The organism is Sphingobium sp. SA916, from assembly GCF_002894065.1.
Lineage (GTDB): Bacteria > Pseudomonadota > Alphaproteobacteria > Sphingomonadales > Sphingomonadaceae > Sphingobium > Sphingobium fuliginis.
Genome location: NZ_LXYF01000046.1, coordinates 1 through 56,742, shown reverse-complemented (window position 1 = coordinate 56,742; position 56,742 = coordinate 1). Strand labels below are relative to the sequence as shown.

General features: G+C 65.6%; 38 protein-coding genes and 2 pseudogenes. 24 read left to right on the top strand and 16 right to left on the bottom strand.

The genetic code is table 11. From position 1 onward, the window contains the following. From A8G00_RS14830 to A8G00_RS14810, 5 genes are all read left to right on the top strand, one after another. A partial coding sequence (locus A8G00_RS14830) for a beta strand repeat-containing protein (protein WP_367379456.1) occupies positions 1 to 3,395 on the top strand: 3,395 nt, incomplete at its 5' end. A gap of 111 nt (positions 3,396 to 3,506) precedes the next feature. Continuing rightward, complete coding sequence (locus A8G00_RS14825) at positions 3,507 to 4,898, top strand: multiheme c-type cytochrome (RefSeq protein WP_103001030.1); 1,392 nt, start codon at positions 3,507 to 3,509, stop codon at positions 4,896 to 4,898. Continuing rightward, a complete protein-coding gene (locus A8G00_RS14820) occupies positions 4,895 to 6,865 on the top strand; it encodes a heme-binding protein (protein ID WP_103001029.1) in 1,971 nt (656 codons plus the stop codon). Before A8G00_RS14825 ends, A8G00_RS14820 begins: the two co-directional genes overlap by 4 nt. 3 nt (positions 6,866 to 6,868) lie before the next feature. Then, complete coding sequence (locus A8G00_RS14815; protein WP_103001028.1) at positions 6,869 to 8,692, top strand: hypothetical protein; 1,824 nt, start codon at positions 6,869 to 6,871, stop codon at positions 8,690 to 8,692. Between the two features lie 104 nt (positions 8,693 to 8,796). Then, entirely contained in the window at positions 8,797 to 12,774 is a 3,978-nt protein-coding gene (locus A8G00_RS14810; protein ID WP_103001027.1) for an LVIVD repeat-containing protein, read from the top strand. Positions 12,775 to 12,782: 8 nt separating this feature from the next. Here the strand turns inward: A8G00_RS14810 and A8G00_RS14805 are convergent, their stop codons facing one another. Further along, on the bottom strand, positions 12,783 to 13,718 hold the full coding sequence (locus A8G00_RS14805) for a tetratricopeptide repeat protein (RefSeq protein ID WP_253258006.1): 936 nt from the start codon (positions 13,716 to 13,718) through the stop codon (positions 12,783 to 12,785). Between the two features lie 138 nt (positions 13,719 to 13,856). On the opposite strand from A8G00_RS14805, the gene A8G00_RS14800 reads away from it, so the two are divergent. From A8G00_RS14800 to A8G00_RS14780, 5 genes are all read left to right on the top strand, one after another. Next, positions 13,857 to 16,370 carry a cyclic nucleotide-binding domain-containing protein gene (locus A8G00_RS14800; RefSeq protein ID WP_103001026.1) on the top strand — a complete coding sequence of 838 codons (2,514 nt, stop codon included), beginning with the start codon at positions 13,857 to 13,859 and terminating at the stop codon, positions 16,368 to 16,370. After that, on the top strand, positions 16,370 to 17,248 hold the full coding sequence (locus A8G00_RS14795) for a hypothetical protein (RefSeq protein WP_103001025.1): 879 nt from the start codon (positions 16,370 to 16,372) through the stop codon (positions 17,246 to 17,248). Before A8G00_RS14800 ends, A8G00_RS14795 begins: the two co-directional genes overlap by 1 nt. A 7-nt stretch (positions 17,249 to 17,255) precedes the next feature. Beyond that, a complete protein-coding gene (locus A8G00_RS14790) occupies positions 17,256 to 19,100 on the top strand; it encodes a cytochrome c3 family protein (protein WP_103001024.1) in 1,845 nt (614 codons plus the stop codon). Positions 19,101 to 19,183: 83 nt separating this feature from the next. Beyond that, entirely contained in the window at positions 19,184 to 20,029 is an 846-nt protein-coding gene (locus A8G00_RS14785; protein ID WP_103001023.1) for a metallophosphoesterase, read from the top strand. A 127-nt stretch (positions 20,030 to 20,156) separates the two neighbouring features. Continuing rightward, entirely contained in the window at positions 20,157 to 20,924 is a 768-nt protein-coding gene (locus A8G00_RS14780; RefSeq protein ID WP_103001022.1) for an SDR family NAD(P)-dependent oxidoreductase, read from the top strand. A gap of 36 nt (positions 20,925 to 20,960) precedes the next feature. On the opposite strand, the gene A8G00_RS14775 is transcribed toward A8G00_RS14780, so the two are convergent. The 7 genes from A8G00_RS14775 to treF form a co-directional block, all read right to left on the bottom strand. Further along, positions 20,961 to 21,272, bottom strand: a complete 312-nt coding sequence (locus tag A8G00_RS14775) for a hypothetical protein (RefSeq protein ID WP_044660774.1) — start codon at positions 21,270 to 21,272, stop codon at positions 20,961 to 20,963. 90 nt (positions 21,273 to 21,362) lie between these two features. Then, entirely contained in the window at positions 21,363 to 23,780 is a 2,418-nt protein-coding gene (gene treY / locus A8G00_RS14770) for a malto-oligosyltrehalose synthase (protein WP_103001021.1), read from the bottom strand. Then, on the bottom strand, positions 23,777 to 25,492 hold the full coding sequence (gene malQ / locus A8G00_RS14765) for a 4-alpha-glucanotransferase (RefSeq protein WP_103001020.1): 1,716 nt from the start codon (positions 25,490 to 25,492) through the stop codon (positions 23,777 to 23,779). Before malQ ends, treY begins: the two co-directional genes overlap by 4 nt. Next, positions 25,489 to 27,198, bottom strand: a complete 1,710-nt coding sequence (gene treZ / locus A8G00_RS14760) for a malto-oligosyltrehalose trehalohydrolase (RefSeq protein WP_103001019.1) — start codon at positions 27,196 to 27,198, stop codon at positions 25,489 to 25,491. Before treZ ends, malQ begins: the two co-directional genes overlap by 4 nt. Then, positions 27,195 to 29,300, bottom strand: a complete 2,106-nt coding sequence (glgX, locus tag A8G00_RS14755; protein ID WP_103001018.1) for a glycogen debranching protein GlgX — start codon at positions 29,298 to 29,300, stop codon at positions 27,195 to 27,197. Before glgX ends, treZ begins: the two co-directional genes overlap by 4 nt. Before the next feature lie 30 nt (positions 29,301 to 29,330). Continuing rightward, the gene (locus A8G00_RS14750) at positions 29,331 to 29,543 is read right to left on the bottom strand and encodes a DUF2934 domain-containing protein (RefSeq protein ID WP_103001032.1); all 213 of its coding nucleotides are present in this window, start codon (positions 29,541 to 29,543) and stop codon (positions 29,331 to 29,333) included. Positions 29,544 to 29,670: 127 nt separating this feature from the next. After that, positions 29,671 to 31,251 (bottom strand): alpha,alpha-trehalase TreF, encoded by a 1,581-nt coding sequence (gene treF, locus A8G00_RS14745; RefSeq protein WP_238320133.1) that lies wholly within the window; start codon positions 31,249 to 31,251, stop codon positions 29,671 to 29,673. Between the two features lie 259 nt (positions 31,252 to 31,510). Here treF and A8G00_RS14740 point away from each other — a divergent pair, with 259 nt between their 5' ends. From A8G00_RS14740 to A8G00_RS14730, 3 genes are read left to right on the top strand one after another with little or no spacing between them, the layout of a single operon-like run. Further along, entirely contained in the window at positions 31,511 to 33,955 is a 2,445-nt protein-coding gene (locus tag A8G00_RS14740; protein ID WP_172451864.1) for a TonB-dependent receptor, read from the top strand. Positions 33,956 to 33,961: 6 nt separating this feature from the next. Continuing rightward, on the top strand, positions 33,962 to 35,380 hold the full coding sequence (locus tag A8G00_RS14735; protein ID WP_103001016.1) for a sulfatase: 1,419 nt from the start codon (positions 33,962 to 33,964) through the stop codon (positions 35,378 to 35,380). Beyond that, entirely contained in the window at positions 35,380 to 36,930 is a 1,551-nt protein-coding gene (locus tag A8G00_RS14730) for a sulfatase (protein WP_103001015.1), read from the top strand. The genes A8G00_RS14735 and A8G00_RS14730 overlap by 1 nt, the downstream gene beginning before the upstream one ends. 78 nt (positions 36,931 to 37,008) lie before the next feature. Here the strand turns inward: A8G00_RS14730 and A8G00_RS14725 are convergent, their stop codons facing one another. From A8G00_RS14725 to A8G00_RS14715, 3 genes are all read right to left on the bottom strand, one after another. Further along, the gene (locus A8G00_RS14725) at positions 37,009 to 37,515 is read right to left on the bottom strand and encodes a GFA family protein (RefSeq protein ID WP_216365617.1); all 507 of its coding nucleotides are present in this window, start codon (positions 37,513 to 37,515) and stop codon (positions 37,009 to 37,011) included. Next, complete coding sequence (gene xth / locus A8G00_RS14720; RefSeq protein WP_103001013.1) at positions 37,512 to 38,315, bottom strand: exodeoxyribonuclease III; 804 nt, start codon at positions 38,313 to 38,315, stop codon at positions 37,512 to 37,514. Before xth ends, A8G00_RS14725 begins: the two co-directional genes overlap by 4 nt. Positions 38,316 to 38,479: 164 nt before the next feature. Then, entirely contained in the window at positions 38,480 to 42,109 is a 3,630-nt protein-coding gene (locus tag A8G00_RS14715) for an autotransporter domain-containing protein (RefSeq protein WP_253258005.1), read from the bottom strand. Positions 42,110 to 42,333: 224 nt separating this feature from the next. Between A8G00_RS14715 and A8G00_RS14710 the strand changes: the two genes are divergently transcribed. Further along, a complete protein-coding gene (locus A8G00_RS14710; protein WP_253258004.1) occupies positions 42,334 to 43,023 on the top strand; it encodes a TIGR02281 family clan AA aspartic protease in 690 nt (229 codons plus the stop codon). 36 nt (positions 43,024 to 43,059) lie between these two features. On the opposite strand, the gene A8G00_RS14705 is transcribed toward A8G00_RS14710, so the two are convergent. Continuing rightward, complete coding sequence (locus A8G00_RS14705; protein WP_025550200.1) at positions 43,060 to 43,866, bottom strand: SDR family oxidoreductase; 807 nt, start codon at positions 43,864 to 43,866, stop codon at positions 43,060 to 43,062. Positions 43,867 to 44,106: 240 nt separating this feature from the next. Between A8G00_RS14705 and A8G00_RS14700 the strand changes: the two genes are divergently transcribed. Continuing rightward, positions 44,107 to 44,682 carry a TetR/AcrR family transcriptional regulator gene (locus A8G00_RS14700; protein ID WP_103001011.1) on the top strand — a complete coding sequence of 192 codons (576 nt, stop codon included), beginning with the start codon at positions 44,107 to 44,109 and terminating at the stop codon, positions 44,680 to 44,682. Here the strand turns inward: A8G00_RS14700 and A8G00_RS14695 are convergent. Then, positions 44,657 to 45,580, bottom strand: coding sequence for a LysR family transcriptional regulator (locus A8G00_RS14695; RefSeq protein WP_099186805.1), 924 nt, complete (start codon positions 45,578 to 45,580; stop codon positions 44,657 to 44,659). The genes A8G00_RS14700 and A8G00_RS14695 overlap by 26 nt on opposite strands. Positions 45,581 to 45,724: 144 nt before the next feature. On the opposite strand from A8G00_RS14695, the gene A8G00_RS14690 reads away from it, so the two are divergent. The 9 genes from A8G00_RS14690 to A8G00_RS25905 all read left to right on the top strand — a co-directional run bounded on the left by A8G00_RS14690 (position 45,725) and on the right by A8G00_RS25905 (position 54,413). After that, positions 45,725 to 46,837, top strand: coding sequence for an S-(hydroxymethyl)glutathione dehydrogenase/class III alcohol dehydrogenase (locus tag A8G00_RS14690; RefSeq protein WP_048576202.1), 1,113 nt, complete (start codon positions 45,725 to 45,727; stop codon positions 46,835 to 46,837). A 69-nt stretch (positions 46,838 to 46,906) separates the two neighbouring features. Continuing rightward, positions 46,907 to 47,764 carry an S-formylglutathione hydrolase gene (gene fghA / locus A8G00_RS14685; protein ID WP_099186806.1) on the top strand — a complete coding sequence of 286 codons (858 nt, stop codon included), beginning with the start codon at positions 46,907 to 46,909 and terminating at the stop codon, positions 47,762 to 47,764. A 3-nt stretch (positions 47,765 to 47,767) separates the two neighbouring features. Further along, the gene (locus A8G00_RS14680; RefSeq protein WP_099186807.1) at positions 47,768 to 47,986 is read left to right on the top strand and encodes a hypothetical protein; all 219 of its coding nucleotides are present in this window, start codon (positions 47,768 to 47,770) and stop codon (positions 47,984 to 47,986) included. Between the two features lie 5 nt (positions 47,987 to 47,991). Further along, complete coding sequence (locus A8G00_RS14675) at positions 47,992 to 48,393, top strand: ketosteroid isomerase-related protein (protein WP_099186808.1); 402 nt, start codon at positions 47,992 to 47,994, stop codon at positions 48,391 to 48,393. 61 nt (positions 48,394 to 48,454) lie between these two features. Continuing rightward, positions 48,455 to 48,721 carry a hypothetical protein gene (locus A8G00_RS25660; protein ID WP_253258003.1) on the top strand — a complete coding sequence of 89 codons (267 nt, stop codon included), beginning with the start codon at positions 48,455 to 48,457 and terminating at the stop codon, positions 48,719 to 48,721. Beyond that, on the top strand, positions 48,718 to 49,419 hold the full coding sequence (locus A8G00_RS14670) for a nitrilase-related carbon-nitrogen hydrolase (RefSeq protein ID WP_253258002.1): 702 nt from the start codon (positions 48,718 to 48,720) through the stop codon (positions 49,417 to 49,419). Before A8G00_RS25660 ends, A8G00_RS14670 begins: the two co-directional genes overlap by 4 nt. A 274-nt stretch (positions 49,420 to 49,693) precedes the next feature. Continuing rightward, complete coding sequence (locus A8G00_RS14665; RefSeq protein ID WP_099186809.1) at positions 49,694 to 51,529, top strand: methyl-accepting chemotaxis protein; 1,836 nt, start codon at positions 49,694 to 49,696, stop codon at positions 51,527 to 51,529. Between the two features lie 10 nt (positions 51,530 to 51,539). Continuing rightward, on the top strand, positions 51,540 to 53,831 hold the full coding sequence (locus A8G00_RS14660) for a TonB-dependent receptor (protein ID WP_103001010.1): 2,292 nt from the start codon (positions 51,540 to 51,542) through the stop codon (positions 53,829 to 53,831). A gap of 255 nt (positions 53,832 to 54,086) precedes the next feature. After that, complete coding sequence (locus tag A8G00_RS25905; protein ID WP_103001009.1) at positions 54,087 to 54,413, top strand: Arm DNA-binding domain-containing protein; 327 nt, start codon at positions 54,087 to 54,089, stop codon at positions 54,411 to 54,413. On the opposite strand, the pseudogene A8G00_RS14650 reads toward A8G00_RS25905, so the two are convergent. The 3 genes and pseudogenes from A8G00_RS14650 to istA form a co-directional block, all read right to left on the bottom strand. Beyond that, a pseudogene (locus tag A8G00_RS14650) lies at positions 54,379 to 54,612 on the bottom strand (transposase); the annotation flags it as partial. The gene A8G00_RS25905 and the pseudogene A8G00_RS14650 sit on opposite strands and share 35 nt — an antisense overlap. Positions 54,613 to 54,631: 19 nt before the next feature. Continuing rightward, positions 54,632 to 55,156 (bottom strand): annotated as a pseudogene (locus tag A8G00_RS14645) (ATP-binding protein); the annotation flags it as partial. Next, positions 55,146 to 56,669, bottom strand: a complete 1,524-nt coding sequence (gene istA, locus A8G00_RS14640) for an IS21 family transposase (protein WP_103001008.1) — start codon at positions 56,667 to 56,669, stop codon at positions 55,146 to 55,148. The pseudogene A8G00_RS14645 and the gene istA, both read right to left, overlap by 11 nt. Positions 56,670 to 56,742 lie beyond the last annotated feature (73 nt).

Sequence of the window (56,742 nt, the reverse complement as noted above, 5' to 3'; positions counted from 1 at the left end):
TGAGCGGCGCGCTGCGCGTCACCGCCGCCGGCCTGGGCGGTGCTGGCGGCACGGGCCATGACGGCAGCGGCGGGCGCGGCGGCGATGCCTTTGGCGGTAGCGCGACGTTCGGCCTGACCGGATCGTCCACCCTGCTGGATGCCGGCGACATCGGCGTGCTGGCCGAGGCGCTAGGCGGGGCGGGCGGCCAGAGCGGCGTGCGCAGCGGCGCAGGCCTTGCCGGGGCGGATGGCGGCGACGCGACCGGCGGCACAGCGCTGCTCGATCTCAATGCTGGAGCGGCGGCGATAACAGGGCTCGCGCTGCGTATCAGCGGCAATGCCACGGGTGGCGATGGAGCCATCGGTACGGCCGGGCCGGTTGGCGGCAATGGCGGTGCGGGCGGCAATGGGTTCGCCGGCTCCGCCACCTTGCATATTGCGGATGCGCGCATGACGACTGGCAGCGCTTTGCCCCAGATGCCGGCCTACAGCATCACGGCGGTCGGCCTGGGTGGCAACGGAGCCGATGGCAGCGCGGGCAGCAATGCGGGCCTCACCGGCGGCCTGGGTGGTAGCGGCGGGAACGGCACCGGCGGCCTTGCGGCGTTCGACGCGGGTAATGGCGATTATGTGCTGGGCGGCCTCACCCTGCGCGCGGATGGATTGGGCGGGCCTGGCGGAATCGGCGGCGCCGGGCCGGCTGGCGCGTCGGCCGGGGGCGCGGCAGGCCTGGGCAGCGGCGGCACCGCCAGTCTTGCCAATGGCGATGGCGGCCTGCTGTCACCGGGCGCGCAGCGGCTGATCGACGCATTGTTCATGGGCGCGAGCGGTGACATGAGCGGGCTGGTCCGCTTCACCGACAGCAGCACCGCCGCGAACGGTGGGCTGCGCGTCAACGGATCGCTCGCGCTTTCCAGCCTCGGTGTTCCGGTGGCCGGATTTTCCGGGATCTCCTTTGCGGCGAGCAATGCCGTGCAGGTGGGTGGGAATGCCGGCTTCACGAGCGATGGACCGCTTTCCTTCGCCTTCACAGGGTCGGGGGGGCTGGCCGCGACCGGCGCCCTCACCGGAACTTCGGGCACGCGCATCGACCTGAGCCATGCCGCGCGGCCACTGGGCAGCGACAGCCTGTTTGCGAACAGCATCCTGTTCACGACTCCCGGCGATGTCACCCTGTTGACGGCGGGCAGCCTGCGCGCGGTGGCAGGTTTGACGATCCTCGCCACGGGGGGCAATATCGGCCTCGGCAGCGGCAGCGCCCTGACGGCGGGCGGCGACCTGCGGCTGTTCGCGCAGGGCAGCGTCAACGGCACGGGCGCTGCCGCCAGGGCGGGCGGCACGGCAGCCATCGGCCTGGGCGGGGCGGGCGACATAGTGCTGGGTGATCTGGCGTCAGGCACATTGCTCGATCAGGTTGATTCCGCCGGCAATATGTTGGGGACGGGCGGCATTGCGATCGGGGGCGACTTCGCCGTCTCCGGCCGGCTGGACATTGGCGCGGGCACCGGCACCCTGTCCGCCGCCAATATCGACATCGGGACGCTGTCCGCCGATACCCAGCGATTGGCGGCGTCCGGCGCTCCGGTCCGCATCGGCAATGCGCTGATGAGCGGCGATCTGATCGTCAATTCCAGCCTGCTGCTGCGCAATGCCGATATTGCAGGACTCCTCCAGGTGCGCGCGCCGGGGCCGTCGGGCCTTGCGCAGCTTGGCGGCGCAGTGGCGGCGGGCGCGATCGACATCGCCGCGGGCGCCATCGTCAGCAGCGGCCTGACGGCGCGCAATGGCGACCTGTTGCTGCAATCCTCAACCGACCTGAATGTGACGGATGCCCGTGCATCAGGCGCGATCGTCATGGCCGCCGCCAATCGCCTGACCATCGGCAACGCAGCATCAGGCAGCAGTCTGGCCCTGTCCGGGCAGGGGATCGACGCCGCCAGCCTAAGCGCGGGCGGCCAGAGCCTGCTGAACGCGGGCGCCGGCAGCCTGATGGTGGGCGACATCGCATCGGCTGGAGCGATAACGGCCAGCGGAGACGTGGTGAGTCTCGGCGCGACCGGCAACATGGCCGTAGCGCAGGCCACGGCATCGGCAGGCGCGTTGCTGTTGAACGCTGGCGGCGCTCTTTCCATTGTCGATGCGAGTGCGGGGGGCAATATGACGCTCACCGGCGGATCGATCGATGCGACCGCGCTCGACGCCACGGGATCGCTGACGGCCACCGCCTCGGGCGTGGCGAGTTTCGGCAATGTGACGTCGCAAACGGGCGGCATCCTGTTGAATGCGGGAGGGTTGCTGAGCCTGACGGCTTCCGTCGGCGCACGGACGATCACGATGGCGTCCGGCGACATCGTCCTTGGCGGGGCAGCGCGGATCGGCAGCCTGAGCGGAACGAGCCGCATCGTCTTCAACGCGGTGAACCTGCAACAGCCCGCTTATGTCGGCGGCAGCGACGTCGCCGGAACCTACAGCCTGTCGGCGGCGGAACTGGCGCGGGTAGCGGCGGCGGACATCGCCATCGGCGCGCCCGGGCGGGGCGTTGCGGGATCGCCCGACATCGTCGTGCGGGATCTGACCCTTGGCACCGCCAATCTGCCGGGTGGCGGCCTGCTAACGATCGGCGCCGGCGGGCATCTGCGCGTCGAGGGGGCGGTACGGCTGACCGGACGCTCGGGGCAGGGCGGGCTGATCCTGTCGGCGGGGCAGATGTTGGACATCGTCGCCGGTCCCGGCTCCATCGACATCAGCGACGGCAATGGCGGATTGGGCGGCGTCTTAACACTGGACAGCCCGAACATCATCGCCGCGTCCCTGTCGGCCATGGCGGACGTCGCTTCGACAGGCTCGCTCATCGCCAGGGAATTGCGGCTGGCGCAGAATGATGGGCTGGTGAACGATACGGGCATCCTGCGCGCGGGGACGATCCTGGCGAATGCGAGCCAGACCTTCTTCATCCAGAATAGCGGCCTCTCCAGCACGATCCCGGACCGGCGCGGCTTCACGGCCAATGCGCTGCTGATCGGCTCGGGCGGCTCCGCGTTGCAGATCGCCATCAACGGGCGGCTTGCCCTGCCCATGGGCGGTTTCGCGCAGGGGCTGGAGACGGTTCCGCTGGTCGCCGTCAATGGTTCCTATGCCCTGGGGTCGAAGGTCAACGGCTGTCTCATCGGCAATCCCGCCGCCTGTACCGGCACCGGCTTCGACAGCCGGGATACCTGGAACGGCGTGCTCGATCCTTCGGTGTCGGTCAGCCGCATCTTCACCCTCTCCCTCATCGAATTGCGCGACATCGTGGCGCAGGGCTATCCGCCGCTGATCGACGAGCCGGTGACGGGCGCTGGCAATGAGGATCTGTGGGAACGCTCCTGCGGCGGACCGGATGAACCGAACTGCGCGGAAGGCGGCGCGCGATGATCGGCGGACAAAGGTAAAACGGGATTGAAACAACGGGTTGAACCCGTAGAGAGAAATGCACGGCGGACGCAGGGGAAAGCGTCCGAATCAGCCGGCACGGGGGCGTGACGAATGGGGGGCGGTAAGCGCAGGGTGATAGGCAGGTCCTTGGGCGGCATGGCGCTGTGCGTCATGCTGCTGGGATGGCTGCTGCTGTCCGGCCTGCCCGGTGGCGAATGGGGCGTGGCGGATGCCGCGCCGGCGGCGCGCGCCTATACCGGCGTAGCCTCCTGCGCGGGGTCCACCTGCCATGGCCGGATGGAGGGGGACGGCAAGGTCGTGCGTCAGGACGAACTGATGCGGTGGCAGGAGCCGTCGACGCCGGGCGGTGCCCATAGCCGCGCCCATGCCGTGCTGAACGGCACGCGCGGCCAGCAGATCGCGGCGACATTGGGGCTGGGCGACGCCGCCTCCGCGCCGGCCTGTCTTGGCTGCCATTCCACCCCGGCGGCGGCGCGCGGCGCGCGCTTCCTGACGCAGGATGGCGTCGGCTGCGAGGCCTGCCATGGCCCGGCGAGCGGCTGGATCGCCTCCCACTATGCCGTGGGCGCGAGCCATGCCGCCAATGTCGCGGCGGGCATGACGCCGCTCGACCGGCCGCAGGCACGGGCATCGGTCTGCCTCGATTGCCATTTCGGCAGCGCGCGGGACGGTCAGTTCGTCACGCACCGCATCATGGCGGCGGGTCATCCGCGCATCTCCTTCGAACTCGACCTCTTCTCCTCCATGCAGGCGCATCATGACGAGGATGGCGACTATGCGCAGCGCAAGGGGCGGACAGACAGCCTGAAGCTCTGGGCCGTGGGGCAGGCGATGGCGGTGGAACGGGCGCTGACCCTCTATGCCGGGGAAAAGGGGACGGAGGGGGCCTTCCCCGAATTCTATTTCTTCGATTGCCAGAGCTGCCACCGCCGCATCTACGACCAGGCGGAGCGCAGCAAGACCTGGGAAGCCAATCCGGGCCGGCCCATTCCAGCGGGCATGCCGCCCTTCAATGACGAGAACATGATCCTGCTGTCCGCGGCGGCGCGTGTGGCTGCGCCGGGACTGGCCGGGCGCTTCGATGCGGACAGCCGCGCCTTCCATGCTGCGATTGCGCGGGATCGGGCCGGGGCGGTCGCGGCGGCGGGCAGGCTGGCGGGCAGCGCGCGAGCGCTGGCGGATGCCTTTGCGGCTGGCGGGATGCAGGGCGACATGGCCTTCGCCATCGTGCGCGAGATTGCGGGCAGCGCCATTTCGCCGCGCTTCACCGATTATGAAGGGTCGGTGCAGGCGGTGATGGCGGTCGACACGCTGCTCAACGGTCTGGTGAAATCCGGGCGCGTCACCATCGGCGCGGCGGCGGGCATCCGGGCGGACGTCAACCGCGCCTATGCAGCCGTCAGGGAACCGAACGGCTATCGCCCCGGCGATTTCCGCGCCGCACTGGGCAGCGCGGCGCGCAGCATCGGGGCGCTGCAATGAGGGCGCAGCATCATCGGCTGAGCGCACTCGCCGCGAGCGCAGCGTTGATCCTCTCCTCCTGCGGCGGGGGAGGCGGCGACAGCAGCGGCACGCCGACGCCAGCGCCCACCCCGACGCCAACGCCGGCCAGCCTCTATGGGACGCCCGCGCAGGAATCGCTGACGGTCGCGGATGTCGAAACCGTGGTGGCGCATGCCGTGGCGGAGGCAAAGGCGCGCAACCTGCCCGCCGTGATCGCCGTGACCGACCGGGTGGGCAATGTGCTCACGGTCTTCCGCATGACCGGCGCGCGGGCAGGCGCCACCACCAGCGCCGCACCCAATGGCGACAATATCGACGCGCAGAACCTGACCGTTCCCGCAGAGGCCGGCGCCATCGCCAAGGCGATCACCGGCGCCTATCTGTCGAGCGGCGGCAACGCCTTTTCGACCCGCACGGCGAGCATGATCGTGCAGCAGCATTTTCCGCCCGCGCCGACCACGGCCGGGCTGGAAAGCGGGCCGCTGTTCGGCGTGCAGTTCAGCCAATTGCCCTGTTCCGACCTTTCGGCGCGCTTCGTCTCCTCGGGCGCGCAGGCGATGATCGGGCCGAAGCGGTCGCCCTTGGGGCTGGCGGCCGATCCGGGGGGCTTCCCGCTCTACAAGAATGGCGTGGTGGTCGGCGGCATCGGCGTCATGGCGGACGGCGTCTATGGTTCCGACGGCAATGTGCTGGACGACGACAATGATCCGGAAGAATATATCGCGCTGGCGGGGACCCTGGGGTTCGAGGCGCCCGAGACTGTCCGCGCTGATCGCATCACGGTGGACGGCACCTCGCTGCGCTATTCCGATGCGGCCTATTCCGGGCTGATCGCGACGGGTGCGTTGAGCTTCGCCGCGATCAACGGAAGCGAAGGCGCGCTGGTCGCGGTGCGCGGCTATTATGGCGATCCCGCACCGATGATCCTGGCGGGTGTCGCTTATGGTACAGAGGCGTCGGGCGTCCGCCGGGCCCGGTCCGCCGAATTTTCCAAGACCGACGCCTTCGTCCTGACCGACGGGTCGGGCAATGACCGCTTCCCCATCCGCGCCGGAACCGACGCGGGCGATGTGGCGCAGCCGCTCACGACGGCGGAAGTGACTGCGATCCTCGAAGAAGCCTTCACCGTCATGAGCCGGGCGCGGGCGCAGATCCGCCAGCCGCTGGACAGCCGGGCGCAGGTGACGATCAGCCTGGTCGATACGCGCGGGCAGTCGCTGGGCATCGTCCGGTCGCCCGACGCGCCGATATTCGGCACCGACGTCAGCCTGCAAAAGGCCCGGACGGCGGCCTTCTTCTCCGGTTCCCATGCGGCGTCGGACCTGCTGGGCAGCAGCAGCGCCGATGTGGCGGCCTTCGTGGGGAAGGCGCGGACCTTCCTTAACGATCCGTCCGCGTTGACCGGGCGATATGCCTTCACCGATCGCGCCAATGGCAATCTTTCCCGTCCTTATTTTCCCGATGGCGAGGTTGGGCGGCCCAACGGGCCCTTTTCGCGTCCCATAGCGCAGTTCAACCCCTTCTCCACCGGCTTGCAATCGGCGCTGGTGGTGGGCGATCTCGCCGCCCATCTCGCCTTCGTGACGGGGGCCAGCGCGACAGACGCGCCGCAGCGCTGTTCGGCCGTGCCGACCGTCTCCGACCGGAACCGGGTGCAGAACGGCATCCAGATCTTTCCCGGTTCCGTGCCCATCTATCGCGGCAATGTGCTGGTCGGCGCCATCGGCGTGTCGGGCGACGGCATCGATCAGGATGACATGATCAGCTTCCTTGGCCTGCACAATGCCGGCCTGCGCATGGGCGGCGTCGGCAATGCGCCCGCCGCGATCCGCGCCGACCGGATCGTGGTGGACCTGGGCAATGCGACGGTGCGGCTGCGCTATGTGGGCTGTCCCTTCGCGCCGTTCCTGGACAGCGCATCGCAAAATGTCTGCACGGGGCTGTAGGGGATGGGCCTTGTCTCGCTCATGCCCCTGTTCGCGCTGGCCCAGCCGGGCGAGCCTGTGCCGCCCCCTCCGCCGGAAAACTGGCAGGAGCTTTTGGATGCCGACCGTCAATCCATAGAGGGCCGCCGTCGCCCCGGCTATGAAGCGCCGCTGCCCCAAGCCGTGACGCAGGACAATAAGGGTGCGGTTCGAGCGCCGCCGCCGGAGGCCTTTCCGACCGATCAGGTGCCGATCCCGGATCGCTGGCGCCTGATCGAAAGCCTGGGGGTGGTGAAGGAACGCTGGTTCGATCCCTATAACCAGAATATGCTGAAGGGCGACCGGCCGATCGACCGGGAAAAGGCGAAGTGGCTGCCGATCAAGGGCGACGACTGGTTCTTCGTCGCCAATGCAGTGAGCGATACCGTGCTGGAACCACGGACCTTCCCGATTCCGGTGGGCGTGCAGACGACGGAGCGGCCGGGCAGCATCGATGTCTTCGGCAAGGATGCGAGCTATGTGTTCAGCCAGACCTTCATCGGCGGCGTGGCGCTCATCAAGGGCGCGACCGCCTTCAAGCCGCCGGAGATCGAATATCGCCTGACGCTGGCGCTCAACGTCAATCATGTGAACGTGCCCGAACGCCGCGTGCTGTTCGTGCAACCCTCCCGGCCGTCGCGCCGCACCGACCATTTTCTGGGCGTGCAGGAAGCCTTTGTCGACTATCACCTCGCCAACACGTCGGACCGCTATGACTTCCGCTCGCTGCGCGTCGGTATCCAGCCCTTCCAGTCGGATTTCCGCGGCTTTCTGTTCAATGATCAGCAATTGGGCATCCGGCTGTTCGGCAATCGCGACAATAACCGCTTCCAGTTCAATCTGGCGGCTTTCTGGCGGTTGGAAAAGGACACCAATAGCGGCCTCAATTCGGTCGTGCAGTCGCCGCGCAGGGACTGGATATTCCTTGCCAATCTCTACCGGCAGGATTTCCTGATCCCCGGCCTCACCAGCCAGATCACCGCCGTCTACAACATGAACCGCGAGAAGCGGGACATAGAGATCGACGACAACGGCTTTCCGGTGCGTCCGGCGCTGCTGGGCGACCTGCGCGGGCGGGAATATGATGTCGTCTATCTCGGCTATAATGCCGACGGGCGGATCGGCCGGCTGAATCTGACGGGGTCGCTTTACGGTGCGCTGGGGGAGGATCGGAACAGCATCTTCACTTCGCGGCCCGCGCAGATCAGGGCTTTTTTCGCCGCCGCCGAAGCGAGCGTCGACAAGGACTGGATGCGGTTCCGCATTTCCGGCCTCTATGCCAGCGGCGACGGCGATCCCCATGACAATCGCGAAAACGGGTTCGATGCGATTTTCGAGAATCCCGTCTTTGCCGGCGCGGACACCAGCTATTGGATCAGGCAGTCCATTCCCTTTGCCGGCGGTGGGCGCGTGATCGGGATCAACGGACGCAACGGCATATTGAACTCCCTGCGTTCCTCGAAGGAACAGGGGCAGTCGAACTTCAACAATCCCGGCACGATGCTGCTGGGCGCGGGGGCCGATTTCGACCTGATGCCGGAACTGCGGCTGTCGGCCAACGCCAATCACCTCTGGTTCCAGAACACGGCTACGCTTCGGGCGCTGCGCAACGAGGGCAGCATTCCCAGGGCCATCGGCTGGGATTTGTCGACGGCGGCGATCTGGCGACCCAGGGCGACGCAGAACATCGTCTTCCGCCTGTCGGGCGCGACCCTGTTGCCGGGCGCGGGATTTCGCGACCTCTTCACCAATAGCGAGCGCAACAGGAACTATTATTCCGTGCTCGCCAATTTGATCTTGAGTTACTGATGCGTTGGCCTTTTTCCCCTCTGTCATTCCCGCGAAGGCGGGAATCCATCTCCGGCGCTGCGTCCAGACGACGGGGTGGGAGGTGGATTCCCGCCTTCGCGGGAATGACGGTGGCGGTGGTGCTTGCGGCGTTGCTCCTTCCCGTGGCTATCCTCTACGCTTCCGACGCCGAAAAGCCGGTCGAGCGCCACTATGCCCCCGCGCCGCCAGCGCCTATGAGCCAGACCGCCGAGCAGGTCGCGGCGAAATCGGACGGCTGCTATAGCTGCCACAGCAAGACCGACGAGCCGTCCATGCACGCGACCCCTGCGGTGATGCTGGGCTGCACCGACTGCCATGGGGGCAATGCGGCGGTGCGGGGCGATCCCGCATTGGGCTTCGAAGACCCCGCCTATGTCGCAGCGCGGGAGAGGGCGCATGTGCTGCCGCGCTATCCCAAGAGCTGGCACTATCCCTCCTCCGCCAATCCGCAGCGAACTTACACGTTGCTGAACCGGGAGGCGCCGGAGTTCGTGCGCTTCGTCAATCCCAGCGACTATCGGGTGGCGCGGGACGCCTGCGGGTCATGCCATATGCAGGTCATCGAGGCGGCGGAGCGTTCGCTGATGGCGTCGGGCGCGATGCTGTGGGGTGGGGCGGCCTATAATAACGGCATCGTGCCGTTCAAGAACTACATCTTCGGCGAGGCCTATACCAAGGATGGGAAACCCGCGAAGATCGTCTCGCCCGGCAGCCCGCCCGGCACGCTGACCGCCGAACAGAAGGCGCGCGGCGCCCTGGCGGAACTCTATCCGCTGCCGACATGGCAGGTGATCCCGCCCGGCGACGTCTTCCGCGTGTTCGAGCGGGGCGGGCGCAATATCGGCACGCAATTTCCCGAAATCGGCCTGCCCAATCCCACCGGATCGATCCAGCGGCTGGAGGAGCCGGGGCGGCCCGACCTCAAACAATCCAATCGCGGCCCCGGAACGGGTTTGCGCGTGGCGATTCCGGCGCTCAACATCCACAAGACCCGCCTCAACGATCCCTATATGTGGTTCATGGGGACGAACGACCAGCCGGGCGATTATCGCCATTCGGGCTGTTCGGGGTGCCATGTCGTCTATGCCAACGACCGCGAACCGCGCCACAGCCTGATCTACGCCCAATATGGCCGGGACGGGCAGACCGCCACGGTCGATCCCACCATCGCGGCCAAGACGAGCCATGGCGGATTGAAAGGCCCGCATGGCGAGACCGTCAAGCCGGATCATCCGGCCAGCCCCGAACACCCTGTCGGCGCCGTCAAGGAAAGCGGCCATCCGATCCGCCACGCCTTCACCCGCGCCATCCCGACTGCCCAGTGCATGAACTGCCACATGCACCAGCCCAATATCTTCCTGAACAGCTATCTGGGCTATACGATGTGGGACTATGAGTCCGACGCGCCGCTGATGTGGCCGGAAAAGCAGAAATATCCGACCGCCGCGCAAGTGCATGAGACTCTGGAGCGCAATCCGGAAGGGGCTTCCCCACGCGGCAAATGGGCGGACCTGGAATTTCTGCGCAACGTCTACGACCTGAACGACAAGGCGAAGGATACGCAGTTCGCGGACTATCACGGCCATGGCTGGAATTTCCGGGGCGTGTTCAAGCGCGACCGGGAGGGCAATCTGCTCGACGCGGACGGCAATATCGTGTCGGCCGACGATCCGGAAAAATGGCGCAGGAAGGGGGAGGACAAGTTCGTCCCCGTCGGCACCAATCCCGGCAAGTCCGTACACCTGATGGACATTCATGCCGAAAAGGGCCTGCAATGCGCCGACTGCCATTTCGCGCAGGACAGCCATGGCAACGGCTTCATCTATGGCGAAGTGGCCAATGCCATAGAGATCGGATGCAAGGACTGCCATGGCACGGCGGATGCCTATCCGACGTTGCTGACCTCCGGTCCGGCCGCGCCGCCCAAGGGCACCAATCTCGCCCTGCTGCGCAATCCGGACGGCAAGCGGCGCTTCGAATGGTATTTCGACGCCAGCGGGCGGCAACGGCTGATCCAGCGGTCGATCGTCGATCCGAAACTGGAGTGGGAAGTGAGCCTGGTGAAGGATTCGGTCGACCCCGCCAATCCGCACTTCAACGCCAAGGCCGCCCGCGCCAAGCTGGTGAGCCGTTCGGGCGCGGAGGATGGCAGCTTCGCCTTCGGTCCCGGCGTGGCGAAGGCGGACCGGGCGCATGGCGACGACAACATGGCATGCTTCACCTGCCACCTGAGTTGGACGACCAGTTGCGGCGGTTGCCATTTGCCCATCGAGGCGAACTGGAAGACGTCGCTCCACCATTATGACGGGGAGGAGACGCGCAACTTCGCCACCTATAACCCGCAGGTGGCGCGGGACGAGATGTTCCAGCTTGGCAAGCATATGACCACCAAAGGCAATGAAACCGCCCCGGTTCGTTCGACTTCGGCGCTGGTCCTGTCGTCCACCAACATCAACCGTGAACGCATCTACATCCAGCAGCCGCCCATATCCGGCATCGGCTTCTCGTCCCAGGCCTTCGCGCCGCATTTCCCGCATACGGTGCGCAGGACCGAGACGAAGACTTGCTCCGACTGCCATTTGTCGGCCAAGGACGACAACAACGCCATCATGTCGCAATTGCTGCTGCTCGGCACCAATTTCGTGAACTTCGTGGGGTTGAATGCCTGGACCGGGCTGGAGGGTGGGTTCGAGGCGATCCGCGTTACCGAATGGGATGAGCCGCAGGCGGTGATCGGCAGCTATCTCCAGAAATATGCCTATCCCGACTATTGGAAGCTGCATGTCGAGCAGAACAAGCGGGAACTCAAGGATTGGGTGCGCGGCAAATATTTCGACAAGAAGGCGTCGGGCGAGACCCATGCCGTAGAAGAGTTCCGCAATGTCGTGAAGGGCACGGCGGGGCGCGTCGGATGCCTGCAACTGCGCGGCGAATATATGTATGTGGCCGAAGGGAAGGGCGGTTTCCGCGTCTATGACGTGGCGTCCATCGCGAACAAGGGCTTTTCCGAGCCGATCCTGAGCGCGCCTTTCTCGAAGCTGGGTCACAATAGCGGCGTGCCGTCGAAGAACGCGACATGCATGGCGCTGGCCACCAACCAGCCGGTCAACCCGCTGCGCAACACGCCGGAACTGCGCCGGATCAATCAGGAGCAGGCGTTCCTGCCGATCTACAGCTATGCGGCGGTGACGGACAGCGTCGAGGGGCTGATCATGGTCAATATCGAGACCATGGCCGATGGCGAATTCCGCAACAATTTCCTAAAGCGGGCCGTGACCTGGAACCCCGATGGCGTGCTGAACGGCGCGCGGCACATCCAGCTGGCGGGGCAGATCGCCTATATCACGGCGGATGTCGGGCTGGTGGTGGTGGACCTCAGCGATCCGCTCCACCCCCGTCTCGCCGCCGTCCGCCCGATGAAGGATGCGCGGGCAAGCGCGATCCAGTTCCGCTATCTGTGGGTCACGGATGCGGAAGGATTGAAGCTCTTCGACGTGACGAAGCTCACCGATCCGGTGGTGGTGCCGTCCGCCACCGTGCCGCTGGCCGATGCGCGCCGCATCTATCTCGCCCGGACCTATGCCTATGTCGCGGCCAAGTCCGAAGGGCTGGCGATCGTCAACATCACCAACCCGTTGCGGCCGGTCGTCTACGCGAAGGAGACGTTCGGCGGGCAGATGACCGATGTGGAGGATGTGATCGTCGGCACCACCAATGCGTCGCTGTTCGCCTATGTCGCGGACGGCCGGAACGGGCTCAAGGTCATCCAGCTCACCAGTCCGGCGAGCCAGCCGAATTTCTATGGCTTTTCACCCGCGCCCAAGCCGGAACTGATTGCCTGGGCAAGGACGCCTTCGGCGGCTTTGGCGCTGTCCAAGGGGCTGGACCGCGACCGGGCGGTCGATGAAACGGGCGGGCAGATCGCGGTGTTCGGACGCCTCGGCTCGCGGCCCTTCACCCGCCCGGAAATGGAGCGACTGTTCCTGAACTCCAGGGGGATTCCCTATAAGGTCAGCGACGAGGTGGATATGAAGGGCTGGCGGCCGCCTCTGCTGCGCTGAGCCGGGTTTCAGACGCCCGGCACGCCCAATATCCGCGCCTCATCCCTGATCCGTCCCGCCTGCGCCGGATTGGCCGACCGCGCCTGCGCATAGGCCGCCGTCGCCTTGCCCGTCTCGCCCAGCGTCATGCGGCTGCGCATCAGCATGATCCAGCCGTCGACATTGCCCGGATTGGCCTTCAGCCTGGCCTCCAGGCTGGCCACCATGCCCTCGACCATCGCATCCTGCTGCCCCTTGGGAAGCTGCGCCGCGGCCTGCATCTGCTCGCGGCTTGGACCCGGTATCGCCGCTGCCGCCACGGACATGCCGGCGCCCATGGGAGGATGCGGTGCGGTCGGCTTCACCGCCGCCAGCCGCTCCGCGACATTGATGCCGTTGATCTTTCCCACCTGCTCTATCGTCCGGCGCAGATCGGCTTCCCATGGCGCGCCCGGCGGCGTGTCGCCCAGCAGGGCCAGCCAGTCGCGGATCGCGCCGTCATGATCCTTCGCCAGATCCTTGCGCACCGCCAGGAAATAACGTGCCCTGGGGTCCTTGGGGTCGAGCGAGATCGCCTTGTCGAAGGCGTCGGCCGCCTCCTTCGGCATGGGATCGCGCTCGCTCGCCATCACTGCCGCTTCGCCAAGCGAGGACCAGAAGGTGGCGTTCCCCGGCGCCAGCTTCGTCGCATGGCGATAGGCGCGCACCGCATCGGCATGGCGGCCGCTCTCGAAATAGGCCCAGCCCAGCCTCTGCCAGCCCTCCGCATCGTTGGGATTTGCCCCGACCCGGTCCTGTAGCGCGCGGATCGCCGCTTCCGGGTCGCTCGGCCCTTCGTTCGTCAGCGGCGAGGGCAGGACGGGCGCTTTCGTCTCCTCCGGCGCGTGCGTCAGATTATAGCCGATCGATAGGGCGGCGATGCCGACCGCGCCCATCAGGACCACGCGCCTCCAGTTCCAACCCATTATTCTTCCACTCCCCGGCTGTTCCCCGCGATCTTCTCTAGCGTGACGCTGCGGAAATGATAGAGTGCCGCCCGGGACAGGCATCCGGTAACAGCCGGAACGCAGGGGCATATTGGGGGATAATCATTGACTGACCGCGTGCGTATCGCGATCGTCGGATCGGGGCCGGCGGGGCTGAGTGCGGCCGCGCGCGCCGCTGCACTGGGGCTTTCGCACCTGCTGATCGAGAAGACGGACCATCTGTCCGACACCATCTTCAAATATCAGAAGGGCAAGCATGTGATGGCGACGCCCAGCCAACTCGTGCTGCGGTCCGACTGCGATTTCGAGGCAGGCAAGCGCGAAGCGATTCTCGACCGCTGGAACGCGCAGGCGGCGGACCAAGGCGTCAATGTCGCCTATAATGCGGAGGTGAAGGCGATTGTCGGCATCGGCGATCCCATCCCCGGCAGCATCCAGAAGATCGTCGAGCGCAGGCGCGACGGCACGACCGAAACGAAGGAAATCCAGCGGCTCGCTCCGCCCTATCGACTGACCCTGAGCGACGGGCGGGATGTGATTGCCGATGCGGTCGTCATGGCCATCGGCACGCAGGGCAATCCCAATCTGATGCGTGTGCCCGGCGCCGACCTGCCCCATGTCCAATATCAGCTGGACGATCCGGGGGAATATAATGACGAGCATATCTTCGTCGTCGGCACGGGCGATGCGGGCATAGAAAACGCCCTGGGCCTGGCCGCCGACGTGGCGCAGGGCAATGCCGTCACGATCCTCAACCGCTCGACCGAGTTCGCCAGCGCCAAGGCCGCGAACGTCAAGGCGCTGATGGCCGCCGCCGAAGCGGGACGCCTTGCCATCATGACCGAAACCACCACGGCGAAGGTCGAACCCGGTTTCATCACGCTCGACAGCCGCGACGGCGAGGTGAAGCTGAAATGCGACCGCATCATCGCCCGCATGGGTTCCGCCCCGCCGCGCGCCTTTGTGGAGAGTTGCGGCATTGAGTTCACCAGCGGCGACCGCCTGGCCTTCCCCAAATTGTCGCCGGTATTCGAAAGCACCGCCCCCGGCATTTTCGTAATCGGCGCGCTGGCGGGCTATCCGCTGATCAAGCATTGCATGAACCAGGGTTATGACGTCGTCGAATATATCAACGGCAATCGCGACCTGAAGCCCGCCGACGAACCCATACTCGCCGCCAAATTCGCGGGTTTGCCGGAAAAGAAGAGCGTCGCGGACTGGCTGGAGCATCTGCGCGCCAACGTCGCCATCCTGGAGGGCCTTTCTCCCCTCCAGATGCGCGAATTCATGCTGGACAGCGAAGTGCGCGCCTATCGCAGGGACGATGTGATCTTCGAGAAGTTCGATCCCGGCTCCTCGCTCTTCGGCATCGCGCGGGGGCAGGCGCTGGTGGAGGTCGCGCCGGGCGTCGACATACCCATCGACCAGGGATCGATCTTCGGAGAAGTCGGCCTCATTTCCGGCCGCCGCCGCGGCGCGACCGTGCGGGCGGGCGCGGACTCGATCATGGTGGAGGTGTCGCGCACGGCGGCGCTCAAGCTCATGTCCTCCAACCCGCCGGCCAAGCGCGCCATCACCCGCATCTCGACCGAACGGCAACTGCTCCAGATGTTCGGCGCCGGCCTGACCCCGGCGGATCTTGCCGACATTCTCGACACGGCGGAAATCCGGACCGTGAAGGCGGGGGAAGCGATCCTCAGCGAAGGCGACCTTGGCAATGACATCTATGTGATCCGGGTCGGCTCCATGATCGTGGAGAAGAAGATCGGCGGGAAAAACGTCTTCCTCTCCTATCTTCCCGCCGGCAGCTATGTGGGCGAAATGGCGCTGATCGCGGGCGGGCCGCGCACGGCCACGGTCAAGGCGACGGTCAAGTCGGAGGTCATCAGGCTGAATGGCGACGCCTTCGCCCGGCTGATGGCCGCCAAGCCCGCCCTGCTGGAACGCGCCCGCCGCGACATGGCGGCGCGGCAGGACGTCAACGCCTTCATCGAAAGCCGCAAGGACAGCTTCTCCACCATTGTCGACATGTATTCGGAAACGGCGAAGTTCCTGGTCGACAACGGCATCGGCGAAGCGACGGACGTGCTGCTGATCGACGAACATCTCTGTGTCGGCTGCGACAATTGCGAAAAGGCCTGCGCGGACAGTCACGACGGCCTCTCCCGCCTCGATCGGGAGGCGGGCCGGACCTATGCCCATCTGCATGTGCCGACGAGCTGCCGCCATTGCGAGCATCCGCACTGCATGGCCGACTGCCCGCCCAACGCCATCCATCGCGGCCCCGATGGAGAGGTCTTCATCGACGAGACCTGCATCGGCTGCGGCAATTGCCAGCGCAACTGCCCCTATGGCGTGATCCGCATGGACAGCGTGCCGCCCAGGAAGCCGGGCCTGCTGAACTGGATGTTCTTCGGCGCAGGCCCCGGCCCCGGCGAACCATCGAAGAAATGGCGCACCAAAAATGCGGAGCCCGGCGTCGCAAAGCCGAAGAAGGCCATCAAATGCGACATGTGCTCCGGCATTGATGGCGGCCCGGCCTGCGTGCGCGCCTGCCCCACCGGCGCGGCCATCCGTGTCGCGCCGGAGGATTTCCTGACGGTCGCCCGGCTGGGCGGGGAGGCGCGCTGATGGCTGCCGGAGCCGCCAGCCCCATTCGCCGCGCCAAGGGTGAAGTGCTGCATGACGGCTTTCTTCGTCACGCCGGTTTCCGCTGGCTGAAGATCGCGACGCTGATCTGCGTCCTGTCGATCGCCAGCTACATGCTGGTCGACGTCACGCCGCGTCATAATGGCGGCAGCTGGTACGGCTATACCATGGGCACGATCGGCGTGCTGCTGATCCTTTGGCTGACCCTGCTCGGCCTGCGCAAGCGGGCGATGACTCGGGGACGCTGGTCGCTCAAGGCCTGGACCTCCGCCCATGTCTATCTCGGCCTCAGCCTGATCGTCATCGCCACGCTGCACACCGGCTTCCAGCTCGGATGGAATGTCCATACCCTCGCCTATGCGCTGATGATGCTGGTGATCCTGTCGGGCCTGTTCGGCATCACCGTCTATGCGACCCTGCCCGCCGCGCTCAGCAACAACCGCGCCGAAATGACGCAGGTGCAGATGCTCGACGCGGTGCGCGCCATCGACCGGCAACTGCATGATGCCGCGCAGCCATTGACCCATGAACAGGCCGCGCTGGTGCGCCAGTCGCTGGAGGATGATCCCTTCGGCGGCGGCCTGATCGCCCGCCTGTCGGGCCGCTATCCCCGCTGCGCCACGGCGAGGGCGCAGGCTGCGCTGCGCCGCTGGACGGGCGAGACGCCCGATACCGGCAACGACCCGCTGGAGAGGATCGACGCCCTGCTGGAGCGCAAGCAGGCCATGCTGGCCCGTCTGCGCCGCCACCTGAAGCTGAAGGCGCTGCTGGAAATCTGGCTCTACGTCCATGTGCCTGCCACCTTCGCCCTGCTGGCCGCGCTGACCGCGCATGTCGTCAGCGTCTTCTTCTACTGGTGAGCCTGAGATGAGCTTTCTAGTCCGCCAGATCAGCCTCACCGCCGATGGCCGTGAGATCGTTCGCGCCGCCACCATCGCCCAGGCGCAACTCTCCCTTGGACGAGCGGCGGAAAGCGACATCCACTTGCCCGACCTGGCGCTGGAGCCCGACCATGCCCGGATCGAGCAGGTCGACGAACGCACCATCCGCGTGCGCGCCACCGGCACCTTGGGCTTCGAGCTGGAGGGCCGCACGGTGCTGCGTGCGGAGATCGACCCAGCCAAGGGCGCGGAACTGCGCTTCGGCGGTCATCGCGTCACCCTGTCGCGGGGCGACGACGGCGCGACCATTCTCTCCATCCGCCGCGTCGACGCCGTGTCAGAAGCCTCGGAGGAAAAGGAGGAGACGAAGGTCTTCTCCCTGCGCGGCCTGCTGCCCGGCAAGCGGCTGACGGCCTGGGCGCTGGCGCTGGCGATCCTGATCGGCTTCCTCGCCATTCCGATCTGGAGCTATGCCGGTCGTCCCGCGGACGACACGCGCAACATCTACAAGATGGTAGGCGACAAGGCCTGGTCCTCCGGTCCGCTCAGCCAGGCCCACCACGCCCTCGAAGGCCGCTGCGAAACCTGCCATCAAAAGGCGTTCGTCTCGGTCCGCGACAGCGCCTGCCAGACATGCCACAGGGATGCGCACGACCATGCACCGGCCGCCCGCATCGCCATGGCACGGGCTGAAGGGGGGCTGGGCGTCAAGCTGCTGGCGGGAGTGGCCGCCGCTTTCGGCAAGCCGCCTGAGGGCGCCTGCATCGACTGCCACCGCGAACATGAGGGCGCAGGTCCGATGCAGCCGACGCCGCAGGCCTTCTGCACCGACTGCCACGGTACGCTGAAGGACCGCCTGAAGGACGCGAAACTGGGCAATGCCGCCGATTTCGGCACCAGCCATCCGCAATTTTCCGCGCTGGTGCAGGCGCGGCCGGGCCAGCATCCCCGTTTCTCCCGCGCATCGCTCGACAGCAGGCCGATGGACGATAGCGGCCTCAAATTCCCGCACGACATCCACCTGTCCGCGAGCGGCGGCGTCGCGAAAATGGCGCGGACGATGAAGGCGCAATATGGCTTTGGCGACGCGCTTGCCTGCAAGGATTGCCACAAGCCGACCGCCGACGGCGTGCGCTTCCTGCCAGTGGACATGGAGCGCGACTGCCAGATGTGCCACAGCCTCGCCTTCGAGACGATCGGCGGCACCGTCCGCACGCTGCGCCACGGCCAGCCGGATCAGGTTGTCGCGGACCTGCGGGCCTATTTCCGTTCGACCGGCCCGGCCCAGCCGGCGGCCTTGGGCGGAACGGCGCGGCGGCGGCCCGGCGATTATGCGCAGGGGCGGCTCTACCATGCCTATTTCGGGGCGGCGGCGGCACGTCCGTCGCGCGCGGACGACGCCGTCACGGCGGTCTTCTCCAGGGGCGGCGCCTGCTACGACTGCCATATCGTCACGCCGCCGGGCACGAACGGCAATGCGGGTTGGCAGGTGCTGCCGGTGCATCAGCCGATGCGCTATATGATGAACGGCTGGTTCGACCATGCCGCACACCGGACCGAGAAATGCGAAAGCTGCCATGCCGCGCCCAAATCGCACGATGCCAAGCAGCTACTGCTGCCCGGCATCGACAGTTGCCGCACCTGCCATGGCGGGGAAAAGGCCAAGGCGGACGTGCCATCGGGTTGCGCCATGTGTCACAGCTATCATGCCGGCGATGACGCGCCATGGGTTCCCGCCAGCCGTTCGATCGGGAAAGATGCGGCCGACAAGCGGAAGGCGCTGAGCACATCAGCCTATCGCGTGCTGCTGCGCGGGCGGGAGCCCGGTTGAAACGGCGGAACCGGGCATAGCCTTTGCAGGAGCGGATGGCGCCGAAGAGTGGCCGAGGACACGAATAAGGGGAGCAAGGACCAATGCTGATCGCGCAGGTCACGGACATCCATCTGGGGTTCGATCCGGACAATCCCGCCGAGTTCAACCGCAAGCGGCTGGACCAGGTCCTGCGTGCCCTGAATGATGGTCCCAACCGGCCCGATCTGTTGCTGGCGACCGGCGACCTGACCGACCGGGGCGATGCGGACAGCTACCGCCGCCTCGCCAACGCCTTCAGCCAGTGCGATTTCCCGGTGTGGCCCTGCATGGGCAATCATGACGACCGGGCGCATTTCGCAGCGCATTTCCCCCACATTCCCCAGGAGGATGGCTTCGTCCACTATGCGATCGCGCAGGATGGGCGGCGGATCATCATGCTCGACACGCTGGAGCCGGGGCGTCATGGCGGCGCCTTCTGCGAGCGGCGCGCGCAATGGCTCGCCGCGCGGCTGGACGAGGACAGCATCACTCCGACGCTGATCGTCATGCACCATCCCCCGGTGGAGGTCGGCATCGACTGGATGAACACCCATCCCGAAGAAGCCTGGGTCCGGCGCTTCGCTGCGACGATCGCCGGTCGCCCCAATCTGCAAGCGATCCTCTGCGGTCATATTCACCGATCCGCAGTGGCGCCGTGGAAAGGCACGACCATTGCGATCTGCTCGTCGACCGCGCCGCAGCTTGCCCTCGACATGCGGCCAATGGACCCGGACGCTCCGGACAACCGCCCGATGATCGTTGCCGATCCGCCGGCCTATGCACTCCACCGATGGACCGAAGAGGGGCTGATCACCCATTTCGAAACCGCGGACGATCATGTGATGCTCGCGAAATTCGACGGCAGCATGCAGCTTCTGGTCCGGACGCTGATGAACGAGCGGCCCTGAGGCAAGGGTTGTACATTGCCGGACCGGTTTGGTTCGTTCCGGGCTGCTGCCGGATGCCTCGGCATGCGTTATCCTTGTTCACAATTGGATATGGCCGGGGCAAAGCCGGCAAAAGGAAGGAGCCGATATGTCGCGCATTTTCATAACCGGCAGCACCGAAGGCCTGGGACGTGCCGCCGCCGAAGCGCTGATGGACGATGGGCATGAGGTGATCCTGCATGCGCGTTCGCCGGAGCGGGCCGCGGCACTGGACGGGCTGGGCAACCGGTCCGGCGGGCTTGTCGTGGGCGATCTCGGCAGCGCCGCCGAAACACGCGACGTGGCCGTTCAGGTCAATGCCCTGGGCAGGATGGACGCCATCATCCACAATGCCGGGATCTACAGCACGGCGGACCGGGGACCGGCTGCAGCGGGACATGCGACGATCTTCGCCGTGAACAGCCTGGCGCCCTATATGCTCACCGCCCTCATCGATCGGCCGTCACGCCTCGTCTATCTCAGCAGCAGCCTGCATCGGGGCGGCGAGGGCTCCCTTGACGATCTCGACTGGGAAAAGCGCGAATGGGACGCGGGCAAGGCCTATGCGGAGACCAAGCTTCATGTCGCTGCCCTTGCCGCCGCGCTGTCGCGCCGCTGGCCGGATGTCGTCTGCAGCGCCGTCGACCCCGGATGGGTGCGCACGCGCATGGGCGGGGCCAGCGCGCCCGTCGACATAGACACAGGCCGCAGGACTCAGGTTTGGCTTGCCGCCAGCAACGACCCGGCGGCGCTGGTCAGCGGTCGCTATTGGCACGATCTTCAGATGGAGGAGCCGGCCGGCGAAGTGACCGACACCGGCTTTCAGGACCGGCTGCTTCAGAGGCTGGAGGAGATAACGGGCATAGGCCTGCCCTGATTGCGGCAGCCTGCCGGACATGACCTGCCGCCGCGATCAGGCGGCGAGCGCACCCCGCGTCGAGGAGATCAGAAGGGCCTCAGCCAGCGCCAGACATTGTTCGAGCGACGGGCCGGCCAGATGCGTGTCGCTGCCGTCCCAATGCCGGATGCTCAATTCCCAGAGCGTTCCGCTGTCGATGCAGGCGGCGCGAGCGTCCTGACCGGCGAAATGCAGCACGTCGCCGAGCCGCTCGCGGTGGAGAAGATGACGCGCAACCGTCGTGTGGCTTTCATGATGCGCGTTGAAGTGCAACTGGATATTTTCGCTATTGGCTGCCAACCATGGAAGAATATTGCTGTCGATCATCGTGCCTGCTTTGCATGATGCGGCCGGTACACAGATCGCCGCTTCTGGCGTATACTCGCGGAACCTGCTTATGTTCCTCGACATTTCTCCTTATTCACTCAGGTTAATGAAATAGGGGGTGCTGGCGAACATTTCGGCTGCCAGCGGATCGACATCACCCTCCAACCGGCTGTCGCTCCACCATTGGGCCGGGGGCAGGGCGCCCTGTTCGGTCAAAATCCGTCCGCAGCGGATCATGACGGCGCAGCAAAGGCGCACGCCCGCATGACGGCGTTCGAACGCGAACATATGCGCCGCCAGGGGGCCAGCCGGGCAAAGCGGACGATAGCTGCCCAGCGCGAACAGGTCGGGATGATCCTTCCGGTAGCGGAGCAGGCGCTGGATGAGGGCCATCTTCTCCCCCTCTGCCACGTCGCCGTGGTCCAACAGGCGGAGCCGGCGTGCATAGTCGACGGGCCGCCGGTTGTCGGGATCGACGAGGCTCAGGTCTTCCAGTTCGCTACCCTGATAGATGTCGGGCATGCCGGGCAGGGTGAATTTGAGGGCGGTCTGGACCAGGCTGTCGGCGCGCGCCGCGGGGAGGAGCCGCGTCACGAAGGCCCCCATGTCCTGCGTGAATTCCGGTTTTGCCAGAAGGTGATGCAGCAGCTTACGGGCGTCCGCCTCATAGCCCGCTTCGGGTTGTTCCCAGCTCGATCGCAGCCGCGCTTCGCGGAGGGACTTTTCAAGCCAGCCGGAAATGCGGCCGGGAAAATCCTCCGGCAAAGCCCGATCGGCCGATGCCGGCCATGCGCCGAAAAGCGTCTGAAAGAGCTGGTAACGATCAGCGGGATGAATGTCGGCGCCGCATTCGTCCGCCATGCGCGACCATCGGCCGACCGCCTCCTCCCACAGTCGCGGGACGGCGCTCAGCACCGCAAGCCGCGCACGAACATCCTCGCCGCGCTTATGGTCGTGGGTCGCCGTCGCGAGCATGGCATGGGGAAAGACCTCTGCACGGGCCTGCACCCTTCGGTGAAATTCCTCCGGAGAAAGGGCGAACCGTTCCGGATCGGCGCCCACATCATTGGCAGATAGCAGCGGAGCGTAGCGGTAGAAGGCGGTGTCCTCCACGCCCTTGGCGGCGATGGGTGCGGAAAGCTGCTGGAAGCGCCGCACGGCCTCCGCAGCGCAGTCGGCATCGCCCGGACCAGTGCCTCCCAACCAGTCAAGGATATGCCTTGCCACCTCTGCCTCGCCGGGTGGGAGGTGCGGCTGAACGGCGTTCCAGGCCCGTTCACGGACCGTCGCGTCGCTCATCGGCGCAGCGCGGCCGTCGCCATAGGTGCGATAGACGGGAAAGACCCAGAGCAGCCGTTCGATCGCCCTGCGGATCATTGCGGGGGTGACGGCTTCCAGTGCGGCGTCGGCGGTCCGCGCCGAACCGGCAAGGGCAGCGAACGCAGCGACGCAGGCGGCAAGCTGGCCTTCGAACTGCCAGGACAGCATGTCGCGGCGCGCCTCCAGCAGCACCCTGGCCGGATCGCCATGATCGGGATCGAGGTTCTGCCACAATGCCCGGAGCGGCGCTTCACCGGACGGATCGTGGAGAAGCGCCGTCATGTCGCTCATGAAATCATAGCCGCTGGTGCCGTCGACTCCCCAATCGTGCGAAAGCGGCTCGTCCGCGGCCAGGATCTTCTCCACCACGATATAGGCGCGATCCGGTCCGGAACGGATCGCATCGAATGCGGCGCGCAGGGACCGGCAATAGGCGGCGGGGTCGGACAGGCCATCGACATGGTCGACCCGCACGCCGTCGATCAGCCCCTCCCCGAACAGGTCGAAATATAGCCGGTGCGTGGCATGGAATATGGCGGCGTCCTCGATCCGCAGGCCCGCCAGATCGTTGATCGAGAAAAAGCGCCGCCAGTTCAGCAGGTCATTGGCGGCGCGCCAGTGGACCAGCCGGTAATGCTGCATGTCCAGCAGGCGGCGCAGCTCGTCAGGTTCCTGTTCCAGCGATCCGGGCTTTAGCGGCAGCCGTTGGTCGCCATAGAGCAGCAGGTGCGGATCGTTTCCGGCTGAAAGCCTGATGTCGCCATCCTCGATCGCTTGGGTCAGGGGCGCCCCCAGCAGCGGCAGCACCAGCGGACCGCTCTGCCAGTCGATGTCGAACCAGCCCGCATAGGGGCTATCCGGGCCAAGGCGAAGAACGTCGTTCCAATAAGGGTTTTCGCCGCCCGCCACGCCCATGTGATTGGGCACGATGTCGATGACGATGCCCATGCCCCGCGCGCGAAGCGCGGCGACGAGGCTGCGGAAGCCGCTTTCGCCCCCCAGTTCGGGATTGATGCGGGTCGGATCGATCACGTCATAGCCATGGCTCGATCCGCTGCGCGCCATCGTGATCGGGGATGCATAGACATGGCTCACCCCCAGCGCCGCCAGATAGGGGACGATGTCCTCCGCCGCCGCGAAGGGGAAGTCGCGGGTCAGTTGCAGGCGGTAGGTAGCGCGCGGGATCAAGCGCCCCGCTCCCGGTTCAGCCGGTCGATGCGGCGGGATACATCCGGCCGGTCGAGCAGCTTTTCCATCCTGTCGGGCAGGCGCCGCCGCCAATTGGGATGCGTGTCGACGGTGCCCGGCAGATTGGGCTGTTCGATCATGCCGACCATATCCTCCATCGGAACAAGAAGCAGGGACGAAGGCGTCCCGGCCAGAAAGGCGAGCGCCCGGTCGATCACCATGTCCGGATCGTCTTTCGCGGGCATGGGCGTTGCTTCACCGATGGCGCGCCACAGCGCCTTGCGGTTCTGGTCCCGCTCCGCCCCGCTGTCCCCGCCGCGATCCAGCAGGTGGCTCCACTCAAGATCGCGTCCGGTCCACCAGCCCGCCAGCGTCGGCGTGTCATGCGTCCCGCTCATCGCCACCGATCGCGCCGGATAGGCGGCGGCGGGCAGGAATTCGCCAGCCTCATCGCGCGAGAAGGGCAGCACCGCCATGCCATGGATGCCCGCCGCCTCCAGCGCGGCGCTGAAGCCTGCAGGCCGGGTGCCCAGATCTTCCGCGATCACGATGGCGCGGGCGCGCCACGCCTCCAGCTTCACCAGCCGCAGCAGATCGTCGAACGGATAGCGGAGATAGGCGCCTTCGCTCGCCGCCCGTCCCTCCGGCACGACCCAGAGCCGTTGCAGGCCAAAGCCGTGATCGATGCGGATGCCGCCGCCCGCGGGCATATTGGCGCGCAACATGGCGATGAAGGGTTCGAAACCCCGTTCGACCAGCGCCAGCGGGCTAAAGCCCGTCAGCCCCCAATCCTGCCCCCGGGGGCCGAGCGGGTCGGGCGGCGCGCCGATCCGCAATCCCTGAAGAAAGGCGGCGGGATCGGATCGGGCGTCGCTGCCGCCGGGATCGACGCCGACGGCAAGATCGGCGATGAGGCCGATGGCCATGCCCGCCTCCCGCGCCGCTTGCTGGACGGCATCCAATCCACGCCGGGCATGGGATTGCAACAAGCCGGCGTCGTCACCGCCGACAGTCCGGCGGAGCGCCGCCAATTTGGCCGGGCCGGCCTTGCTCCAGTCGATCAGGTCCGATCCATCCGCTGCGGCTATGGGCTCGGCTTCCCCGAAAAGGATGTTGAGGGCAAGGCGGCTGGAAGGGGAATAGGGCGCGAAGCGGGCAGGGTCGTCCAGCGCATGGACCGGGCTGATCGCCACGGCATCGGCGCCCTTCGCGCCCAGCAGCCGCACCGCCTCGCAAAGCGTGCCGAAATCCCCGAAATCGCCGGAGCCGCGAAGGGATGGGATCTGGATGGCGACACCCCAGCAACGGCGGCCTATCGGCGGGCAGCGATCCGGCGCGATGGCGATGCGGATGCTGCCCTGTGCGGATTCCAGGCGGTAATAGCCCGGTTCCCCCACGCCGGATCGACGCAGGCTGTCCATGCCGATGTCGACGGCATGGCCTGCTTCGTCCAGCAATTGCGCGTCATGCAGCCGGTCGGGCAGGGGGATGGGCTTGTTCCGGTCCGCCGTGATCATGGCCGGCAGGCGATCCAGCCGGTGGCGGAGCGAGGCCCTGCTTCTGGCGATCTCCTCCGGCGTCCCGGCCGGCAGGTCCAGCGCCGTCAATATGGCGCGCAGGCTGCCGTCGCTGACCTCCTGCCGCGCGCCATCGGCATCGGTCCAGCATCGCATCAGCCCGGCTTCGGCGGCAAGGCGGTGAAGGTCGCTCATGGCTCCTCGATCCAAGCGGCGAAGCTGGCAGGGGCGCCGGGGGAATTGGTGGCGAACAGGGGTGGATCGGCCAGGATCGGATCGACGGGTGCGTCGCCCAGATTGAGCAGAATGGAAAGATGGCGGCCTGTTCCCAGCCGCCACCGGGCGCTGACGCAGTTCGGGGACAGCGCCCGGGCGCCCATTGCGCGGCATCCTTCCAGACCGGGCACGACATAGGCGTGGCGCAGGGCAAGCAGATTGCGGTAGAGGGCGCGCCATTCCTCCGCATCCTCGCCCGCGACGATGCGGGATTGCCCGAAAGCCTCAATGGCATTGGGGTCGGGAATGCGCGCGCGGGCTTCCGCGCTGGAAAAGCCGGCAAAACCGGCGAATTCACGCCGCCGCCCCTCGCGCACGGCATCGGCCAGTTCGTCATGGAAATCGGTGAAGAAGAGGAACGGGCTGCGCGCGCCCACCTCCTCCCCCATGAACAGCATCGGGATTTGCGGCATCAGCAGCAGCAGCGCCGTCGCCGCCCTGAGCCGCGCCGGATCGGTCAGGTCGATGATCCGCTCGCCCATCGCCCGGTTGCCGACCTGATCGTGATTCTGGAGGAAGGCGATGAAGGCCGTGGGCGGCAGATGCCCGCTGGGTGCGCCCCGCGTCCTGCCCTGCTGGTGCGGCGAGGCTTCGCCCTGATAGATGAAGCCCTGTTCGAGGCAGCGGGCGAGCTTTTCCGTAGGCTGCCGGGCGAAGTCGGCATAATAGGCGTCCCGCTCGCCGGTCAGCAGCACATGCAGGACATTGTGGAAATCGTCGTTCCATTGCGCGTCATAGCGGCGGCCGGGCATGAGCCGGTCGGGATCGTTGCGTTCATTTTCCAGCATCAGGTGGACATGGCGCTGGGGCCCGATGGCGCCGCGGATTTCGCCCGCCAGCCAGTCGAGGAACCGGTCGTCGCCTATGGCATGGACGGCATCGAAGCGCAGACCGTCGAAGCCATAGTCGTTGAGCCACATCAGCGCGTTTTCGCGGAAGAAGGCGGCGACCGGAGGACGGTCCACGGCGACCGCGCCACCCCAGGGCGTATGCCGCTCCGCATGGAAGAAGGGCGAGGCATAGGCGCCGAGATAATTTCCGTCCGGCCCGAAATGATTATAGACCACGTCCATGAAGATCATGAGGCCATGGCCATGGGCGGCATCGACCAGCGCGCGCAGGTCTTCCGGCGAGCCATAGGCTTCGGCCGGGGCGAAGGGCAGGACACCGTCATAACCCCAGTTCCGTGCCCCGCTGAAGGCATTGACCGGCATCAGTTCGATCGCTGTCACGCCCAGTTCCGCAAGTTCCGGCAACCGGGCCCGGACTCCAGCGAAGCCCTCTGCAAGACCGGCATGGATTTCATAGATGACCGTTTCGGTCCAGGGACGGCCGCGCCAGCTTTCGGCCGGCGGGTCGAGCGCCGTGATGACGCTCCACCCATGGACTCCGCCGGATTGCCGTCGGGAGGCGGGGTCGGGCACCGCCCGTTCCGGATCGAGGCGGAAGCGGTAGCGCGTTCCGGGCCCGGCGGGCGCTTCGGCAAGGAACCATCCGTCCGCCTGCGCGGCCATGGCGATCGGCGCGGCGTCTTCGATCTCCAGCGTCACCGCATCCCGGTCCGGTGCCCAGAGGCGGAAGCGCCAGCGGCCTTCTTCCAGTTCGACAGGGCCCCAGAGCGTCATGCGTCCGGCTTCTCGCCCACCCAGCGCACCAGCACGGCCGAATGGGCCTGCACGCCATAATCGCCGGCGATCTCGAACGATTCCCGCTCGGGCTGGGCGCTGTCGATCAGCACTTCATGCGAAGCGGAGGGCGCCGACAGGTGGAAGTCGATGGGCGCATCGCTGGCGTTCAACAGCAACGAAAGGGCCTCTACCCGTCCGTCCTCCAATCGGTGCGCGCGGCGCATCGCCAGCGCGCGCCCCTCCGGATTGTTCCAGTCCTCCTCGCTCAGCGGGTTCCCGCGCTCGTCCCACCATTCGATGTCGCCCACACCGGAGCCCGGGCCGTCCTGGCCGTAGAGAAAGGTCGATGCGCGCAGCACGGGATGGCTCCTGCGCAGGGCGATTAGCCGGGCGGTGAAGTCGAACAAGGCCTGGCCGGCCTCGCCCTCCATCATCGACCAGTCGAGCCAGCTTATCTCATTATCCTGGCAATAGGCATTGTTGTTGCCGCCCTGGGTCCGCCCGAACTCGTCCCCCGCCACCAGCATCGGCGTGCCGAGCGAGGCGAGCAGCGTCGTCAGCATGGCCCGCCGCACCCGGTTGCGCATGTCGTTGATGGCGGGATCGTCCGTCGGTCCCTCCGCGCCCCAGTTGCGCGAGAGATTATTGTCATGCCCGTCGCGATTATCCTCTCCATTGGCCTCATTATGCCGCTCCTCATAGGAAACGAGGTCGGCCAGCGTGTAGCCGTCATGGCTGGTGAGAAAATTGACGCTGGCCCAGGGCCGGCGGGCGCGGCGGTCGAACAGGTCGCCGGACCCGGAAAGCCGCGCGGCGAGATCGGCGCGCTGCCCCGGATCGCCGCGCCAGAAGCGGCGGGTGGTGTCGCGGAAGCGGTCGTTCCATTCGGCAAAACCCGGCGGGAAATTGCCGAGCTGGTATCCGCCCATGCCGACGTCCCATGGTTCCGCGATCAGCTTCAGCCGGCCCAATATCGGGTCCTGCCGCAGCACGTCGAACAGCCCGGCATTGGGATCGAACCCATGGTCGGTGCGCCCCAGCGTCAGCCCCAGGTCGAAGCGGAAACCGTCGACGCCGAAGCTGGTCGCCCAGTAACGCAGCGAATCCGCCACCATCTGGATCACGCGGGCATGGGTCAGTTTGAAGGTGTTGCCGGTGCCGGTGTCGTTCAGGCAATAGCGTGGCTCGCCCGGCACCAGCCTGTAATAGGTCGCATTGTCGATACCGCGCCAGGACAGGGTCGGCCCCAGTTCGCTCCCTTCGCAGCTATGATTATAGACGACGTCGAGAATGACCTCGATCCCCGCGGCATGCAGCCGGCGCACCGCGACGCGCAGTTCATCATGCGTATCCCCGGCGAAATAGCTGGGTTCCGGCGCGAAGAAGCTGAGCGTGTTATAGCCCCAATAGTTGCGCAGCCCCTTTTCCTGAAGGAAGCGGTCCTGCACGAAGGCGTGGATCGGCATCAGCTCCAGCGTCGTGACGCCCAGTCGCTTCATATGGTCGATGACCCTGGGGTGCGCGAGCGCGGCGAAGGTGCCCCGTTCCTGCGGCGGCGCGGCCTCCAGCAATTTGGTCAGTCCCTTCGCATGGGCTTCGTAGATGACGGTTTCCGACCAGGGCACGTTGGGCCGCACGTCGCGGGACCAGTCGAAACTGTCATGAGTCACCACCGCCTTGGGCATGGCCGCCGCGCTGTCCCGCCGGTCGAAGCCCAGATCGGTGCGCCGCCCCCGTACCGGATAGCCGTGCAGCACGTCGTTCCATCGCAGGCTGCCCGTCAGGCGCCGGGCATAGGGGTCGAGCAGCAGCTTGTTCGGGTTGAAGCGATGCCCCTGTTCCGGCGCATAGGGTCCGTGCACGCGATAGCCATAGAGCAGGCCGGGCCGCGCATCGGGAAGATAGCCGTGCCAGACCTCATCCGTGCATTCCGGCAGGGTCAGGCGGGCGATTTCCTTGCGGCCTTTCGGATCGAACAGGCAGAGGTCAACCCGGTCTGCATTGGCGGAGAAAAGGGCGAAATTGACGCCCAACCCGTCGAAGGTGGCGCCCAGGGGGTAGGGTGATCCGCCCTCAAGGCGGTCGGGATATTGGCTCAAGCGGGCTCCGGCTATGCTGGAATGGACGGATCAGGCCGATTTCGTTCGGGAGGCGGGCCTGGAGAGCAGCTCGGCGGCGGCACCGGTCGCCAGCGGATTGGGGAGGGTGCTGTCCTCCGGAAGTCCGCCGATCTCCGCCTCGGCCTGCCGCCAATGATCCTCGGCCAATCCTTCGGGGTGGCCCTGCGCCTCCCATATGGCATAGGCGCTCTCTCGAATCCTGTCTTCGGTATCGTCCGGCATGGAGCCTCCCTCGGCGGCCCTGATGGCTGCCTCGGTCAAATGCGTGGGATGCGAATAGGATGCGCAGTCTGATCTGGATCAGTAAAATTTCAGCCCGGACGTCAGCCCCGCCCAGCGCCATTGCGCGTCATTCGGTAGCAAGTTCGGGATATTTCTCCATGATCGCGCTGGTCACGCCATTGGTCCAACCGAAGCCGTCCTGTGTCGGATATTCGCCGCCGCCGCCGGGCTTGCGTTCCTCCACATCATATTTTTCCAGCATCCGGCCGGTCTCGACATAGGCGGCCGTCACCGTGCCCAGCCAGCGCCTGGCGATTTCGCGCGCCAGCGCGGCTTCACCCGACCGCTCAAGTCCCGCAATCGCGATCCATTGCAGCGGCGCCCAGCCATTGGGCGTATCCCATTGCTGGCCGGTGCGCAGCGTCGTTGTGCGCAGCCCGCCCACCGCCAGCAACCGGCTCCGCACGGTCGCGCCGACCGCCTTCGCCTGGGCGGGCGAAGCGGCGCCGGCGAACAGCGGGTAGAGCGTGGCGGCCGACAGAACCGGCGTCGGCTTGCGGGCGGTGCGGTCCCAATCGGCATAGCGGCCCTCGCGCGCTACCCAGAAATAGCGGTCCAGCGCTCCGCGCCTCTGCCTTGCCAGACGGGTGAAGCGATCGGCGCAGGCGCCGTCCCGCGCTTCGCCGCAACGGCGGGCGATGGTCTCCTCCACGATCAGCATCAGGCTGTTGAGGTCGACGGGCACGATGTCGGCGGTGCGGATCGATGAAAGCCGGCGCGGGTCCGCTAGCCAGCGGCTGCTGAAGTCCCATCCGCTTTCCGCCCCGGCGCGCAGATGGCGGTAGAGCGCCTGGGCGGGGCGCGTCCGGTCCTCTGCCGCCGTCGCCACATCTTCGGCATAGGATTCGTCGCGGGGCTGCGGAACATCGTCCCAATAGCGGTTGAGCAGCGTGCCGTCCGGCATTTTGACGACCCGCGCGCATGCGCCGCCGGCGTCGACACAGCTGGCGCCCCTCATCCAATAATCATATTCGCGGCGCAACGCGGCAAGCCGTCGGGCGTCGACCGTGGGATCGCCCTGTTTCGACAGGCCCAGCATCAGCGCGAAAAAGGGCGGCTGCGACCGGCCCAGATAATAGCTGCGCATGCCGTTGGGAATATGGCCATAGCGCTCGATGGCCGCCGTGAAATCCGTCAGCATGGATTCGATCAGCGGCTGCTGCCCGTCGACGGCCAGGCCGAGCATGGTGAAATAGCTGTCCCAATAATAGATTTCGCGGAAGCGGCCGCCCGGCACGACATAGGGCGCCTCCATCGGCAGGGCGGAACTGCCCGGCGCCACGGCTTCGGGCTGGCGCACCAGCGTGGGCCAGAGCGTCCGGATGTGCCGGCGCAGGGTGCCGGCGTTACGGTCATTGACGCCCGGCACGGCGAAATTGGCAAGGACGAAGCTGCGCAGCGCTTCCTTGTCCTGCGGCCTGCTGCTTCGGAAATCGGCCATGATCGCGTCCGGCGCGCGCCGGGGCACTGCGTCGACGAAGGTCTTGCCGTCGGGGAACAGCCGCTGCGTTTGCACGGCCCGGAACAGGTCGCCATAAATCTCCGCCGGGGAGGTTTGGGCCGAAATCGACGCCGGCAGCGTCAATATTGCAGCCAGCATGACGATACGCCGCCAGGGCGACGACTTCATGGCCGATCGGACGTGCATGGTTCCTCTCTCCTTGACCGAAGACTTTATTATGATGCGCTCCCGTGCCGCGCGGACCGGCTTCTTCTCGCTCTCTTCACCGGAGGGATCAAAGGAAAACCTCTCTCCATTGAGACATTAATGCAACGATTGCGCGGAAAAAAGAAGAGCATAGCGGCTATGGATGCACTTTCCATTCCGTCATCGAAAACAGATGCAGTATGTCAGCGGCAGATCGGCGGGGCATCGATCGCGCCGACTTCGGAAGAGGGAGGAAGTCATGCCGAAAAGCCTTCAACGCCGCCTGATGGCGGGTGTTACCGTCAGCGCCTTTTTCACCGCCTTTCCCGCCCTGGCCCAGGTTGCGGGCAGCAGCGCCGCTCCGCCGGAAGAAGCCAGCGACGTCGAGATCGTGGTCGTCGGCACCGCCGGCGCGGGCACGCGGCGGCAGGATGCGTCCTTCGCCGTCACCTCGCTCAATAGCGAAGCGATCACGCGGGCGGCGCCTAACAGCACCGCCGACCTGCTGCGCACCGTGCCGGGCGTCATGGCGGAAAGCTCCGGTGGCCAGAACGGCGCCAATATCTTCGTGCGCGGCTATCCGTCGGGTGGCGACGCGCAGTTCGTGACCTTCCAGCTTGCCGGCGTGCCGATCTTTCCGCCGCCGACATTGTCCTTCCTGGAAAACTCGCAACTCATCCGGCTGGACGAGACGGTGCAGCGCGTCGAAGCGGTGCGCGGCGGCACCGGCTCCCTCTTCTCCAGCGGCCAGCCGGGCCTGACCGTAAACGTCGTGCCGCGGATCGGCGGGGCGAATTTCAAGGGTTCGGCCAAGATTTCCTATACCGATTATGACGAGATTCGCGGCGACGCCTGGGTCTCCGGCCCGCTCGGCCCCGACACGGGTTTCATGGTCGGCGGCTTCTACGCGCAGGGCAACGGCATTCGCGATCCGCGCTATCGGGCGGAAAAGGGCGGCCAGATCACCGCGAACATCCATCATGACTTTGGCGGCCGCGGTTCCGTGGAGGTATATGCCCGCTATCTCAACGATCACGGCCAGTGGCTGCTGCCGATCCCCGTCGTCTCGAACGGCGGCAAGATCAGCGCCTATCCCGGCTTCGATGCGGGGACGGACACGCTGAACGGTCCGGATACGCGCCGCGTCACCAATCTGGTCGGGCGCGCCGTCGATCTGGCCGACGGACGCGGGGCCAAGGTGATCAACACCGGCATCACCTTCGATTACGAACTGGTCGACGGGCTGCGTTTCCGCGAGCGCATGAGCTTCCTGGGCGGGCGCGCCGACACGGTCGGGCTGGTGCCGGTGGCGGCGCCGGTGGCCGCTTCCGCCATGGCGCAGACGCTGGGCGGAACGGGCGCGACGCTGGCCTCGCTCACCTATGCCAATGGCGGTGGCGTGGTTCCGACCGGAGCCAATACGCAGGTGCTGCGCGCCGGCATCTGGGAAGTGCGCAAGAAGATCTCCTCCTTCGTCGCGGACAGCGCGCTGGAATGGGCTTCGGGCAACAACAAGCTGACCGGCGGCTATTATTTCGCGGATTACACCACCCGCGACCAATGGGTGCTGGGCAATCAGGTGCTGTTGCAGGCGGAACCCAATGCGCGGCGGCTCGACATGACGCTGACCAGTGGAGTCGGGGTGTTGCAGGCAGCGACGCTCAACGGTTTCTCCAGCGGGCCCGCCTTCCAGGTGCGCGGCAATTATGAGGGCAAGGACTATGCCTTCTACGCGGTGGATGAATTGCAGATCACGCCCGAACTGCGCGTGGATGGCGGCGTGCGGTGGCAGCGCCATGTGGTCGATGCGACGCTCAGCACATCGGCCGATGGCGGCTCGTTCGATCTGGACGGCAATCCCAACACATTGTACGACAATGCGATTACTCGGCTGGGGCCGCCACGCTCAATCCGTTACCGGGACTCGGCCTGGTCGTGGACCGTGGGCGCGAATTACGATTTCAGCCGGGAGATCGGTGTGTTCGCCCGGTACAGCCGGGGCAACAGCTTCCCGCAATTCGACAATCTTCGCGAGGCGTCCGCCACCAATATTGCGGACAAGACCGGCCTTGCCGCCGTTGCCGAGGTGGATACCTATGAGGCGGGCGTGAAAATATCGACTGCCTTCGCCAATCTCTATGCGACGGTGTTCCACAACAAGTTCGATGGTCTTGCCACCACGACGCTGATCAACAATGTGCCGATCAGTTCGAATGGCGGCGCGAAGGCGACGGGCGTGGAACTGGAAGGCGCGCTGCGGCCGTTCGAAGGGTTCAGCATTTCCGGCGCGCTGACCTGGCTGGACGCCACCTATCGCGGCTTTTTCAGCGGCGGCGGCACGATCGACAACACCGGCAACCGCGTGCAGCGGCAGCCCAAATGGGCCTGGCGCGTCACCCCTGCCTATGAAGTGACGGTGGGCAGCCTCAAACCCTCCGTCTTCGCGACGCTGCAATATACCGGGGATCGTTTCTCCGATCCGGAGAACAACCAGTTGCTGCCGAATTTCTACCAGCTTGACGCGGGCGTGGCTGTCACCGTCAACGACCGCATCCGCCTGGCCGTCACGGGCAACAACCTGACCGACGAGATCGGATTGACGGAGGGCAATCCGCGCATCATCGGCGGGCAAGGCTCCGGCCCGATCCTGGCGCGCCCGATCCTGGGCCGATCCTTCCGGTTTAGCGCCGCGGTCAATTTCTGACCGCTGATGGACCGGCGCGACCTTCTGAAGGGAATGGCCGGGGCGGCGGCAGCGTCCGTCGCCCCGGCCGGCCTGTCCCAGACGCGGCGGGGCAGGGCGCGCAACGTGCTGCTGCTGATTTCCGACGATCAGGGCCTGGACCTCGGCTGCTATGGCGTGCCGATCCGCACCCCGCGCATCGATCGGCTGGCGGGGGAGGGGACGCGCTTCACCCAGGGCTTTGCCGCCGTATCCTCCTGCAGTCCCAGCCGGGCGGTGATCAATAGCGGGCTCTACACGCACCAGAACGGCATGTACGGGCTCCAGCACGACATCCATCACCAGTCGTTGCTGCCGGGAATAGAAACGCTGCCCTCGCTCCTGCGCCGGGCGGGCCATGCGACGGCGCTTGTGGGCAAGAAGCATGTGGGGCCGGACTCGGCCTTTCCCTATGAGGCGGAACTTGTGCCCGAACGGTCGGGCATCCGCGATGTCCGCGAACTCGCGATTGCGGCGTCCAGCTTCATCCGCTCCACGGACGATCGGCCTTTCTTCGTCACCATCGCCTATAGCGATCCGCATCGCGCCGCCGTCAATTATGGCAATGACCGGCCGTCGCCGGGCGTGAAGCCGGCCCGCTACGATCCGCGCAAAGTGCCCGTTCCGTCCCATCTGCCCGATCTGCCGGCCATCAGAGCCGACCTGGCGGAATATTATGAGTCCGTCAGCCGTCTGGACAGCGGGGTCGGCATGGTCCTGGACGATCTTGCCGCGACCGGCCGCGCCGACGATACGCTGGTGATCTTCCTCAGCGACAATGGGCGGCCCTTTCCCGGCGCGAAGACCAACCTCTACGACGCCGGACTGCACCTGCCGCTGATCATCCGCGCCCCGGGAAGCGCGACCGCGGTCAACGATGCGATGGTGAGCTGGGTCGACATCGCGCCGACCATATTGGAATGGACCGGCGTCGCCGCGCCGACCGCCTATGCGCTTTCCGGCCGTTCGCTGCTGCCGCTGCTGGGCCGTCGCGCCGATCCGCAACGCGACGCCGTGTTCGCCAGCCACGACTTTCATGAGATCAACCAATATTATCCCATGCGGGCCATCCGCACGCGGACGCACAGCTATATTCTCAACCTCGCTTCCCCGCTGGACTATCCCATCGCCGGAGACGTGGCGGGTTCTCCGGCGTGGAAGGCGATCAGCGCCGATCCCGCCATCCGCCTGGGGAAGAGGACGCTGGCAGCCTATCTCAAGCGGGACGCGGAGGAGCTTTACGACCTGATGCGCGATCCGGATGAGCTAGGGAACGTCGCCGCCGATCCCGCCTATGCCGGGGTGAAGCGGACGCTGTCCGAACGTCTGCATGCCATGCGGGCGGCGACCAAAGACCCCTGGCTGGCCGGACAGACCGATCCCTATTCGCATATGGGACGGCCGTGATGGCGGACGAGCTGGACCGACGCGGCCTGTTGCTGGCCGGCAGCGCGGGGGCATTCGGCCTTTACAGTTGGGCGGCGGCGGATGCCGCGGCCGTCCCGGCCAAAAAGAAGCGGTTGAAGCTGCGCCGCCGCGCGGGGACCAGGCCGAAGAATATCCTGGTCGTCCTCACCGACGATCATCGCTACGACGCGATCGGCTTCATGAAGGCGCAATCCTTCGGGGAGACGCCGACGCTGGACCGGCTGGCGCGGGAGGGGGTGCATTTCAGGAACGCCTTCGTCACCACCGCCCTGTGTTCGCCCAGTCGCGCCACGATCTTCACCGGGCTCTATGCGCATCAGCACAGGGTGGTGGACAATAATCATCCGATACCGGCCGGCCTCATCTATTATCCCGAATATCTCCGGCAGGCGGGCTATGAGACCGCCTTCATCGGCAAATGGCACATGGGGCAGGAAACGGACCAGCCCCAGCCCGGCTTCGACCATTGGGTCAGCTTCAAGGGGCAGGGCACCTATCTGCCGGGCGAGGATGGCCTGAACGTCAATGGCCGCAAGGTGCCGCAAAGGGGCTATATCACCGACGAACTGACCGACTATGCGATGGACTGGATCGGCAAGCGCGACGGCAAGCGCCCGTGGATGATGCATCTGGCGCACAAGGCCGTCCATTCGGAGTTCATTCCGGCCGAGCGGCATGCAGGGCGCTATTCCGGGGAGACGTTCCGCTATCCGGACACGATGAAGCCAGATGTTCCGGGCCGGCCGATGTGGGTCGAAAACCAGCGCAACAGTTGGCACGGCGTCGACTATGCCTATCACGGCAAGCTCGACATCGCCGACTATTACAAGCGCTATATGGAAACATTGCTGGCCGTCGACGAAGGACTGGCGCGTATCATGGACCTGCTGGAACGAAGGGGCGATCTGGACGACACGCTGATCCTCTATATGGGCGACAACGGGTTCATGTTCGGGGAACATGGGCTGATCGACAAGCGCGCCGCCTATGAGGAATCGATGCGCGTGCCGATGCTGATGCGTTGTCCCTCCCTCTTCGGCCCGCGGACGGTGGAGGACATCGTCGCCAATCTCGACGTCGCGCCCACCATGCTCGCCGCCGCAGGGCTGGAGGCACCGGATGGGCTTGCCGGCATGGACATGTTGCCGCTGGCGCAGGGACGGGCGGTCCCGTGGCGCAAGGATCTGGTTTATGAATATTATTGGGAACGCAACTTCCCGCAGACGCCGACCGTCCATGCCCTGCGCGGGGATCGGTATAAATATATCCACTTCCACGGCATCTGGGACGTGGACGAACTGTACGACCTGGCGGCCGATCCGCAGGAGAGCGACAATCTGCTGGCCAGGCCGGGGCATGAGCAACTGGCCGAACGGATGAGCGCGAAGCTGTTCCGGATGCTGCAGGAAACGGGCGGCATGCAGATTCCGCTCAGCCCGGATGCCGGGGAGCGGAACGAACTGCGCGATCCCAAAGGCTCGCCGGCCGCTCCTTTCCCGCCGCGCTTCTATCGGCCATCGGGAAGATAGCGACGCGAAGATACGGCAGGGCGGACGGAAGGGGACCGGAAGATGAAATTGGTCATCGAACCTTTGCCGACGCCTCCATCACCCCGCGCCCGAACTCGTTGCGCTCGACGACAGCCATGCACCTCTGCTGGCTGAGGAATCGCTGCCGGAAACGCCATCGTCCAGTCCCACCGTATCGGGCCGGAAACCGGCATGGCGCGGCAAGGCATCGGCCATTTCGAACCAGGCAATGCGGCTGGCATCCCAGATATGGAATTGAGGGGCAAGGGCGGAGGGATCGTCAAGCGTGGCAATCGTGAAGTCGATCGTGTCGGGCTGGTGATCGACCTGCATGGTGAGAGGCGTTCCGCACGCGGCGCAAAAGCCGCGCTCGCCAAAGTCGGAGGACCGGCGGACGGCGCGTTCGCCCGCGACGATGCGAAAGTCCCCGACCGGAACCGTGGCGAACGCCATGACTGGCGCGCCGCTCGTCAACTGGCATAGCCGGCAGTGGCAATAACCTGCATCGAAGGGCGGGGAATGAAGCGCATAACGCACCGCGCCGCAGGCGCAGCCGCCAGAAAGCATGGCAGAGGCGTTCATCATCCCTTCTCCCTGGCGCGCGGCGGCGGCGCATCCGCCAGTTCGATCCAGACCGGCGCATGGTCGCTGGTCTTTTCCCAGCCGCGCACGTTGCGATCCACTTCGGCGGCGACGAGCCGGTTCGAAAGGGCCGGACTGAGCAGCAGGTGATCGATCCTGAGCCCCGCATTGCGCGCATGGGCGTTCCGGAAATAATCCCAGAAGGTGTAGATGGTTTCATCGGGATGAAGCGTGCGGAGGCTGTCCGTCCAGCCCTGGTCGAGCAGACGGAAATAGGCCGCCCTGACCTCCGGCGCGAACAGCGCGTCGTCGCGCCAGCGTTCCGGCTTATAGACGTCGAGGTCCGTGGGCATGACGTTGAAGTCGCCGGCGAGCACGACCGGCAGTCGCTGGTCGATGAACCCGGCGGCATGGTCGATCAGCCGGTCGAACCAGCGGAGCTTATAGTCGAACTTGGGGCCGGGGCGGGGATTGCCATTGGGAAGATAGAGGCCGCCTATGAGGATGCCGTTCACCGCCGCCTCGATATAGCGGCTGTGGCTGTCGTCGGGATCGCCGGGCAGGCCGCGCCGGGTTTCGTGGATTTCGCCGACGCGGCTGAGGATCGCCACGCCGTTCCAGCTTTTCTGGCCATGCCAGACCGCATCATATCCAAGGTCACGGATCGGTACCTCCGGAAACTTCTCGTCGGGCGCCTTGAGTTCCTGAAGGCAGACGATGTCAGGCCGCGTCTCGGCCAGCCAGCGAAGCAGGACAGGGAGCCGGCCGTTGACCCCGTTCACATTGTAGGTCGCGACCTTCACGGCCTGGGCGACAGCCGGCGGGCGTCATGGGCCATGACCGCCGCATCTCGCGCCAAAATATCGTCGCCTGTCTTCATGGTGATTCAGGAGACGCCCGTCCGCGGGACTCGTTCCGCCGTCATGTCGCTTCTTCGGCCATTATCCATGCGGCGCGGCTTTCTTCGTCAGAATTGCCATAGCAGCCCCGCCCGCGCGGCATGGTTCTGACTGGCCGGCGAGAGCGCGCCGCTGTAGCCGAGATTGATCCGCATGTTCGATCCCACCGCCGCTTCCAGCCCGATCTCGCTGACCAGCGTGTCGCGGGCGATCGGCAGGCCCGTCACATGGAAACGCTGGCCGCCCAGGGCGGCTCCCACCACCGGAAGCTGATCTCCGAAAGCATGTTGCCAACCGGCCGATGCGCGCAGCGTCAGCGATGAAGCGCCCCATTGCAGCCGGGTGTCGCCGCGCAGACCGGCGGTCGCGAAGCTGGTCCGCATCGAATCCCCGCCCAATGCCAGCGCCGCGCTGCCGCCGCTTTCCTGCCCTTTTCCGACGCGAAGCTGCACATGCGCCATGCTGATGAAGGGTTCCAGCGCTCCGGCGGACAGGGCGAAGCGATGGGCCGCCTCGGCAAAGGCCTGGGTCGTCGTGGCGCGGTACCGTGTGCTGAGGCTATCCGCGAACCCAGCGAAGGCGACCGAGCGTCGCGCGTCAATGTCCTGCCAACTGACGATAAGACCGCCGCGCAGCGTGACTGGCGCCAGCGCAGCGCCGCCATAGAAACCGGCATGGTAGCTGTCGATGTCGGCATAGCCCTGCGCCCTCATGGCGGCGCGATGATGGCCGCCGACGATACCCAGCCGCAGCGTCGTTTCCGGCACCTGCCATTCGGCCCCGAACAAGGCGCCCGACGAACCTTGCGCCATGGCCGACGCATTGTCATGGCCCCGCCGGTTGCCCCATTCGTCAAGCGCCTTCCCCCAATAGGCAGGCCCCGGCCGGTCGTCGGCCGGACCGCGCAGCCGTTCCAGCGTGGCATCGCGCGAAAGGCCGCTGGCCTCCACCAGCGCCGTACGGATCGAGGCGTGGAACGCCCCGGAAAGCCGGTCGAAGGCATTGCGCGCCGTGTGCGCATCGCTCAGCAGCACGGCGTCATAGGCCGCATTGCCCGAACCCAGTGTCTGGAGTGCGGCTCCGGCGGCGCGCTGGTTGGACGTGGCGGCCACCTCATCGAACCGGACGTCGTTGCGCCTGAGCGTCAGGGTGACCGCATTGGCCGAATAGCCAAGGCTCGGCGTCAGGAAGGCGAAGGAGGAGGTGACCGTGTCGAACCGCCCCCGGATTCCAGCCTGGGCGGTGAGGATGGTATAGGTCGCGCTTGGCCGATACGCGCCGGTCGCGCCGATATGCGCCACCGTGCCGCCAAGCGTCGCCGTGCCCAGCACATCGATGCGGTCAGTGACCGTGCCCGATGGATCGACCTCGATCTCCGTACGGCTGCCCGGCGACAGTTCCAGATCGCCTTCCACCGTGAGCGTCGCGATGCCTGGCCCCGGCGCGATTATCCCTCCCGGTGCGATCCGCACCGAGCCCAGGCGGCCGCGTCCCGCCAGAAGGCTGCCGCCCTCCACCGCCAGCGCGCCGCCTAGCGCGCCGTCGACCGTCAAGCGACCGAACCGCACTTGCGTGGCGCCGGTAAAATCCCGCGATCCGCCGGTCAGCGTCAGATCGCCGGTTCCTGCCTTGATGAAGCGGCCGGCGCCCGCCAGCGTGCCTGCATAGCGGCTGTCGCCCGGTTCCTCGAACAGCAGTTCGGCGCCCGAGTTCAGAACGGCGTCGCCGGTGAAGCGGCTGGCGGCGGTGGCCAGCCGCCCTTCTTCCAGCCGCCAGTCCAGCGTGCTTGCTCCCATGAGTGTCAGAACGCCGCTGCCGCGCTTCACCATCCGGCCCGCAATGCCGCCAAGCGGGCGGATGCCACCGGCAAAGCCTTCATTGGTTCGCTGGTCGAACACTATTGTCGCCGCGTTCGATATGTCGCCGCGGATCGACAGCGCATTGCCGACCAGCGTGCCCGCCGCAACCTCCGTATTGCCGGCATAGCCATTCAAGCCCGACAGGATCAGCGTGCCCGCGTCCTGCTTGACGAGCGTGGTGTTGCCCGAAAGAGCCACCGCGATTTCGGCAGTCATCGTTGTGCTCCAGACGCTTCCGTCACCGACCCGGATGACCGTGCGGTCGCCTCCCGCCAGCGTCAGCCCGCTTCCCGACAGTTGGTAGCCGGTCACGGCGAACTGCATGCCTGCGGTCGACAATGCCCCCGCGCTGCCGTCCAGGACCACCTGTCCGCCACGCCCGGCAAAGATGGCGAAGGCGGCGGGATCGGCTGTGCGGCTGCTCGCGCCATCCTCCCCGGTCCAGTCCGGCGTCCCGGCGCGCCATGTGCCGGGCCCGCCATCCACCCTGCCATCGGAATGGCGCGTTGGATCGCCGCCATCCCAGAAAAGCAGCGGGCGTGCGGACGCGCCGGACAGCAGGTTCACCTGACCCGCCGTCGCCGTCTGGACCGACAGCCTGCCTGGAACCTGTCCGGGCGGCGGGGCGCCGAGTTCCAGGCCATGATCGGTCAACTGCCCGCCATAGCTGAACAGCCGGTAGAGGCCGTCTTCCAGAGGATCGCTGCCGCCAAGGTCGAGGATGCCGTCGAGTGTCAGGTTCCCGGCTATATCGAACAATGCCGGATCGCCCGACCGGCGCAGGGCGGCCACGACGACCGATCCCGAACCCAGCTTCAGGCTGGCCATGTGGAGCGTGTCGCCACCCTTGCCCAGCAGGCGGCCGCCGCCTCCGACATCGACCGCGCCGACCCGGCCCGTGCCGCTCAGCACGCCGCCGTCGGAAAGGCGAAGCGTGCCGCCCAGCGCGCCATCGACCCGCAATGCGCTGCCTTCGACGCGGGTGGCGCCAGTGAAATCGCCCGATTGCCCGGTCATCAAGAGCGTTGCGGAGCCGGTCACGTCGAATCCCCCGCTGCCGGATAGCCGATAGGGATATACCGTTTCCGCGCCCGTTATGTTGCCGGAGGAGAAGGTCAGCGCACCTCCACCGCCGATTTCGACATCGCCGCCAAATCCCTGGGCGCGGGCGATCAGCCGCCCCTCGTCCACCCGCCAGTTCAGTGCATTGCCGCCGCTCAGCGTGAGGGCGCCCGCGCCCTGTTTGATCATATATCCCCAGAAGCTGAACACCCCGCTGACATTCCCGGCGAAGGTCGCGTCCTCCTCCTGGTCGAAGATCACGGTGCCGCCATTTTCCAGATCGCCCCGGATCGAATGGACATTGCCGATGACGGTGCCGCCATCCACCCGCGTGTTGCCCAGATAGCTGTTCTTGCCGGTCAGCACGACCGTGCCCAGATCGTTGAAGAACACCCCGCCCGTGCCGGTCAGTTCCGTATCGATCCGGGTGGTGGCGCCCATTTCCGACCGGATCGAGGTATAGGCGCCGCCGTCCAGCTTCAACGACCCGCCGGTGAGGCGATAGCCGTCCGACCGGAACAGCATGCCGGTGACGGACGGCACGCCCTGGCTGTCGTCTATGGTGACCGTTCCCGGCCTTCCCTGGAATATCGCAAAGGCGGGCACCGGGCGCATCGGGCCGTTGATGACGCCGTTGCTGTCGGTCCAGCTCGGTTCCGTCATGCGCCAGAGGCCGGACCCCCCGTCTACGGCGCCATTGGCGTGCAGTTCAGGATCGCTGCCATCCCAGAAGCGGAGCGCCGTCTGCGCCTCCGCTTCGGCGGGCGTCATCATCATGCCCCCCAGGAAAAGCGCTGCGGTCGTGTCCCGCGCGATCGATCCGGACTGCGCAAACCCTCCGCATCGACCCCTACGTCGCATCGGCCTGTTCCCTTTTCACGCCAGCCCCCGAAGGGGATTGCGCCCGCTAAGCAGTTCATCGGCAACGCTTTTGCGCCGATCTGTGAGATTGGCGCGGGGAAGGGAGGCCGCAACATTCCATCCGCCGATGGAGCGCGGGCATGCCGCAGACCGCTGGCGGCAAGCGACTGCGCGCTCCGGGATCAAACGGCGTTTCCATCGGTTCGAAGGCGATGGACATCGCGACCAATCCCGAATGGCAACGCCTTCTTCCCTATGCACTGGCAGGCGCCGTCTTCCTCATCCTGCTCTTCAACATTCCCTTCATCGGACGCGTCCTCCGCGCCCTCCTATCGGTGGCTCTGCTGGCGCTGTGCCTTCTGATCCTTGCGCAACAGGCCCCGTTCGACCCCAATCTGAACCCGCTGATGAACCGATTGGGCCTTAGCAGCCAGCAGGTGACGGGGGATATGATCCGCATCCGCATGGCGGCAGATGGCCATTTCTGGGCACGGGCCGAACTCAATGGCGTGAAGCGCCGGATGCTGATCGACAGCGGCGCGACGGTGACGGCGCTCTCCCAGGAGACTGCGCGCCAGGCCGCGGTCAGCGTGGACGATGGTCTGGTGCCGGTCCTCATGCGGACGGCGAACGGAACCATCCGGGCCGACACCGGCACCGTCGCGCGTCTGAAGGTCAGCGGAATGGAAGCCCGCAACCTCAAGGTGATCATTTCCCCGGCGCTGGGAAATGTCGACATATTGGGCATGAACTTTCTGACGCAGCTCGCGTCCTGGCGGGTGGAAGGACGCGAGCTGATACTGGTGCCGGCCAAGGATCGGGACGGCTGAAGCAAAGGGAAGCCGCTTCTCGCATCGGCGGCCCGCTCAGGCGGTAAGAAGGGCGTCCCGATAACGGGGCGCGACATCGCTCTTGGACAGATTCGGTCCCATGGCGAGGCGCGCCTCCTGCAAGGTCAGCCATTGCTGTTCGTCGGACAGCGGCGGAATGGTGACGGTCTCCCCCCTGTCGAAGCCGAGCAGGGCGGCATCCACCATATCGCCCGCTTCCATCACGAAGCCTGCGGGAAAGGCATCGACATCCTTGCCCGACCGCGCCCAGATTTCGGTTCGCGTGGCGCCCGGCAGGACGGCCTGCACGCGGACGCCCTTGTCGCGCAATTGTGTGGCCATCGACTGGCTGAGATTCAGGATGAAGGCCTTGGTTCCGCTATACACCCCATCGAACATCTCGGGCGCGAGGGCGAGCACGGAGGACAGGTTGACGATCGCGCCACGGCCCGCCGCGACGAAGGCCTTGCCCGCCGCGGAGGCGAGCCGGGTCGGCGCCGTCACGTTGAGGGCGATGATCCGCGACAATTGCGGCGTGTCATTATCCAATATGCCGCCGTTCAGCGACATGCCCGCATTGTTGACGAGCATGGTGACGTCGCCTGCGGCCAAGCGCTCCTCGATCCGTTGCAGGTCGCCCTCGGCGGTCAGGTCCGCCGCGATGACCTCCACGTCCACGCCCGCTTCGCCGCGCAGCCTTTCGGCCAGCGCATCCAGGCGCGGCCGGTCCCGCGCGACGAGAATGAGGTCGAAGCCGCGTCTGGCCAGGCGGTCCGCATAGACCGCGCCGATACCGGTCGAAGCACCTGTGATAAGGGCGATGTTCTTTTCAGCCTGTGTCATGGCAATACTCCTGGGGATGGTCGGAAGAGCCGGTGAGGCCCGTCACATCAACGGCGGCATCGAAAAGGCGGCAGGCTCCAGCACGGGCTGGTGCCAGCGGATCCTAACATTATCTCGGGCTGCATCATCGCCCTTCCTGACACCGTTGCGAATATGACGAACATCATATATATGACGATTGTCATTTGTCCAGAGGGAAGGGCATGGCAAAGGCGCAGAAGAAGAGGAGGACGAGCGGTCATGGCTGACAAGAGCGCGCACAGGGCGAAGACGCGCGCGCATATCCTGGGCGAGGCGGCCGGGGCCATGCGCATGGCGGGCGTGCAAGGGATCGGCGTCTCGGCGCTGATGCAGCGGGCGGGCCTCACTCATGGCGGCTTCTATGCTCATTTCGAGTCGCGGGACGATCTGGTGGCGCATGCCGTCGACCGCATGTTCGAGGAAAGCGCCATGATATTGGACCGCTTTCTGGGGGAAAGGCCGGACCTTGCCGGCCTGATCGACCATTATCTGTCGGAAAGCGCCTATCGGGCGGTGGACCGTGGTTGCCCCTTGCCTGGCCTTTCGGGGGAGGCCGCACGCATGCCCCCCGACGCGCGCTTGCGGTTCGAAGCGGGGGTCAGGCGGTTTCGAGAAGGGATTGCGCGGGCGCTGGAGATTGCGGGCCGATCCGATGGCGCGGCGCTCGCCCATTCGCTGCTTGCGGAGCTTGTCGGGGCCATGACGCTGGCGCGGGCGATGTCGGATGAAGGCGCGGCGCTGGATTTCCTCGCTTCGTCTCGCGACCGGCTCAAGGAACGTATCGGTCTGGCCTGACCGCGGCTTCCCTTCTGGGGGTGTTCATCGCCGGCCCCAGTTCATGCAGCAGGCAATCCACGACCTGCCGCACCTTTGGCAGCAGATGCCGCCGCTGGGGATAAACCGCCCATATGGGCTCATCGTCCGGCTGGACATCCTCCAGCAGCAGTTCGACCATGCCGTGCTTCAGATAGGGGAGGATGTAGAAATCCGGGAGCTGGCAGATGCCGAGCCCCGAAATGCACGCTTCCATGACGGCGTGTCCGCTATTGCACCTGAAGCGCCCCTTGGGCCGATGGATCATTTCCTGGCCGTCGACCTTGAAATGCCATGTGCCTGCGGAGCCCGCGATACATTCATGCCCGGCCAGCGCACCGACGCTGGCGGGACGGCCCGCGGAAGCCAGATAGCTGGGGGCGGCGCAGGTGTAGAGCGTGCGCGACGCCACCCGCGTCGAGATCAGGCGAGGGTCGTTGACCGTCCCCGTCCGGACCGCGACGTCGAATCCCTCGCCGACCAGATCGATGACCCGGTTGGACAATTCGATAGACACGGCCAGCTTGGGATGCTGCATTGCGAAGCGGCGGATGATCGGCGCCACGAAGCGCTCCCCCATGGCCGTCGAGCAGGTGACGCGCAACTCTCCCTGCGGCTCGCTTCTCTCTCCGATCAGGGCGATGGCCTCGTCCCTGTCCTTGGCGATGCGCTCGCACCGTTCGAAGAACACACGGCCGGTGTCGGTCAGCCGGACGGTCCGGGTGGTCCGGTGGAAAAGCTGCGCCTGCACGCGCTGCTCCAGCGCCATGATGGACCGGCTGACATGGGTGGTGGAGACACCCAGCGCCCTTGCCCCGCGCGTGAAGGAGCCTGCGGTGGCGACACTGATGAACTCGTCTATGCCATCCCAGTTGGACATGTGATTATACCAGCTCAGGAATAATGATTTTCCGAAACACTATATTATCACCATTGCGGAACAGCGCTAGGGAGGGTGGAAAGAGAGGGCGCGGCGGGAGCCATGGCCTCTCTTCTCGCAAATGATCATGACGAGGAATGAGAGATGAAGACCCGCGCCGCCGTCGCCTTCGAGGCGAAGAAGCCACTGGAGATCGTCGAAGTCGATCTGGAAGGCCCGAAGGCGGGCGAGGTTCTGGTGGAGATCATGGCGACGGGCATCTGCCACACCGACGCCTATACGCTGGACGGCTTCGACAGCGAGGGCATTTTCCCCTCGATCCTGGGCCATGAGGGCGCTGGCATCGTGCGGGAGGTCGGCGCGGGCGTCACTTCGGTGAAGCCCGGCGACCATGTGATCCCGCTCTACACGCCCGAATGCCGCCAGTGCAAAAGCTGCCTGTCGGGCAAGACGAACCTGTGCACCGCGATCCGCGCGACCCAGGGCAAGGGACTGATGCCGGACGGCACGACCCGTTTCAGCTACAAGGGCCAGCCGATCTTCCACTATATGGGCTGCTCCACCTTCTCCAACTTCACCGTCCTGCCGGAGATCGCTGTGGCGAAGATCCGCGACGATGCGCCCTTCCAGACGAGCTGCTATGTCGGCTGCGGCGTCACCACCGGCGTCGGCGCGGTCGTCAACACGGCCAAGGTGCAGGCGGGCGAGAATGTCGTGGTCTTCGGCTTGGGCGGCATCGGCCTCAATGTCATCCAGGGCGCGAAGATGGTCGGCGCGGACAAGATAATCGGCATCGACATCAACCCGGACCGGGAGGAATGGGGCCGCAAGTTCGGCATGACTCATTTCATCAACAGCAGGGGCCTGTCGCGCGAGGAGACCGTCGCCAGGATTCTGGAGGTGACGGACGGCGGCGCCGACTACAGCTTCGATGCGACCGGCAATACGGAGGTGATGCGCACCGCGCTCGAATGCTGTCATCGCGGCTGGGGGGAAAGCATCATCATCGGCGTCGCCGAAGCGGGGAAGGAGATCAGCACCCGCCCGTTCCAGCTCGTCACCGGCCGGGTCTGGAAGGGTACGGCCTTCGGCGGCGCGAAGGGCCGCACCGACGTTCCCAAGATCGTCGACTGGTACATGAACGGCAAGATCGAGATCGATCCCATGATCACCCACGTCCTGACGCTGGAGGAGATCAACAAGGGCTTCGACCTGATGCATGCGGGGGAGAGCATCCGCAGCGTCGTGCTGTTCTGATACGGCGAGGAGAAAATTTATGGCGGTGACTTCCGGTGCCGTTTCCACGCGATCGGATGGCAGGTGATCATGGAACAGGTGAGCGCCAACAAGGCCTTTGGCGGCGTGCAGGGCGTGTACCGGCACGCCTCCGCCTCGACCGGGACGGACATGACCTTCTCGGTCTATGTGCCGCCCCATGCGGAAGGGACGAAACTGCCGGTCGTCTGGTATCTGTCCGGACTGACCTGCACCCATGCCAATGTCACCGAAAAGGGCGAGTTCCGCGCCGCCTGCGCCGAACTGGGCCTGATCTTCGTCGCGCCGGACACCAGCCCGCGCGGCCCGGACCGCAACGGCGATGCCGTGGCGGACGATCCGGACGGGGCCTATGATTTCGGTCTGGGCGCCGGTTTCTATGTCGACGCGACGCAGGCCCCCTTCGCCGCCCATTATCGCATGTGGTCCTATGTGACCCAGGAACTGCCCGCGCTGGTCGCGGCCAATTTCCCCGCGGACATGGAACGCCAGTCGATCATGGGTCACAGCATGGGCGGCCATGGCGCGCTGACCGTCGGCCTCACCCTTCCCGACCGGTACAAGGCGGTATCGGCCTTCGCGCCGATCGTCGCGCCGGGGCAGGTGCCCTGGGGGCAGAAGGCGCTGGCCGGCTATCTGGGCGACGACCCGGCCGCCTGGCGCCGGCATGACGCGGTCGCGCTGATCGAAGATGGCGCCCGGGTTCCGGCGCTGCTGGTCGACCAGGGGACGGCCGACAATTTCCTGGAACAGGAATTGCGCCCGGAACTGCTGAAGGCGGCTTGCGCGGCAGCGGGGATCGACCTGACGCTGAACCTGCGCGACGGCTATGACCACAGCTATTACTTCATTTCCACCTTCATGGCGGACCATCTGCGCTGGCATGCGGCCCGTCTTGGCAAGGATTGATCGATGGTGCAGATTTTCGTGACCGGACGCGACGGCGCAGAACATGCTTGCCATGTCCATGTGGATGACGAACGCGCAGGCGGTCTGCCGCCGCTCGGCCCTGATGAGAACGACCTGCTCGACAGCAGCGATCATCGTATCGACCGGTCCCGCCTGTCCTGCCAGATTCCGCTGACGGTCGAACTGGACGGCCTTCGCGTCACCATCGCGCCGGAGGATTGAACGCCATGGCTGCGGACCTGCTCAGTCGCTATTATGCGGCCTTCAATCGCGGCGACAGCGCGGCGATGCTCGATCTGCTGGCGCAGGATGTCGTGCACGAACCCTCGCAGGGTTCAGCGCGGGAAGGGAAGGCGGCCTTTGCGCAATTCCTCGACCATATGAACCGCTGCTACAGGGAAAGGGTCATCGATCCCGTGTTCCTGGCCTCCGCTGATGGAAAACGGGCGGCCGCGGAATTCATGCTGGAGGGCGAATATCTGGAAACGGACGGCGATCTGCCGCCTGCATCCGGCCAGCGCTATATTTTGCGCGTCGGCGCCTTCTTCGAACTGCGCGACGGCGCGATCGCGCGGGTCAGCAACCATTATAATCTGGCCGACTGGCTGGACCAGGTGAAGGCGGGATGAGGCAGGCCGGGGAGGGCGATCATCCGATGCGCTTCGGGCGGAAGCCGCTACGGGACGCCGAATGACCGAGGTCCGCATTGCAGCCGCGCAATATCCGATCGAACTGTTGCCGAGCTACGGCGCCTGGGAAGCGAAGCTCAGCCGCTGGGTGTCGGAGGCAGCGGTCAGGCGCGCGCAGCTCCTTGTCTTTCCGGAATATGCCGCCATGGAACTGGCCGGCACCGATCCGGCGGCGGCGGCCGATCTTCATGCTTCGCTCGACCATGTCGTAGCGCTGGGGAACGGATCGACGAACTGCACCGGCAACTCGCCATCCATTATGGCGTGACGATTCTGGGCGGCAGCCGCCCGTGCCGCGGCGCACGGGGAGCGGTCGTCAACCGCGCCCGGCTCTTCTGCCCCGATGGCCGGACCGGTTATCAGGACAAGATCGTCATGACGCGGTTCGAACGGGAAATCTGGGGCATAACGGGCGGCGAGGCCGTTCATGTCCTGGAAGCGCCCTTCGGTCGGGTGGGAATTTCCATCTGCTACGATGCCGAATTTCCGCTGATCGCGCGGGCACAGGCCGAGGCGGGCGCCAGGATCATCCTGGTGCCGTCTGCGACGGACAGCATGCAGGGCTATTGGCGCGTCCGCATCGGGGCGCAGGCCCGCGCGCTGGAAAACCAATGCTATGTCGTCCAGGCGCCCACGGTGGGGCAGGCGCCCTGGCTGCCCTCGCTGGATGACAATCACGGCGCGGCCGCCATTTACGGTCCGCCCGACGGCATCGCGCCGGATAATGGCGTATTCGCGGTCGGTGAAGTCAACCGGCCGCAATGGCTGTTCTCGGATGTCCGGCTGGATCAGGTTGATGTGTGGCGTGGCTCCGGTACGGTCCTGCCCTTCCTCCATTGGCCCGAGCAGCATGCGGCCATGCGACCGGATGATGCCTGCCGGGACGAGCCTGCGCCTCCCGCTCCAATCACGGCTCCGGACAGGTCTGAGGATCGTCCCGAACCGATCTTCGGAAGTCTTGAATGAGCAGCCATCGATCTTATCGAGCCTGACCGAAGCTGGCGCAGATGCCTCGCGCCATGTCCTCTCATTTCCACCAAGCAGATACAGGATATTCCTGTCGGGTGGCCCAAAGTCGCCGGACCCTATTACCTAAGTTATCTGACATAGGTTAAACGCAGAACAATTTTCAGTCCAATGACAGAAGCGTTAAATCAATCATAACCATTCGGGGCGCAGTCAAACGGCAAGACAAAGCTGGTCAGACGGGGGCTCTTACATCGTGCGGCATCTAGCCCCATTGACAGGTGCACTTCGCCGCCTGCCCGGCGCCATCCTGCCGCTCATCGCGTTGACGCTCGTGACCTTCATGACCTGCGGCATCCTCGTCACCGTGCTTGTGTCGAGGATGGACGATTCAGCGGCGCTGGAAAAGGCGCGCATGGTCAACGGCGCCATGAAGCGGGAGACCAATGCTCTTGCAGCCACGGCCCGGGATTATGCGCTCTGGGATGACGCCGTCGATCATCTATACGGCGGGATCGACCGTGAATGGGCAGCCTCGAACTTCGGCGGCGCCATGCCCCTATATGTTCTCGACGAGCGCGGCGGGACCATTTTCGGCTGGCAACCCCGATCGACTGTCAGAACCACGCTGATGAGGGATGCGCCGGAAGCGCTTCGGCATCTTGAACGCGCGCTGCCCAAGCATGTCGATGATCGCCGCAATTTCCCCATCCGCCCGTTCATCCAGCTTTATCGGGGCCGTCCGGCCTTGTTCGCTGGCGCCCCGATCCTTCCTTTTTCCGCGAACCGGCCGCTCCCTTCCGGGCCGCTCCGCCACGTCGTCGTCGTTCGCCTGCTGGATGCCGAGCTGTTCGCCAGTTGGGAACAGGCCTATGCATTGGCGGACATCAGCTTCAACCCGCCGGAAGCGGATGCCGAGACATCGCCCGGTCATCCCTTGATCAGTCCTGACGGGACCGATCTGGGCCATATCCACTGGTTGCCGGTGCGCCCGGGCATAGCGGCGCTCAAGAGCCTTTCATGGCTGCTGGCATCGGCCGCCGCGCTCTTCATCCTGTTTTTCCTCGCCGTCTCGCGCGCCATGTTGCGGACCCATGCGTCGTTGCTCGCCGGCCGGTTGCGGGCCGAACGCATCTCCAGGGATCGGGAGAATGCGACTCTGGCCGCGGAAGAGGCGCGTCAACAGGCGGAACAGGCGAGGGAGCAGATCGCCGCCATTGCAGAGCGGGAAGGGCGGGAACAGGCCGAACATCGCGAAGCGCTGCGAAACGCCGCGCATGAGGTCGCCAATCTTCTCTCCACCAGCGTGGGTGACCTGTCGGGATCCTTGCTGAGGCAGGCGGATCAGCTTGAAGCCAGCGCCCGCGACACGCTGGCCGCTCTCGCGGAACAGCTCACCGGGACGGCCCTGGTCCGCGACCGCAGCCGTGCGTCGGCGCAGGCCGTGCACGAGATCGAGGCGCATGTGCAGGAGTTGAGCGTGGCCATTGGCCAGATCCACACCCAATCGATCGCCACACGTCAGAACATGGACAAGACGGAGGTCGAGGCTCGCGCAGTGATGGGCGCCAATGACCAGTTGCAGAGGGAGATAGAGGCGATCGACCTTGCCACCCGCACGATCCGACAAATAGCGGGCCAGACGAACATGCTGGCCCTGAACGCCACGATAGAGGCTGCGCGGGGCGGCGAGGCGGGAGCCGGCTTTGCGGTCGTCGCCGGCGAGATAAAGACGCTGGCGAACAGGGCCGGCGACATGGCGGGCCAGATCGAGCGGCGGATCGAGGCGGTGAACGCATCCGCCTCCTCGATCGCGTCTCTGCTCAACCTGCTGAACACCGTCGTCCGCCAACTGGAGCGCAACGTGTCGGATGTGTCCCTGGCCGCCGATAAGCACCATCAGGGGGCCCGTACGATCCTGGCGAGCAGTCAGAGCGTCGGCGGCGACGCGCAAGCGGTGCACGACGCCATCAGCGCCATCGCCGCGGGTCTGGATGCGGTGAAGGCGAACGCCGAACATACGCTCAATGTAGGGGCCGCGGTCCGGTCCAGCGCCAGCGAGCTGACGCAGCGGTTCGATCTGGTCATCGCCCGCCTGCGCGCGGCGTGAAGGGGTAATCATGCATCTTCGTATCTTCCCGGCCCTGACGGCCTGTGCCGTCATGCTGCCGCATTCCGCCTCTGCCGAGGACCTGCCGAACCCCATATCGGCGGCGGAGATCACCGTCACGGCGCAACGCCGGGAGGAAGCGATCCAGACCGTTCCCGTGGCGATCTCCGCCTTCGGCGAAGCCTTTCTCGACCGCACGCGGCTGGACGACGTCAAGGACATCGTCACCTTCACGCCCGGCTTTTCAGGCAATTCGGACGACAGCTATATCGACAGCATCGCCATCCGGGGCATCACCTCCAACGACTATGGCATTGGCGGCGATCCTTCGATCGGGATCTTCAAGGATGGCGTCTATCAGGGCAGGACAGGCGCCGCCGTGACCTCCCTGTTCGATGTCGCGCAGGCGGAGGCCTTGCGAGGGCCCCAGGGGTTCCTCTTCGGCCGCAATGCCATTTCCGGTGCGATCAGCATCGTGACCAACAAGCCGGATCCGGGGCGTATTTCCGGGCATCTCTATGTCGGGGTCGCCAGCTTCGACCGCAAGGATGCGGAAGGCGCCATCAACCTGCCGGTGGCGGAGGACTGGACGCTTCGCATTGCGGGCTATGCGACGGATTATGATGGCTGGATAGACAATGCCTTCACGGCCGGCCGCAATGATCGCCTGATGGCCGGCAACAAGCAGGCCGGGCGCGTCGCCCTGCGCTACAGGGCCGGCGATGCCGATGTCCTGCTGAGTGCCGAACATGAGCGTCGGCGGCTCGACGGCGCGCCTTATCGGGCGTCCAATGACGATCGTGAAGTTCTCGATTATCTCAGCGAAGTCTTGCAGCGGGATATTATTATCCGGGGGTCTCGCCGCGACGTGGATACCGATCTCCTCAGGCCGCGTGACGATGGCGACATCACCAGCCTGACCGCATCGATCGATCTCGATCTTGGATCGGCGCGCCTCAACAGCCTGACCGCCTTTCGCAAGTCCGATTTCCATTATCTGGAGGACTATGACGGAACGGCGCTGCAACTGGGCAATTACGACCAGCGCCAGCATGCCCGCTATGTCAGCCAGGACTTCCGGCTGATGTCCAGAGACGATCGGCGACTGACCTGGTCGGCGGGGATCTCGCTTTATTGGGAGGATGTCGCGGCGCGCTTCACCAACCAGGCTGCCGAGGATCTCGTCTGCACGGCGGGCTATGGCTATGCCGATTGCGGCGGGATGACCATGGACCTTTACGGCGCGCCCTACCGGCCGGCGCCGGGCGGCCTGCTGACCGACATCAACGACGTGCGGTCCGGCAACCGCGGATGGTCTGTTTTCCTGGATACCAACTTTCATTTCTCGAAAGCGCTGGAGGCTGGCATCGGCATTCGATATGCGCGCGACCGCAAGCATTTCAGCATCGATGTGCTGCCCAGCCAAAGCAGCCTCGGCAATGTCTGGACCTTCACCTATTTCACCGATGGTCCCGTTTCTTCCAGCAAGAGCTGGGGCGGACTGACGCCACGCGCCTATGTGCGATATGCGGTGGGGCCGGACATCAACCTCTACGCCAGCATCACCCGCGGCTACAAGGCAGGCGGATTCGGATCGTTCACGGTCGCCGCGCCTGTCCCGGTCGAGGCGTATCGGCTGGTGCCCGACGGAACGAAGCCCGACGCCTTCGCGCCGGAGACGATATGGAGCAAGGAGCTGGGGATAAATGGCCTGGCCCTCGCCAGGACGCTGAGCTTCGACATAACCGGCTTCCATTATCGCTATCGCAATCTTCAGACGGTTTATTTCGACACGGAAAGCCGAACCCAGCAGGTCGTGAATGTCGGCAGCGTGACCGGATATGGCGTGGAAAGCGCCCTCAATTGGAAGCCGAGCCGCTATTTCGACCTGTCGGGCCATGTGACCTGGACGCGAACCGAAAAGCAAGGCGACCGCGACTGTGGGCAAAAGGATTGCGGCGGCCTGCCCAACCCGATCTGGTCGAGCGCGGGCGTCGCGACCGGCCATTATCCGATCGGCCCGGCCGAGATCTATCTGCAAGGCGAGTGGATGCATGAGGGGCGTCGAAGGGAGAGTTTCGACTGGCGGGGCATCACCCGACGGGAAGCTTATACGCAGATCAATCTGAGGCTGGGCTATGACAGCGGCAGGGGAGTCGAAATCGTCGCCTATGTGCAGAACCTGTTTGATGCCTATTTCGTCAGAGGGGTGGAAAATGGCGGCGATCTTACACCCGCCAATAGCTGGGGCATCGCCCAGCCACGCAGCTTCGGCGTCGACCTTCGATTGCGGTTCCGGTGACGATCCGCGATTCCCACGGCGCACTTGCAGCGATTGCGCCTGCCCGATAGCGCTGCCGGCCGCGGATGCACTTGCCGACTTGATCCCTCACGTCATGGCAGAACGAATGTGCTTGTGACGCGCGGTCAGCGCTGCACGAGCTGTTCGGTCAGTCGGCGCAATCAGTCTCTTTGTTGTCATAACGTCTCCGAGCGTCGCATGCCGAACAAAAAATCTGTTTATTACAGATAGATAAGTCGATATTCTTGGATCAGGATGTCTTTTGCAGAGGCACATGGCTCCGACGCTTTATGTTGGCAAAAATGTTGGTTGAAACAGTCTTTCTCTGCCCGGTCCAACCCAAGCTCAGGGGTTGCACCAGTGTTAACAGATGAAATTATTCAGGCGTTGGGTTCTACCGTCCGCTTTGTGAAAAGGTCTGATGGCGGTGGCTTGTATATTTCAATCACACCTGGGGGTACCGCGCGATGGTATCTGACCTATCGTTATTTAGGAGAACAGAAAGCAATATCTGGCGGCAGGTATCCAGATGTGAGCCTAGAGGCTGTTATGAATCTGCGGCGAGCGCGGCAGCCTGTTTGATCATAATGCAGGCGAAAGCGACGACGTGGAGGCCGGCAAGGGTTTGGGCATAGCGCTCGTAGTCCTTGACGAGGCGTCGGAAGCGGGTTGCCCATGCGAAGGAACGCTCGACGACCCATCGCCGCGGCAGGAGGACGAAGCCGCGCTTGGCTTCGGGCAGTTTGACGACCTCCAGGCGGATGCCATGGGCGGCTGCGGCATCGCCGGCGCGCGCACCGGTAGCCCAGTTCGTCCAGGACGACGAGGTCCGAGTGGACGAGCCGGTTGGCGATCTGCCCGGCGCGCCCCTGGGCCTTTTCCTGTTCGAGGGCGTTGACCAACTCGACCGTGGAGAAGAAGCGGACGCGCTTGCGGTGATGCTCGATAGCCTGAACACCCAGCGCCGTGGCGACATGGGTTTTGCCGGTGCCCGGGCCGCCGACCAGCACCACATTGTCGGCGACATCGATAAAGTCGCATCGATGCAACTGGCGCACCAGCGCCTCATTCACCTCGCTGCTGGCAAAGTCGAAGCCCGCCAGATCCCGATAGGCCGGGAACCGCGCGACCTTGAGCTGATAGGCCACGGACCGGACCTCTCGTTCGGCCGTTTCGGCTTTCAGCAACTGGGAGAGGATCGGCACCGCCGCCTCGAAGGCAGGCGATCCCTGCTGCATCAGATCGGTCACAGCCTGATTCATGCCGGGCATTTTCAGGCCGCGCAGCATGACGACGAGGGCGCCGGTGGCGGGATCATGACGCATGACGGTTCTCCCGGCGCAGGGCATCGTAGCGTTCGACATTGGCCATCGGCTCGCTGACCAGCCTTAACGCCTGCGGCGCCGTCACCGGCGGCGTCGAGAGCGGTTTTCCATCGAGCAGCCGGTGCAGCAGGTTGAGGACATGGGTCTTGGTTGGAACACCGGCGTCCAGCGCCATGGCGACGGCGGTCAGAACGGCCTGTTCGTCATGGTGCAGGACCAGCGCGAGGATCTCGACCATCTCCCTGTCGCCGCCGGGGTTGCGCAGCAGATGTCGTTGCAACCGCTGGAAGGCCTCGGGCAGTTCGAGGAAGGGGGCGCCGTTGCGCAGAGCGCCGGGCTTTCGCTGGACCACCGCCAGATAGTGGCGCCAGTCATAGACGGTATGCCCCGGCCCATCATGGGATCGGTCGATGATGCGCTGATGCTCGCATATCACCTGTCCTTCGGCGACAACCAGGAAGCGATCAGGATAGACGCGCAGGCTGACGGGCCGATTGGCAAAGGACGCCGGCACGCTGTAGCGATTGCGCTCCAGATGGACGAGGCAGGTCGGCGAGACGCGCTTCCCATATTCCACAAAGCCGTCGAAGGGACGCCCCATCGGCATCAGACATTCCGCTTCATCGGCCCAGGCATCGGCAACGGAGCCGGGTTCGATCCCGTGGGGAATATCCTGCCACAGCGCCCTGCAGCGCTCTTCCAGCCACAGGTTCAGGGCATCGAGGCTTTCCGCCTGCGGCGTGGGTTGCCACAGACGATGCCGCGCATCCTGGACATTCTTCTCGACCTGACCCTTTTCCCAACCCGCTGCCGGGTTACAGAACTCGGCCTCGAACAGGTAATGGCTGACCATCGTCAGGAAGCGGGTGTTGACGTTCCGCTCCTTGCCGCGCCCGACCTTGTCGATAGCGGTGCGCATATTGTCGTAAATCCCACGGCGCGGAACGCCGCCCAGCACGCGGAACGCATGATTATGGGCATCGAACAGCATCTCGTGGGTCTGTAGGAGATAGGCCCGTACGAGGAAGGCCCGGCTGTGGCTGAGCTTGAAGTGGGCCACCTGCAATTTGGTGCGCACGCCGGCGATGATCGCCCAGTCCTCGCTCCAATCGAACTGGAATGCCTCCCCCGGTGCGAAGGACAGTGGCACGAATGTCCCGCGTCCGCTCATCTGTTGCTCACGACGATAATCATCGCGCCAGTCCCGCGCAAAGGCCGCGACACGATTATAGGAGCCGTCATAACCCAGGCTCACCAGATCGGCGTGCAGCTGCTTCATCGTCCGCTTCTGCTTGCGGGTACGACCCATCTCTCGCTTCAGCCAGGCCGACAGCTGTTCCGCGAATGGGTCCAGCTTGCTTGGGCGCTCGGGCACCTTGAACCGCGGCTCGATCGCGCCTGATCGCAGATATTTACGGATAGTATTGCGTGACAGCCCGGTACGCCGCGCAATCTCACGGATCGAGAGATGATCGCGGAAATGCCAGCGCCGGATAACGCTCAATAACGCCATGTCCAACACTCCATGACCCCTCGCTCGTCAAAGCCAGGGGTGAGTTCAACATGGGTCACTTCTCAGTGGAAAT

Bases quoted from the DNA above. Each gene is read 5' to 3' on its own strand.
- A8G00_RS14660 (WP_103001010.1), top strand. From the start codon at position 51,540: ATGCATCTTCGTATCTTCCCGGCCCTGACGGCCTGTGCCGTCATGCTG.
- A8G00_RS14785 (WP_103001023.1), top strand. From the start codon at position 19,184: ATGCTGATCGCGCAGGTCACGGACATCCATCTGGGGTTCGATCCGGAC.
- A8G00_RS14710 (WP_253258004.1), top strand. From the start codon at position 42,334: ATGCCGCAGACCGCTGGCGGCAAGCGACTGCGCGCTCCGGGATCAAAC.
- A8G00_RS14730 (WP_103001015.1), top strand. From the start codon at position 35,380: ATGGCGGACGAGCTGGACCGACGCGGCCTGTTGCTGGCCGGCAGCGCG.
- A8G00_RS14805 (WP_253258006.1), bottom strand. From the start codon at position 13,718: ATGGGTTGGAACTGGAGGCGCGTGGTCCTGATGGGCGCGGTCGGCATC.
- A8G00_RS25905 (WP_103001009.1), top strand. From the start codon at position 54,087: ATGTCTTTTGCAGAGGCACATGGCTCCGACGCTTTATGTTGGCAAAAA.
- A8G00_RS14715 (WP_253258005.1), bottom strand. From the start codon at position 42,109: ATGATGATGACGCCCGCCGAAGCGGAGGCGCAGACGGCGCTCCGCTTC.
- A8G00_RS14680 (WP_099186807.1), top strand. From the start codon at position 47,768: ATGGTGCAGATTTTCGTGACCGGACGCGACGGCGCAGAACATGCTTGC.
- istA (WP_103001008.1), bottom strand. From the start codon at position 56,669: ATGGCGTTATTGAGCGTTATCCGGCGCTGGCATTTCCGCGATCATCTC.
- A8G00_RS14780 (WP_103001022.1), top strand. From the start codon at position 20,157: ATGTCGCGCATTTTCATAACCGGCAGCACCGAAGGCCTGGGACGTGCC.
- A8G00_RS14725 (WP_216365617.1), bottom strand. From the start codon at position 37,515: ATGATGAACGCCTCTGCCATGCTTTCTGGCGGCTGCGCCTGCGGCGCG.
- A8G00_RS14790 (WP_103001024.1), top strand. From the start codon at position 17,256: ATGAGCTTTCTAGTCCGCCAGATCAGCCTCACCGCCGATGGCCGTGAG.
- A8G00_RS14795 (WP_103001025.1), top strand. From the start codon at position 16,370: ATGGCTGCCGGAGCCGCCAGCCCCATTCGCCGCGCCAAGGGTGAAGTG.
- treZ (WP_103001019.1), bottom strand. From the start codon at position 27,198: ATGACGCTCTGGGGCCCTGTCGAACTGGAAGAAGGCCGCTGGCGCTTC.
- A8G00_RS14695 (WP_099186805.1), bottom strand. From the start codon at position 45,580: ATGTCCAACTGGGATGGCATAGACGAGTTCATCAGTGTCGCCACCGCA.
- A8G00_RS14700 (WP_103001011.1), top strand. From the start codon at position 44,107: ATGGCTGACAAGAGCGCGCACAGGGCGAAGACGCGCGCGCATATCCTG.
- A8G00_RS14705 (WP_025550200.1), bottom strand. From the start codon at position 43,866: ATGACACAGGCTGAAAAGAACATCGCCCTTATCACAGGTGCTTCGACC.
- A8G00_RS14815 (WP_103001028.1), top strand. From the start codon at position 6,869: ATGGGCCTTGTCTCGCTCATGCCCCTGTTCGCGCTGGCCCAGCCGGGC.
- A8G00_RS14820 (WP_103001029.1), top strand. From the start codon at position 4,895: ATGAGGGCGCAGCATCATCGGCTGAGCGCACTCGCCGCGAGCGCAGCG.
- treF (WP_238320133.1), bottom strand. From the start codon at position 31,251: ATGCACGTCCGATCGGCCATGAAGTCGTCGCCCTGGCGGCGTATCGTC.
- A8G00_RS25660 (WP_253258003.1), top strand. From the start codon at position 48,455: ATGACCGAGGTCCGCATTGCAGCCGCGCAATATCCGATCGAACTGTTG.
- A8G00_RS14825 (WP_103001030.1), top strand. From the start codon at position 3,507: ATGGGGGGCGGTAAGCGCAGGGTGATAGGCAGGTCCTTGGGCGGCATG.
- A8G00_RS14775 (WP_044660774.1), bottom strand. From the start codon at position 21,272: ATGATCGACAGCAATATTCTTCCATGGTTGGCAGCCAATAGCGAAAAT.
- fghA (WP_099186806.1), top strand. From the start codon at position 46,907: ATGGAACAGGTGAGCGCCAACAAGGCCTTTGGCGGCGTGCAGGGCGTG.
- A8G00_RS14750 (WP_103001032.1), bottom strand. From the start codon at position 29,543: ATGCCGGACGATACCGAAGACAGGATTCGAGAGAGCGCCTATGCCATA.
- A8G00_RS14675 (WP_099186808.1), top strand. From the start codon at position 47,992: ATGGCTGCGGACCTGCTCAGTCGCTATTATGCGGCCTTCAATCGCGGC.
- A8G00_RS14810 (WP_103001027.1), top strand. From the start codon at position 8,797: ATGACGGTGGCGGTGGTGCTTGCGGCGTTGCTCCTTCCCGTGGCTATC.
- A8G00_RS14690 (WP_048576202.1), top strand. From the start codon at position 45,725: ATGAAGACCCGCGCCGCCGTCGCCTTCGAGGCGAAGAAGCCACTGGAG.
- A8G00_RS14735 (WP_103001016.1), top strand. From the start codon at position 33,962: ATGGACCGGCGCGACCTTCTGAAGGGAATGGCCGGGGCGGCGGCAGCG.
- A8G00_RS14740 (WP_172451864.1), top strand. From the start codon at position 31,511: ATGCCGAAAAGCCTTCAACGCCGCCTGATGGCGGGTGTTACCGTCAGC.
- malQ (WP_103001020.1), bottom strand. From the start codon at position 25,492: ATGAGCGACCTTCACCGCCTTGCCGCCGAAGCCGGGCTGATGCGATGC.